Here is a 55193-nt window from a genome sequence, read left to right as displayed (position 1 = left end):
ATCAACAACCCCAGATCATCACTCGACCCACGAGACTTCGACGACAGAGTCGTCAGAACCTGCGCCCCCATGTCGAACTTCATTCGATCCCCCTGTCAACCGCATGAACACATGTTTCGTCATGCCTATCAATTCGGCAGGGGCGGAAGCAATCGAATCCCGGGGCTGTGGGCGGGCTGTGACAGAGCAGACAGCGGTCCGTTATGCGCAATCCGGGCCGGATGTGCGGTACTTGGCCGGGGGCCACCGGGGCTCTGCTTGCTCCCGATCTGCGACAGAATGCCGTTTGGCACAAGCCGTGTCGCCGCCGGCCAGTATTCACATCCGCGCCTGCTGCACAACCCTCTTCCGTCCGCACCGTGTGTGCGGATCGCGCGACGACTCATGGAGTGCAGATTGACCACGACATTCCGCTCCCGCATCACCGCCCGGATCGGGCGCACCTATCTGTCCAGGATCCAGAAGTACGGAATCGGTTCCTCCACGATCAGGCTGCTGCCCGACGATCTACTGATGATGCTGCGCAGGGACGGCCTGGATCCGGTGGACAAACTGGCCAGGACCCGGGCGAAGAGGCCGGTGTCCAAGGTGTCGTTGCCGTTCGGTATGGATGCCTGGGTGGTCAGCGGGTACGAGGAGTCGAAGGCCGTCCTCGGCTCGGCCGACGGGTTCAGCACGGACTTCGCCCACCTCGCGACGAACGCCGGAGTGGCGGCCGAGCAGAGCCCCGGCGGGCTCGGGTTCAACGACCCTCCCGTGCACACCCGCCTGCGCCGCATCCTCACCCCGGAGTTCACGATGCGGCGCCTGCGGCGCCTGACGCCCCGGATCGACGCCATCATCGAGGAGCGCCTGGACGCGATGGAGGCCGCGAGCGGCCCGGTCGACCTGGTGCAGGGGTTCGCGCTGCCGATCCCCTCCCTCACGATCTGCGAACTGCTCGGTGTGCCGTACGAGGACCGTCACGACTTCCAGAAACTGGCCATGGACCGGTTCGACCTCTTCGGCGGGACGACCGCTCCGTTCGGCGCGATGTCGGAGTCGCTGGAGTACTTCAGGGGCGTCGTCGAGGCGCAGCGGAAGAACCCGGGCGACGGCCTGCTCGGCATGATCGTGCGGGAGCACGGTGACAGCGTCGACGACGAGGAACTCGCGGGCCTCGCCGACGGGGTGCTCACCGGCGGGTTCGAGACGACCGCCAGCACGATCGCCCTCGGCTCCCTCGTACTGCTCCGGGACCGGGACGTCTTCGACCGAATACGGACGGACGACGCCGTGACCGCACCCTTCGTCGAGGAGGCGCTGCGCTACCTGTCCGCCGTGCAGATAGCCTTCCCCCGGTTCGCCCGCCGGGACATGGAGATAGGCGGCGTGACCATTCCCCGGGGGGACATGGTGCTCTGCTCGCTGAGCGGCGCCAACCGCGACGCGTCGTACGTCGAGGACGACGGGCGCTTCGACCTGGACCGGGTCCCCTCCGCGAGCCACCTCGCCTTCGGCCACGGCATCCACCGCTGTGTGGGCGCCGAACTGGCCCGCATGGAACTGCGCGCGGCCTATCCGGCCCTGGTGCGGCGGTTCCCCGAAATGAGGCTCGCCGTCCCGCCGCAGGACCTGTCCTTCCGCAAGCTGTCGATCGTCTACGGCATCGAATCGCTGCCGGTGCACCTGCGCTGAGGCGGCGGGGCCGGGGTGATGCGGGCGGAGGGGCGGCGCGGTCGGCCCCGCCCCCCGTGGCAGGCCCCCGGCCGGGAGCGGCCGTTCAGCACTCGATGATGTTCACCGCGAGCCCGCCCCGGGCGGTCTCCTTGTACTTCACGCTCATGTCCGCGCCCGTCTCCTTCATGGTCTTGATGACCTTGTCGAGGGAGACCTTGTGGCTGCCGTCGCCGCGCAGCGCCATCTTCGCCGCCGTGACGGCCTTGACCGCGGCCATGCCGTTGCGCTCGATGCAGGGGATCTGGACGAGACCGCCGACCGGGTCGCAGGTCAGGCCGAGGTTGTGCTCCATGCCGATCTCGGCGGCGTTCTCGACCTGCTCGGGGGTGCCGCCGAGGACCTCGGCGAGGGCGCCCGCGGCCATGGAGCAGGCGGAGCCGACCTCGCCCTGGCAGCCGACCTCGGCGCCGGAGATCGAGGCGTTCTCCTTGAAGAGCATGCCGATGGCTCCGGCGGCGAGGAGGAAGCGGACGACACCGTCCTCCTTCTCCGCCTCGGTGGCGCCGCCGGCCGCGAAGTTCATGTAGTAGTGCAGCACCGCCGGGATGATGCCCGCGGCGCCGTTGGTCGGCGCGGTGACGACCCGGCCGCCCGCCGCGTTCTCCTCGTTGACCGCCATCGCGTAGAGGGTGATCCACTCCATCGCGTGGGCCTGCGGGTCGCCCTCGGCGCGCAGCTGGCGGGCGGTGGTCGAGGCGCGGCGGCGGACCTTGAGGCCGCCGGGCAGGATGCCCTCGCGGGACATGCCGCGCGAGACGCAGGCCTGCATGACGCGCCAGATGTCCAGCAGACCCGCGCGGATCTCGTCCTCGGTGCGCCAGGCCTTCTCGTTCTCCAGCATCAGCGAGGAGATGGACAGGCCGGTGTCCCGGGAGAGCCGCAGCAGCTCGTCACCGGTGCGGAAGGGGTGCTTCAGGACGGTGTCGTCGAGCACGATCCGGTCCTCGCCCACCGCGTCCTCGTCGACGACGAAGCCGCCGCCGACCGAGTAGTACGTCTTGTGCAGCAGGGTCTCGCCGTCGTGGCCGAAGGCGGCGACCGTCATGCCGTTGGCGTGGTACGGCAGGGCCTTGCGGCGGTGCAGGACCAGCTGCTCGTCGGCGTCGAAGTCGATCTCGTGCATGCCGAGGAGGTTGATCCGGCCGGTGGCGCGGATGTGTTCCACCCGCTCGTCGGCACTCTCCACGTCCACGGTGCGGGGCGACTCGCCCTCCAGGCCGAGCAGGACGGCCTTGGGGGTGCCGTGGCCGTGCCCGGTCGCCCCGAGCGAACCGTAGAGCTCGGCCCGTATCGAGACGGTGTGGGCGATCAGGCCGTCGTTCTTCAGCCGGCGCGCGAACATGCGGGCGGCGCGCATCGGGCCGACCGTATGGGAGCTGGACGGGCCGATGCCGATCGAGAACAGGTCGAAGACCGAGATGGCCACGGGTGACTCCTCAGGGTTGGTAGACGTCGTTGTCTGCCGGGTGGTGCGGTTACGGGCCGGGCGGCCCGGAGGGCGGGGCATGGGGCGGGGCACCGCGCTCACAGTTCAGTGTGCGCGATGCCCCGTCCCGGTGTGTTACCAGAACCTGTCCGGACTACTTCAGGCCGGGGTACAGCGGGAACTTCTCGGCCAGCGCGACGACGCGGGCCTTCAGCGCGTCCGCGTCGTAGGACGGCTTGAGCGCGGCGGCGATGATCTCCGCGACCTCGGTGAAGTCCTCGGCCCCGAAACCGCGGGTGGCCAGGGCCGGCGTGCCGATCCGCAGACCCGAGGTGACCATCGGGGGCCGCGGGTCGTTCGGGATGGCGTTCCGGTTGACGGTGATGCCGAGCTCGTGCAGGCGGTCCTCGGCCTGCTGGCCGTCCAGCTCGGAGTCGCGCAGGTCGACGAGGACCAGGTGCACGTCCGTGCCGCCGGACAGCACGGAGACGCCCACCTCGGTGACGTCCGGCTGCACCAGACGCTCGGCGAGGATGCGGGCGCCCTCCAGGGTGCGCTGCTGGCGCTCCTTGAACTCCTCGGACGCCGCGACCTTGAAGGAGACCGCCTTGGCGGCGATCACGTGCTCCAGCGGGCCGCCCTGCTGGCCGGGGAAGACCGCGGAGTTGATCTTCTTGGCGAGCTCCTGCGTGGACAGGATGACGCCACCGCGCGGACCGCCGAGGGTCTTGTGCGTGGTGGTGGTGACGACGTGGGCGTGCGGCACCGGGTTGGGGTGCAGCCCCGCGGCCACCAGGCCGGCGAAGTGCGCCATGTCGACCATCAGGTACGCGCCGACCTCGTCCGCGATCCGGCGGAACGCGGCGAAGTCCAGCTGACGGGGGTACGCGGACCAGCCGGCGACGATCAGCTTCGGCTTGGACTCCTTGGCCAGCCGCTCGACCTCGGCCATGTCCACGACGCCGGTCTCGTCGACGTGGTACGGGACCACGTTGTAGAGCTTGCCGGAGAAGTTGATCTTCATGCCGTGGGTCAGGTGACCACCGTGGGCCAGGTTCAGGCCCATGATCGTGTCGCCCGGCTTCAGCAGCGCGAACATCGCGGCGGCGTTGGCCTGCGCACCGGAGTGCGGCTGGACGTTCGCCGCCTCCGCGCCGAACAGCGCCTTGATCCGGTCGATGGCGATCTGCTCGACGACGTCGACGTGCTCGCAGCCGCCGTAGTAGCGGCGGCCGGGGTAGCCCTCGGCGTACTTGTTGGTGAGGACGGAGCCCTGGGCCTCCATGACCGCGACCGGAGCGAAGTTCTCCGAGGCGATCATCTCGAGGGTGGACTGCTGTCGGTGGAGCTCGGCGTCGACGGCGGCGGCGACGTCCGGGTCCAGCTCGTGGAGGGAGGAGTTGAGAAGCGACATCAGATGGTCCCTTGGGGTCTCTTAGTTGCCGGAGAACTCGGTGTACTCGTCGGCGGAGAGCAGGTCCTCCGGCTCCGCCGCGACGCGCACCTTGAACAGCCAGCCGCCCTCGAAGGGGGCGGAGTTCACCAGCGACGGGTCGTCCACGACGTCCTGGTTCGCCTCGGTGACCTCACCGGTCACCGGCGAGTACAGGTCGCTGACCGACTTGGTCGACTCCAGCTCGCCGCAGGTCTCGCCCGCGGTCACCGTGTCACCGACCGCGGGGAGCTGGGCGTAGACGACGTCGCCGAGCGCGTTGGCGGCGAACTCGGTGATGCCGATCGTGGCCACACCGTCCTCGACGGCCGACAGCCACTCGTGCTCCTTGCTGTAACGCAGCTGCTGGGGGTTGCTCATGACCTGAATTCTCCTGTACGCGGGGGAGTGCTGATGAACGGTGGTCTTAAGGCGTGAGACGCGAATGCGTCACTTTTCGGGAGGTGCGGGCGTCACTTCTGGCGCTTGTAGAACGGCAGCGCCACGACCTCGTACGGCTCGTGGGCGCCCCGGATGTCCACTCCGACGCCAGTGGTGCCGGGAGTGGCGTGCGCGGCGTCCACGTACGCGATGGCGATCGGCTTGCCGAGGGTGGGCGACGGGGCGCCCGAGGTGACCTCGCCGACCACCTGGCCGTCGGCGACGACGGGATAGCCCGCGCGCGGCACCCGGCGGCCCTCGGCGATCAGCCCGACCAGCTTGCGCGGCGGGGCGGTCTCGGCGCGCTCGGCGGCGGCCTCGAGGGCCTTGCGGCCGACGAAGTCGCCCTCCTTCTCGAACTTCACGACCCGGCCGAGACCGGCGTCGAACGGGGTCAGCGCCGTGGTCAGCTCGTGCCCGTACAGCGGCATGCCGGCCTCCAGGCGCAGCGTGTCGCGGCAGGACAGCCCGCACGGGACCAGGCCGTGCGAGGCGCCGGCCTCGGTCAGCGCCCGCCACAGCTGCTCGGCGTGCTCGGGGGCGACGAACAGTTCGAAGCCGTCCTCGCCGGTGTAGCCGGTACGGGCGATCAGTGCGGGGACACCGGCGACGGTGCCGGGCAGACCGGCGTAGTACTTCAGGTTGTCCAGGTCGGCATCGGTGACGGAGGCCAGGATGGCGGGGGACTCCGGACCCTGGACGGCGAGCAGCGCGTACGCGTCGCGGTCGTCGCGCACCTGGGCGTCGAAGCCCTCGGCCCGCTCGGTCAGCGCGTCCAGCACGATCTGGGCGTTGCCGGCGTTGGCGACCACCAGGTACTCGGTCTCGCCGAGCCGGTAGACGATCAGGTCGTCCAGGATGCCGCCGTCCTCGGCGCAGATCATCGTGTAGCGGGCGCGGCCCGTGGCGACGGTGCCGATGTTGCCGACCAGCGCGAAGTTCAGGAAGGCCGCGGCCCCGGGGCCGGTGACGGTGATCTCGCCCATGTGCGACAGGTCGAAGAGACCGGCCCGGGTGCGGACCGCGTTGTGCTCGTCGCGTTCGCTGCCGTAGCGCAGGGGCATGTCCCAGCCCGCGAAATCGGTCATGGTCGCACCCAGCGAGCGGTGCAGGGCGTCGAGGGCGGTGAGACGGGGGGCGGTGCTCATGGATGTGACTCCCGGGGCATGACGACGAGGACGATCCCTCCCCATCTGTCATCGGAACCTGAGAGGTTCGCCGGGAGCCCCTGAAAGGGGTCGGCTTGCACCTTGGGTGGAGCCGCAGAACGGCCCGCTTTTCAGATCTGCCTCACCCGCGCGGTACGGGGCCTGAGAGATTCAAGGGAGGAACTTGCTCCTTCGGCGCCCGGCACACGCGGTGGCCGGAACTCTCCCGCGCGGATTCAAACGGCCTTTATGCAGTTGGCCGGGTCATCATCGCACGCATCGGGCCGGAGTGGGGCGTCGGTCCCCTCACAGGATTCGACGGCGGGGACAGTTGTGCCGCATTACCTTTTCTTTACACTTCAGGGGCATACGTGGGGTGACCCGTACAGGGGGAGGGTGATGACGTTGCGGCGATACGCGACGACCGCGGGCCTCGCGCACGGAGCGATGCCCGCACAGCCGGGGGCCCCGGCCAGGGAGGTGCTCGGCCCGTGCGCGCCCGTCGTGCGGGACCTGCGGGAGCGGGCGGGGCGCGGCCCGCGTGCCCTGGACTTCGCGCCGGGCGACGTGGTGGTGGTCTCCGGGCTGCCGGGCAGCGGCAAGTCGACGCTCATCCGGCGGGCGGTGACGGCGGCGCACACGATCGACTCGCAGGACACCCGCGACCGCTGGGCGCGGAGGGTGCCCCGCTTATTCCCGTACGCCCTCTACCGTCCGCTCGTCCGCGCCGCCCACTACTGGGGACTGCGACGGGTGCTGCGCTCGGGGGAGTCCGTCGTCGTCCACGACTGCGGGACCCAGTCGTGGGTGCGCGGCTGGCTGGCCCGGGACGCCCGGCGCCGGGGCCGCGGCCTGCACCTCGTGCTGCTCGACGTCACGCCGCAGACGGCGAAGGAGGGCCAGCGGGAGCGCGGACGCGGGGTGTCCGGCTACGCGTTCGCCCGGCACCGCAGAGCCGTGGGCCGGCTGCTGCGGGCCGCCGAGGCCGGCCTGCTGCCGCCCGGCTGCGCCTCGGCGGTGCTGCTGGACCGGGAGGCGGCGGGAAGGCTGGACCGGATCGGGTTCATGGAGCCCGGGAGCTGAGCGGGCGAGGGAGCCGGAGAGGCCGGGGGAGCCGAGAGGGCGGGGGCGGGGCGGCCGGGAGAGCCGAGGAGGCGGGGGCGGGCGCCGTCGGGCCGGACGGCCGGTCGGCCGGGCGTTCGAGAGGGCGGGGCGGTCGCGGCGGCGGGCGTTAACCTTCTGCCGGAAGGCTCGGGCAAGAAGGGGAAGCAGTGGACATTCCGGCGCAGGTCCAGTCCCATCCGCAGGGCGGATGGCCGGCCAACGAGCTCGAAGAGGTGCTGATGGCCTCGGTGGGCAGCCCGGAGGCGGGCGGACGGCTCGTCGAGGTGCTCGGTCGCAACCAGGTCTGGGTGCCCCTGCCCAACGGCGGCGGACCCGACTCCCCGGCCCTCGACCTGCCGACGGTGGAGATCGACGGCGCTCCGTACGTCCCCGTGTTCAGCTCCGAGCAGCAGTTCCTCGCCTGCGCCGGCGCCCACATGTCCTTCACCGTCGCGCCCGCCCGCGACTTCGCCCGCGGACTGCCCCCGCAGCTCGGCATCGCCGTGAACCCGGGCGGTGCGGTCGGGATGCCGCTGCCGCCGCCCGCCGTGGCAGAGCTCTGCCGGGCCGGACGCACCCCGCTGGACGGCCCGGCCAGCGGCGGCAGGGTCCGGCTGTACGAGCCGGACTGGCAGGAGGAGCCCGTCGACTTCCTCGCCGCGGCGGCCGGCGAGTTCGAGGAGAGCGGCGTCGTGCTCACCGCGCGCCGGGCCCTGGCCAGCATCGAGGGCGAGGACCCCGTCCTGTTCATCGGCGTCGAGTTCTCCACCTGGGACGGCGCGGGCCGCAACGCCCCGATGGACGCCCTCGGCCGTGCCCTCGGCCGGGTCGAGGTACCCTGGCCGGTCAATCTCGTCCTGCTCGACGTGGCACAGGATCCGGTGGGCGACTGGATGCGGGAGAAGATCCGGCCGTTCTACCAGCGGACGGACCGGTAGCGCCCGTCGCGGCACGGGCCGGCGGCCCCGGACCGGACCGTCCGGCTCCGGTCCGTGGTGTCAAGCCGGTGTCAGGACCGGCGCATAAGCTGGTTTCATGGCTGGTGCCCCGGCACCGTGCCATGCCCGTGTGCCCGGGGCTCGGTGGGCCGACACAGTGGAGTCGAAGAGGGGCGGGACCAGGTGAGTGCGTCAGGCACCGCGGCGGCTGGGCAGGTCGAGCACATGCTGCGCCAAGTGACGCCCGGTCGCTACGACGCGTACGAGGCGCTGCTGCAGGCCCTCGCGAACGACCGGGTCTGGATGCTCCTGTGGCACGGTGCACCGGGCTCGCCCGACGCGCAGTACGGGAACATGGAGGTCGACGGCCTCGGCTACGCCCCCTGTGTGACCTCCGCGCAGGAGCTCTCGGTCAGTGGCTGGAACCGCGCCCACGAGGTGGTCACCGGCCTCGACATCGCCCGCGCCCTCTTCCCGGACCGCTGGGGCATCTGGCTCAACCCGCACTCCCCGGGCGGCGGTGTCGGCATCCCCTGGCTGGACCTGCGCCGCATCGCCACCGGCCTCGACCGGATGCCCGCGGGCCCGCTCCGGCTCACCGAGCCGGCCATCGAGATCCCGCAGTTCTACGCCCAGCTCGCGCAGAACGCCCACCACACCTCCGCGATCCGCTCGCTGCGCCGCGCCTGGGTGCAGCCCGCGCTCGGCGTCCCGTACCTCGCCATCGGCCTCGACCTCTACGACACCAGCCGCCCCTCGGTCGACGCGGTGCGCGCGATGATGCAGCAGTCGATCGCCGCGGTCCCGGACGGCCTGCCCGTCTCCACCGTCGCGATGTCCGACGAGTACGACCCGGTCGCGATGTGGCTGCGCGCCAACGCCCGGCCGTTCTACGACCGCGAGGCCCACGCTCCGGCCGCCCCCGCCGCGGGCTACGGCTACCCGCCCCAGCGCGCCTACTGACCCCGCCCGCCGCGAGCCCGTGACCCCGCGCGCCCGCGGCCCTGGTCCCTGACCGCGGTCCTTGGCCCGGCCCCGGCCCTGGGTCCCTGACCCGGCCCTGGCTTCCACCCGTGGTTCCCGACCCGGCCCGCCCGTGGTCCTGCCCGGCCAGCTCGCCGCCCTGACCCGGTCCGTGTTTTCCGGTTCGACAGGCAGTCGCCGCACCCCTCCCCATGCGCCCGATATTCCCGTGATGTAACCATGTGTACTCAATCACCGGGATGTGCGGGCGAGTTCGTGACTTCCCGTGCCATATCGCCCTGCATGTCCGGTATTTGACCCGCTGGTCATGTCTGGACATGGCTGGTGACGATAGCTGCGCCAATTCGCCCGCATGCCCCGTTCTGGTTCAACTGGCCCGTGTTCGGCGGGCGTTCACATCCGTCCGGATAACGGAACACCCCAGACCGCATCACGGTTAGGCATCCATTCGCCTGTCGGTCTGGCTACCTGTAGTGACGGCAATGAAGACTCCCGCAGCAAGGGCGTCTTGCCGCCTCTGCGTACGACTGACTGATCGCGCCGCCACAGCGGCCAGGTTCGGCCCGGCCACCGCCGGTTGAGAGGGGTCCTTGCCACGATGACGGCACCACTGCACGAGCCGACCACGGAAGCGGATCCGATCGCGGCCGACGGTCCCGCAGTCGACTCCGGGGCGAAGAAGGTCGAGGGACGGTCCCTCAAGCAGATCGCCTGGAACCGCCTGAAGCAGGACAAGGTCGCGCTGGCGGGCGGAATCACCGTGCTCCTCCTGGTCGTGGTGGCGGTCTTCGCGCCGCTGATCGTGAGCCTGCTCGGACATCCGCCGAACGAGTTCCACCAGGAGAAGCTCGACCCGCTGACCAACCTCCCGATGGGCAGTCTCGGCGGGGTGAGCGGCGACTTCCTGTTCGGCGTCGAGCCCAACAAGGGGCGCGACGTCTTCAGCCGGATCGTCTACGGCGCCCGGATCTCGCTGCTCGTGGCGTTCCTGGCGGCCCTGGTCGCCGTCGCCCTCGGCACGCTCTTCGGGATCATCGCCGGTTACTTCGGCGGCTGGGTGGACGCGGCGATCAGCCGGGTCATGGACGTGCTGCTGTCCTTCCCGCAGCTCCTCTTCATCATCTCCCTGGTCTCGGTCCTCCCCGACGACCTGCTCGGGCTGACCGGCAGCGGCGTGCGCATCGCCGTCCTCGTCGCCGTCATCGGCTTCTTCGGCTGGCCGTACGTGGGACGCATCGTCCGGGGCCAGACGCTCTCGCTGCGCGAACGCGAGTACGTCGAAGCGGCGCGCAGCCTCGGCGGGGGGCGGGTGCACATCCTCTTCCGCGAACTGCTGCCCAACCTGGTGGCGCCGATCACCGTCTACGCGACGCTCATGATTCCCACCAACATCCTCACCGAAGCGGCGCTCAGCTTCCTCGGTGCCGGTGTCCGGCCGCCCACCGCCTCCTGGGGCGGAATGCTGCGGGATGCCCTGGAGACGTACGAGCACGACCCGATGTTCATGGTCTTCCCCGGTGTGACGATCTTCATCACCGTGCTGGCCTTCAACCTCTTCGGGGACGGGCTGCGCGACGCCCTGGACCCCAAGGGGACCCGATAACCCACGACTTGCCCCTGCCGCATCGTCAGGTGGCTTTTCCCATGGTTCTCCGGCAAGCAACGGCCTGGGACCGCGATCTCGGAGGTTGCGAGAAAATGTCCACAGTTACCTCGAAACGACGGCTCACCGCTGGTGCGGCCCTCGTGGTCGCGGCGCTGATGACCACCACGGCGTGCGGCGGCGGCGACGACGGCGAGAGCGGCGGCAAGTCGAAGGGCGCCGGCTTCAACGCGGCGTTCAACAAGGTCGCCAACCCGTCCACCAAGAAGGGCGGAACGCTCAAGTTCGTCGGCAAGCAGGACCTCGACTCCGCCGACCCCCAGCGTGCCTACTACGGCATGGCCTGGGACTTCATGCGCTTCTACACCCGCCAGCTGGTCACCTACGACGCCAAGCCGGGTCAGGCGTCCACCAAGCTGGTCGGCGACCTCGCCACCGGTCCCGGTGAGATCTCGGACGGCGGCAAGACCTACACGTACAAGCTGCGTGACGGTCTGACCTGGGAGGACGGCTCCAAGCTGACCTCCAAGGACGTCAAGTACGGCATCGAGCGCATCTGGGCGACGGACACCATCACCGGTGGCCCGCAGTACCTGATGCAGACGCTGGACCCCAAGGGCGAGTACAAGGGCCCCTACAAGGACAAGTCCCCGGACAAGCTCGGCCTCAAGGCGATCGAGACCCCGGACGACAACACCATCATCTTCAAGCTGCCCAAGCCCAACGGTGACTTCGAGCAGTTCCTCGCCATGCCGTCCGGCTCGCCCGTGAAGGCGGACAAGGACACCGGCGCGAAGTACACCCAGCGCCCGTTCTCCAACGGCCCGTACAAGTTCGAGACGTACAAGCCGGGCAAGAACATCGTGCTCGTCCGCAACGACAAGTGGCAGAAGTCCTCGGACCCGGTTCGTGCCGCGCTCCCGGACAAGATCACCGTCACGATCTCCGCCAACCTGGAGGAGAACGACAAGAAGCTGATGGAGGGCGACTACGACGTCGACCTCAACGGCACCGGCATGACCCAGTCCGGCCGCGTCACCGCCGTCCAGAAGCACCGGGACAGCGTCGACAACATGCAGACGTCCTTCGTCCGCTACGTGGCGCTCGTCCACACGGCCAAGCCGTTCGACGACGTCCACTGCCGCAAGGCCGTCTTCTACGCCACGGACTTCGCCGGTCTCCAGCAGACCCGCGGTGGCGAGATCGCCGGTGGCGCGATCGCCAACAGCACCCTGCCGGTCTCCATCAAGGGCCACAGCGACTACGACCCGTACGGCGTCCTCGCCCGCAAGGGCAAGCCGGACCTGGCCAAGGCCAAGGACGAGCTGAAGCAGTGCGGCCAGCCGAACGGCTTCACCACCAAGCTCACCGCCCGCAACAACAACCCGGGTGAGGTCGACACCGCCGAGGCGCTCCAGGAGCAGCTCGGCAAGGTCGGCATCAAGGTCGAGGTCGACCCGATCGACGGCGCCGAGGCGTCCAGCATCACCGGCTCGCCGTCCGTCGTGAAGAAGCGCGGCTACGGCATGACGATGAGCGGCTGGGGCCCGGACTTCCCGTCCGGCCAGGGCTTCGGCCAGCCGCTGTGGGACAGCCGCTTCCTCGCGGACACCGGCAACTACAACGAGTCGCAGCTGAACGACCCGAAGATCGACGGGCTGTTCGACAAGGCGATCGCGGAGACCGACCCGGTCAAGGCCGGTGAGATCTACAAGGAGCTCGACAAGCGGATCCTCGACCAGGCCGACTGGATGCCCTTCATCTACGAGAAGAACATCACCTGGCGCGGCAGCCGTCTGACGAACGCCTACATGTCCGACGCCTACAACGGCCGCTACGACTACGTCTCGCTCGGCGTCGTCAAGTAATCGCTGTAGCCAACAGCATTTGCAGTCAACCCGGTTGACTGTTCCACTGCCGCCGAAACCCGCCAGTCCGAAGGGCAGGTGATGGCCGGGGCGGTGGCCGGGAGCCCCCACAAGGGGTTCCCGGCCACCGTCGGGCCGCACACAGTGCTTGCTTATCTCATCCGGCGCCTGTTCGCCGTAGTCATCATGGTGCTCGTCGTACTGCTCGCGACCTTCACCATCTTCTTCATGCTGCCCAAGTGGGCGGGCCAGGACGTAGCAGTCCTCTTCGCCGGCAAGGCCACGGGTGTCGAGCAGCTCCAGGGCATCCGGGTCAAACTGGGTCTCGACGAGCCCCTTCTCGTCCAGTTCTGGGACTTCGTCAAGGGCATCCCGATGGGACGCGACTACGCGAACGGTGCCGACGTCACCCACTGCGCCGCGCCCTGCTTCGGGTACTCCTTCCGCACGGAGGTCCCGGTCTGGACCACCCTCAAGGACGCCCTGCCCGTCACCGGGGGCCTCGCCGCCGGTGCCTGTGTCCTGTGGCTCCTCGGTGGCGTCGCCACCGGTGTGGTGTCCGCGCTCCGCCGCGGCACCATCTGGGACCGCGCCGCGATGACCACGGCCCTGGCCGGCGTCTCGCTGCCGATCTTCTTCACCGGCATGGTCGCGATGGGCCTGTTCGTGCACAACTTCGGCTGGGTGAAGATCGCCGACAACCTCTCCACGGACGACAGCATCGGCACCTGGTTCCAGACCCTGATCCTGCCGTGGATCGTGCTCGCGTTCCTGAACGCCGCGATGTACGCCCGCCTCACCAGGGCCACCATGCTCGAAGTGCTCGGCGAGGACTACATCCGCACCGCCCGCGCCAAGGGCCTGGGCGAGGGCACCGTCATCACCCGGCACGCGCTGCGTTCCGCGATGACGCCGATCCTCACCGTCTTCGGCCTCGACATCGGCGTGCTCCTCGGTGGCGCCGTCCTCACCGAGTCCACGTTCAACCTGCCGGGGCTCGGGCTCGCGGCGGTCCAGGCCATCAGCAACAAGGACCTGCCGGTGATCCTCGGCGTCACCCTGTTCGCGGCTCTCGCGATCGCCGTCGCCAACCTCCTCGTCGACATTCTGTACGCCGTCATCGACCCGCGAGTGAGGCTGGGATGACCGAACTGCACAAGAGCGGTGCCGCGCTGGGCGAACCCACCCGGACCGGATCGCCCGCTCCCTCCGCCTTCCTCGAAGTGCGCGACCTCAAGGTGCACTTCCCGACCGACGACGGACTGGTCAAGTCCGTCGACGGGCTCAGCTTCCAGCTGGAGAAGGGCAAGACCCTCGGCATCGTCGGGGAGTCCGGCTCCGGGAAGTCCGTCACCTCGCTGGGCATCATGGGCCTGCACACCGCCGGCCAGTACGGCAAGCGCAAGGCGCAGGTCTCCGGCGAGATCTGGCTGGACGGCAGGGAACTGCTGACGGCCGACCCCGACGAGGTGCGCAAGCTGCGCGGCCGCGACATGGCCATGATCTTCCAGGACCCGCTGTCCGCGTTGCACCCGTACTACACGATCGGCAAGCAGATCGTGGAGGCGTACCGGGTCCATCACGACGTGGACAAGAAGACCGCCCGCAAGCGGGCGGTGGAGATGCTCGACCGGGTCGGCATCCCGCAGCCCGACAAGCGCGTCGACAGCTACCCGCACGAGTTCTCCGGCGGCATGCGCCAGCGCGCGATGATCGCCATGTCGCTGGTCAACAACCCCGAGCTGCTGATCGCCGACGAGCCGACGACCGCACTGGACGTGACCGTCCAGGCGCAGATCCTCGACCTGATCCGGGACCTGCAGAAGGAGTTCGGCTCCGCCGTCATCATCATCACCCACGACCTGGGCGTCGTGGCCGAGCTCGCCGACGACATCCTCGTGATGTACGGCGGGCGCTGCGTCGAGCGCGGACCGGCCGAGAAGGTGTTCTACGAGCCCCGGCACCCCTACACCTGGGGTCTGCTGGGCTCGATGCCGCGCCTCGACCGAGACCAGACCGACCGGCTCATCCCGGTCAAGGGTTCCCCGCCGTCGCTCATCAACATCCCGTCGGGCTGCGCCTTCAACCCGCGCTGCCCGTACGCGGACGTGCCCAAGGACGACGTCACCCGCACCGTACGGCCCGAGCTGCAGGAGGTCGGCAGCCGGCACTGGGCGGCCTGCCACATGTCGCAGGAGCAGCGGGAGCGTATCTGGACCGAAGAGATTGCGCCCAAGCTGTGAGCGAGGAAAAGGCCGTGACGAGCGAGGACAAGGGCGTGGACGTTCCGGCGCAGAGGTCTGCCGGGGAGGGGACGCCGGCCGGGGACGCCGCCTCCCGCGAGGTGCTGCTCAAGGTGACCGGCCTGCAGAAGCACTTCCCCCTCAAGAAGGGGATGCTGCAGCGCACCACCGGTGCCGTGAAGGCCGTCGACGGGATCGACTTCGAGGTGCACTCGGGCGAGACCCTGGGCGTCGTCGGTGAGTCCGGCTGCGGCAAGTCGACGATGGGGCGGCTGATCACCCGGCTGCTCGAACCCACCGCGGGGAAGATCGAGTTCGAGGGGAGGGACATCACGCACCTCGGTGTCAGCGGCATGCGCCCGATGCGCCGGGACATGCAGATGATCTTCCAGGACCCGTACTCCTCGCTGAACCCCCGGCACACGATCGGCACGATCGTGGGTGCCCCCTTCAAGCTCCAGGGCGTCACGCCCGAGGGCGGCGTCAAGAAGGAGGTGCAGCGGCTGCTGGAGGTGGTGGGCCTCAACCCCGAGCACTACAACCGCTACCCGCACGAGTTCTCCGGCGGCCAGCGCCAGCGCATCGGGATCGCCCGCGCGCTCGCGCTCAAGCCGAAGCTGGTCGTGGCGGACGAGCCGGTCTCGGCGCTGGACGTCTCGATCCAGGCCCAGGTGGTGAACCTGCTCGACGACCTCCAGCGCGAGCTGGGCCTCACGTACGTGATCATCGCCCACGACCTGTCGGTCGTCCGGCACGTCTCGGACCGGATCGCGGTGATGTACCTCGGCAAGGTCGTGGAGCTGGCCGACCGCGAGTCGCTCTACAAGGCGCCGATGCACCCGTACACCAAGGCGCTGCTCTCGGCGGTTCCGATCCCGGACCCCAAGCGGCGGTCGGCCAAGAGCGAGCGCATCCTGCTCAAGGGCGACGTGCCGTCGCCGATCTCACCGCCCAGCGGCTGCCGTTTCCACACCCGGTGCTGGAAGGCCACGGAGGTCTGCAAGACGCAGGAACCCCCGCTGGCCGCGCTGAAGACCGGACACCAGGTGGCCTGCCACCACCCGGAGAACGCGCCCGACCAGGTGCCCGGCGAGGCGGTGACGGCCCAGGCGCGCGAGGCGATCGAGATCGTCGACGTGCGCAAGCCGGAGGCCGTCGCGGCGGAGGAGGCCGAGGCGGCGGACGGGACCGCGGCGGCGGGCGAGGCCGGAGCGGAGGAGCCCGGGGCCGAGGTCGCAGGGGTCGTGGCGGAGAAGCCGGAGGCCGCGGCGGCGGAGGGAGCCGGGACCGGGGACACCGCGGCGGACGGCGGTACCGCGTCGTCCGATGTGCCGGAGGACAGCCCCAAGGAGTAGTACCGGCACAATTGGCCGGTGCTCAACGAACTGTTCACGCCCTCCGTCCAGCATGCGCTCGACATCGTCGGAATCTTCGTCTTCGCGATCTCGGGCGCTCTGCTCGCCGTGCGCAAGAACTTCGATGTCTTCGGCATCGTGGTGCTCGCCGAGGCGACCGCGCTGGGCGGAGGGCTGTTCCGTGACGTCGTCATCGGGGCGATCCCGCCCGCGGCGTTCACGGATCTCGGCTACTTCACCACCCCGCTCCTCGCCGCCGGCCTGGTGTTCTTCCTGCACCCGCAGGTCGAGCGGATCCAGGTGGGTGTCAACGTCTTCGACGCGGCGGGCCTCGGACTGTTCTGCGTCACGGGCACGGTCAAGGCGTACGACTACGGGCTCGGCCTCACCGCGTCGGCGACCCTCGGGCTGGCCACCGCGGTCGGTGGCGGTGTGCTGCGCGACGTACTGGCCAACGAGGTGCCCTCGCTGCTGCGCTGGGACCGCGACCTGTACGCGGTGCCCGCGATCGTCGGCGCCGCGACGACCGTCCTGTGCATCCGCTTCGGCGCACTCAACGCGTTCACCAGCGGTACCGCCGTGATCGTCGCCTTCATGCTGAGGCTACTGGCGATGCGCTACCACTGGCGGGCCCCGCGCGCCTACAACCGGAAGTCCGCGAGGGCCGAGGAGGGCTCCGCGACCACCTGAGGCGCCCCGGCCGCGCCCGCCGCCTTCCGGCCAAAAAAGCTACCGCTCAGTAACGCAATCGGTGTACGGTGCATCGCATGGCACAGGCAGCAGAGCAGACGGCGCGGACCGCGCAGGCAACCATCGGGGACAGCGAGTTCGACCGCGACACCGCCGTCACCCTCCGCGAAGAGGGCGTCTACGACGCGGAGCTCTCCGCGGGATGGACGATCATCCACGCGGTCAACGGCGGCTATCTGCTGGCCATGCTCGGCCGCGCCCTCGGCGAGGCCCTGTCGCACCCGGACCCCTTCTGCGTCTCCGCGCACTACCTCACCGCGTCCGTCCCCGGCCCCGCGGTGATCCGGACCCAGACCGTCCGCACCGGCCGCACCCTCTCCACCGGGCAGGCGTCCCTCTTCCAGTACGAGGAGGACGGCACCGAGGTCGAGCGCATCCGGGTCGTCGCCACCTACGGCGACCTGGACGCCCTGTCCGACGAGGTCCGTACGTCGGTGAAGCCGCCGGCCATCCCGCCGCTGGAGCACTGCCTCGGCGCGAGCGACGGTCCGACCCCGATCCCCGGCAGCTCCGCCATCACCGAGCGGCTCGACATCAAGCTCGACCCGGCGACGGTCGGCTGGGCCGTCGGCGCACCCTCGGGCAAGGGCGAGATGCGCGGCTGGTTCGGCCTCGCGGACGGCCGCGACGCCGACCCGCTCTCGCTGCTGCTCGCCGTCGACGCGCTGCCGCCCACCTCCTTCGAGCTGGGCCTCAAGGGCTGGACGCCGACCATCGAACTCACCACCCACATCCGCTGCCGCCCCGCGCCGGGCCCGCTGCGCGTCTCCATCACCACCCGCAACCTCGCGGGCGGCTTCCTGGAGGAGGACGCGGATGTCTGGGACAGTGCGGACCGGCTGGTGGCGCAGTCCCGCCAGCTGGCCAGGGCGCCGCGTTCCTGAAGCACCGATTCCCGTAGGGGCCCGCCATTCCGGCGGGCCCCTACACGTGCGGGGCGGGCGCGCTCAGGCGGTCGGGCCGGTCGTCCCGGTCGTTCCGACCGGGACGCTCGGGTCGTCCAGCCAGTGGAGCCGGCCGAGGTTGACCAGCCTGAGCCGCCGCCGGGCCGTCTCGGCCACCCGCCGCTCGCCCTCCGGCCCCGCGTCCAGCAGTGCCGACGTGGTGATCACCATGTGGTCGACGTAGAAGCCGCCCAGCATCAGCAGGTCCTCCTCGCTCCACCCCCGGGACTGCGGCTCCTCGGCGAGTGTCGCCGCCGTCTCCTCGGCGAACCGCCGCAGTTGGGCCGCTATGGCCTCGCGGACCGGGCCGACCCCGCCGTGCTGTTCGCGGGCGATGAAGCGGAAGTGGGCGGAGCGGAGCTCGTCGCCGAGGTGGCCGGGTCCCAGGACGCCATGCGCCCGCCGTGCGCCCCGCCTCGGGCTCGCGGAAACCGTGACGTCTCCTGACTATCCGTCAGGTCTGCCCGCATTCTGTTCGCTTTCGATCTTGGATGGCACAGTGGGCGTCCGTCCGGGGTGGGTTGCGGGGAGGGAGAAAGCGCTTGCTGGAGATAGCGGGGATCGAGGCGGCGGAGGAGCGGGTCTACCGCCACCTGGTGGAGGTACGGGGCGCGGGCGTGGACGAGATCGCCCAACGGCTCCACATCCGGGAACGCGAGGCGGCGTCGCTGCTGTCCTCCCTGCACGACAAGGGGCTGGTCGGGCGGCTGCCGGGCGACGGCGACATGCGGTACGTACCCGTCCCGCCGGACGTGGCGCTGCAACCCCTGCTGGCGCGCGGACAGGAAGCGCTGGAATGGGCGCGGCGCGCAGTGGAGCAGCTGGCCGAGGAGTACCGGGCGGGCGGCCGGCGCCATGACGCCGGGCAACTGGTCGAGGTGATCACCGGGGCCGGCGCCATCCGTCAGCAGCTGCGCCAACTCGCCTACGGGGCCCGCAGCGACCTGCGGTGGTTCTGCAAGGCCGATCCCGTGGCGCTGCGCGCCCAGGACAACGACGAGGAGTTCGAGCTGCTCGCCCAGGGCATCCGCTATGAGGCGATCTACGAACGGGCCTGCCTGGAGCAGCCCGGCATGGTCGACAACGTCGCCCAGGGCATCCGCGCCGGTGAAGTGGCCCGCGCCACCAGCACCCTCCCCGTGCGCATGGTCATCGTCGACAGCTCTGTCGCCGTCTGCCCCCTGATGCCGGGCAGCGCGACCGGCCTCCGCGGCGAGCCGACCGCCGCGATCATCCGCAGCAGCACCCTCCTGGACGCCCTCGTCGCCCTGTTCGACATCCAGTGGGCGGCGGGGACCCCGCTGCACGTCACGGAGGCGGGCGAACTGGCCGACTTCGCCGGCGGCATGGGACCGGGCGGCAGTCTCGCCGACGACGAGCGCTATCTGCTCTCCCTGGTCGTCGCGGGCGTGACGGACAAGGCGATCGCCACCCAGCTGCGGGTCAGCCACCGCACGGTGCAGCGCCGGATCACCGCGCTGATGCAGCGGGCGGGCGCGACGACGCGTACGCAGCTGGTGTGGCAGGCGTCGCGGCGCGACTGGCTGTCGTAGAACATGCGGAAGCCGCGACCGGGGCCGGTCGCGGCTTCCGGATCTCGCGTACTACCTCAGCGCGTACGCCCGCTCGATCTCCTGCGTCACCTCGTTGCCCGCGTCGTCCCAGGCGCGGACCCGCAGCGTGACGTACCCGCTGGTGCGGGCGGTCGAGGGGTGGGTGACCCGGACACGGTAGGCGCCGTCGCCCCGGACGGAAGTCCTCGCCGCCCGCCAGTGCTCGCCGTCGTCGTACGAGACGGACACCTCCATGCCCTTCACGGAACGGCCCGTCAGGCCGTCCTGGTGGCGGGCGCTCACTCCGAAGGCGAAGGGCCCGGAGTCGGGGGCGGAGCCCCGGAGGTCGGTGGCCACGTCGTAGTCGAGCTGGAGGAGGGGGAGCAGGGACTCCTTGTCCCCGGCCGGACGAGGAGCTGTGAACGACCAGCGGGTGCTGGTGGCCCGCGAGAGGGTGCCCTCGGGACCGGTGCGCTTCACGTCCAGGTCCAACTGGTAGCGGCCGTCGTCCCCGCCCGCGGGGAAGACGCCCCACGCCCGGGGGCCTTCGGCGAGGACCTCGCCGTCGCGACGCAGTACGGCGCGGGTCTCGTCGGGGTGGGGGGTGTCCGCGTCCCTGCGGGGCAGGGCGTGGCCGTAGTGGCCGGAGACGGTGTCGGCGAACTCGGGGATCCCCAAGGTCAGCTGGTCGCCCTTGCGGTACGCCAGCCCTTCGGCACCCCGGGGGATCGCCGGGCGCACCACGGGGGCGTACCAGCTCTCCGTGGCGTGCTCACCGGGCCGGTAGGTGCGCAGGGGACCGAACATGCCGGTCCCCCTCGTCTGGCCCGCCCAGGTGTTGCGGGGGTTGACCCAGTGCAGCCACCGGGCGTCGGCGGGACCGCTCAGGTACTCCGTCCGCACCTGGCCGGTGCGGACGTACCGGGCCCAGGGGGAGAGGTACACGTTCTCCCCCTCCCACGGACGCCAGGACTCCCGGTTCTCCGTGACGTACCGCGTCCCGCTCGTGTCCGGGTAGCGCGAGACCACGGTGGCCGTGTTCTTCGGCCCGACTGCGTGGACCACGCGCTCGGGGACGCGCTGCTGAGAGACCTGCACGACGTCGTAGAGGTAGGGGCTCTCCGGGGTCCCCCTCAACTCCAGCACGGTGCCCGGCGCGCGCAGCCGCTGCGCGGTGGTGGGGGAGGCGTACAGCCCGATCGCGGGCAGTCGCGGTCCCACCGGCTGCCAGGTCGCGGTCGCGGACCTGTTGCCGTCGGCGGTGGTGACGGCGGCTGCGGCTCCGGCCTTGGCGGCCGCGGCCACCGCCTCGTCGTACTCGATTCCCTCCAGTTCCACGAGCACCGCCGCTCCGCGGACGTCCGTGCCCCGTTCGCGCAGTGCCGCGTAGTCCTCGGGCCGTCCGTGACCGGCGTCCACCACCCGCAGGCGCCGCACGCCTTCCACGGCGGGGGAGTTGTGGAGCAGACGGACGGGGACACCGGCCGCGGCGCCGGCGGAGACCGCGCGTGCGCGGAGCATCGGTGCGGTCAGCTGCCAGCGGGAGGAGAACTCGAAGTCTCCCTCGGTGTACTTCTCGGTGGGCGTGACGTAGAGGCGCTGTCCGCCGCTGTGGGAGGTGGAGAAGAAGCTGGCGAACTCCCGGTCGCCGGTCTTCCAGTGGGTGGTGAAGACCATCGGGCCCCGCTGCTCGGCCCGCTCGGGGGTCCGGATCTCCACGGGGACCGCCTTGCGTGCGTCGAACACCAGGTCCGTGTCGCCGCTCACCCGCAGCTGGGGGTCGACCACCAGGCTGGTGGTGAGGTTGTCCTCGGTGTACTGCCGGATGACGCCGTGCAGGTAGTACGTGCCCGAGGGCACCTCCACCGTCGCGGTGTTCCCCGCCGGCAACTCCCCGAGGACGTCGAAGCGGCCTATGGGGCCCAGCAGGATCAGCGGGGAGACGGTCGCCGGCTGCCCGTCGCGGTCGACGCCGCGCACGGTGACCTTGTGCTTGGCCGGGTCCTTCGTCGCGGAGAGAACGGTGTGCGCGACGGTCTGCCCGTCGGCCGAGGTGGCGGTGAGGCGACCGCCGTAGATGCCCTCGGGCAGCGCGGGCACGTCGAGGGTCACGGTCACGTCGGCAGTGCCGTGGGCGGGCACGGTGACCTGCTCGGGGGCGCCGATGGCTCCTGCCGGGGGCGGGGAGCCGTAGAGCTTGTCGAAGGTGGTGGCCAGGGCGAGCGCGACGGGCGCGTCGCCGTCGTTGGTGTAGGTGACGTGCACCTGCTGCGGGCCCGAGTCCGGCTCCAGGGCGCCGAAGGTGGTGGTACCGGTGGCGCGCACCTGCTGGCGCACCGAGCGGGCCACGTCCACCCGGCCGGTGCCCTGCTCGTAGACCGTCTGGTCGGGGGCGGTACGCGTCGTGCTCATCAACGCGTCCTTGAGCTGACGGCCGCTCCAGTCGGGGTGACGCCCGGCCAGGATCGCTGCCGCGCCCGCCACGTGCGGGGTCGCCATCGACGTACCGGAAGCGGCGGTGTACGACGCGTCCACCGGGTTGCCCATGGACGTACCGGCCGCGCGGGCGGCGACGATGCCGACGCCGGGGGCGGTGAGGTCGGGCTTGGCGCCGTTGTCCCCGACGCGTGGGCCGCGGCTGGAGAAGCCGGCCAGCTTGTCGTCGCGGTCGACGGCTCCCACGGTCAGCGCGCTCGCCGCGGCGCCCGGGGAGCCCACTGTGTAGTCGGTGCCCGAGTTGCCCGCCGCTACGACGAAGAGGGTGCCGGTGTCCTCGCTGAGGTAGTCGAGGGCGATGCTGAGTATGTCGGTGCCGTCGGTGGGCTGGCCGCCCAGGCTCATGCTGACGATGTCGGCGCCCGAGCGGGCGGCCCATTCCATCCCGCCGAGGATGGCGGAGTACGGCCCGGAGCCGGTGTCGTCGAGCACCTTGCCGATCATCAGCCGTGCCCCCGGTGCCACGCCCTTGCGCGAGCCGTCCGAGGCGGCGCCGCTGCCGGCGATGGTGGAGGCGACGTGGGTGCCGTGGCCGTTGCCGTCGTTCGCGGTGGGGTCCTCGGTGAAGTTGCGTACCTCGCCGAGTTTCCCTGCCAGGTCGGGGTGGGTGGCGTCGACACCGGTGTCCAGGACGGCGACGGTCGCGCCCTTTCCGTCGTAGCCGGCCTTCCACGCCTCGGGCGCACCGATCTGCGCGGTGCTGCGGTCGAGGGAGGCGTGGGCCTTCGCGTCCAGCCACAGCTTCTCGACGCCGCCCTCGAAGGCCGCGTTCTTGAAAGCGGAGTTCTTGGAAGCGTTCTTCGCGCCGCCCTCGGCGACGCTCCTGGCGAGCGCGTCGTCGTCGATGGCCTTCCAGAAGCGCCCGGCCTGCTTCTTGTCCGCCTTCAGTGCCGAGCCGCGCAGGCTCTTGATGACCAGGCCCTTGCGCGAACCGGTGGGCGCCCCCTTGGACGTGGGGTTCGTGCCGCCGGTGTAACGGGCGATCAGAGGGATGGCGGAGGTGCGGGCGTCGTCGTACCCCTGCTTGATCAGGGAGGTGATGTTGAACAGCTGCCGGTCCAGTTTGCCGGAGGCGATGTACGGGAGTGCGGCGCGGGGCAGCACGTACAGCTGCTTGTCGATCTCCAGCTGGGTGAAGTCGGCCTGTGAAGCGCCCGGGGCCGGCTCGACGGAGACGGCCTTCCGGCCGCCGGGGAAGGTCTCCAGCCGCACCCGGTCACCGGTCACGAGCGTGACGGAGCTGACCTGGGGGCGGCCCGCGGAGTTCGCGCCGACGGAGGCGGGCGCCGGGGCGGCGCTCGCGCCGGAGGAAACGGGGGCCAAGGTGGCGATGAGGACTCCTGCCGCCAGTACGGCGGCAGAGCGATACCGTCTGTGCATCGGAACCTTTCCAAGAGGCAAGGAAATGGACACGCGGTGCGGCTCAAGACTGGGGCCCCACTGATCGGCCGCACCAGCCTTTTCCGTGCCGCGCTTGCGACATGTCGCCAAAACGACACGGCGCGCTCCACCGCGCGCACCGGCAAAGTCACCGGGGCCGAGCAGCCCCTCCTCGTCACCGGCAACGGCCTCGTCGCCCGGGACTTCGCCGGCTGAACCGGGCGCGGAGCCCGACGCCCTCCCCGCCCGGCCGGGCCCGGGAACGGGGCGAGGAGGACCGCACCCTGCCGTGCGCGGGTGCGCCCGCCGTACGCCCCGCCGCGGGCTCGTAGAATCGAGCCCACCATGGCTTACCTCGACCACGCCGCGACCACGCCGATGCTTCCGGAAGCGATCGAGGCGATGACCGCCCAGCTCGCCGTCACCGGTAACGCGTCCTCACTGCACGCTGCCGGGCGCCGGGCCCGCCGTACCGTCGAGGAGTCGAGAGAGACCCTCGCCGATGCCCTCGGCGCACGCCCCAGCGAGGTGGTCTTCACTTCCGGCGGGACCGAGGCGGACAACCTCGCGGTGAAGGGCCTGTACTGGGCCCGCCGCGATGCCGACCCCCGCCGTACCCGCGTTCTGGCCAGCCCGGTCGAGCACCACGCGGTGCTGGACGCCGTCGACTGGCTCGCCGAGCACGAGGGGGCGAGCGTCGAGTACCTCCCCGTCGACCCATACGGCCGCGTCCACCCCGACGCGCTGCGCGGGGCGATCCTCCGGAACCCCGACGACGTCGCGCTGATCACCGTGATGTGGGCCAACAACGAGATCGGCACCACCATGCCGGTACGCGAACTGGCCGACACGGCCCGCGAGTTCGAGGTACCGATGCACGCCGACGCGGTGCAGGCGTTCGGGCAGCTGGAAGTCGACTTCGCCCGCTCCGGACTGGCCGCGATGACGGTCAGCGGGCACAAGATCGGCGGCCCGTCCGGCATCGGCGCACTGCTGCTGGGCCGCGAGTACACCCCCGTACCCGTGCTCCACGGCGGCGGCCAGGAGCGGCACGTCCGCTCGGGCACCCTGGACGTGCCGGCCATCGCCTCCTTCGCCCTCGCGGGACGGCTCGCCGCCGACGGGCGCGAGGAGTTCGCCCGGGAGATCGGCGGGCTGCGCGACGACCTGGTCGCGGCGGTGCGGGCGGCCGTGCCCGACGCCGTCCTCGGCGGCGACCCGGCCCCCGGCGGCCGACTCCCCGCCAACGCGCACTTCAGCTTCCCCGGCTGCGAGGGCGACTCCCTGCTCCTGCTGCTGGACGCGCAGGGCATCGAGTGCTCCACCGGTTCGGCCTGCACGGCCGGGATCGCCCAGCCCAGCCACGTCCTGCTGGCCACCGGCACCGACCCGGACCTGGCCCGGGGCACCCTGCGCTTCTCGTTCGGCCACACATCGACCAAGCAGGACGTGGACGAGGTGGCCCGCGCGATCGGCCCGGCGGTGGAACGGGCCCGCACGGCCGGACTCAGCTGACCGGCGCGGACATCGGGTGACACGTGCACAGGTCGGCACGGGAGCCGGCCGGCGCGCGGGACGTGGGCGGGCCGGGCCGTCCGTACCTCCCGGATCGCCGGTCAGGCCGTCCGGCCCCTGGTCGGACTGCCGGTCAGGCGGTCCGGGCCGCCCGGACCAGCTTCAGGTAGCGGTTCCAGTCCCAGTGCTTCCCCGGGTCGGTGTGGTCCGTGCCCGGCACCTCCACGTGCCCGACGATGTGCTCCCGGTCCACCGGTATCCCGTACCGGTCGCAGATCGCGGCCGTCAGGCGCGCCGACGCCCCGTACATCGCCGCCGTGAAGTCCTGCGGGCGGTCCACGAAGCCCTCGTGCTCGATGCCGACGCTGCGTTCGTTGAACGATCTGTTCCCCGCGTGGAACGCCACGTCCAGCTCGCGGATCATCTGCGCCACATGGCCGTCCTTGCGGACCACGTAGTGCGCCGCGGCCCCGTGCCCCGGGTCCTGGAAGACCTTCACCGCGCTCCGGTAGCTGCCCTGGGTGACATGGATGACGACCCGGTCGATCGTGTAGTCGTCGGGACGGTCGGCCCGCCGCCAGTTCGACGGGGAGGCCGATATCCACTCGGCGCGGGCGTAGTCCACCTCGCCGGGCTTGCGGGGCTTCTCGATCCCGGGCAGCCGCCACCAGGCGCGCTTCAGCTCGTCCCGCGCCAGCACGGCCGTGCCCACGGCCGTGGCGGCGGCGCCGATCAGCAGCCCGCGCCGGCCGATGCCGTGCCCGGCCCCCGCCTTCGCGGACCCCTCGGCGCCCGACGTCCCCTTGCTTCCCATGTGATCCACAACGCTCATCCATGAGCGTCGAGTTCCCCGGGCCCCGTACCCTGGTGGAGCTATGACTCAGACTTCCCAGCGCCCCCTCCGCGTGCTCGCCGCCATGTCGGGCGGTGTCGACTCCGCCGTCGCCGCCGCCCGCGCCGCCGAGGCGGGCCACGACGTGACCGGGGTGCACCTCGCCCTCTCCGCGAATCCGCAGTCCTTCCGCACCGGCGCGCGCGGCTGCTGCACGATCGAGGACTCCCGCGACGCGCGCCGCGCGGCGGACGTCATCGGCATCCCGTTCTACGTCTGGGACCTGGCGGAACGGTTCCGCGAGGACGTCGTGGAGGACTTCGTCGCCGAGTACGAGGCGGGGCGCACCCCCAACCCGTGCCTGCGCTGCAACGAGAAGATCAAGTTCGCGGCGCTGCTCGACAAGGCCCTCGCGCTCGGCTTCGACGCCGTGTGCACCGGCCACTACGCCACCGTCGTGCTGAACGAGGACGGCAGCCGCGAGCTGCACCGTGCTTCCGACATGGCCAAGGACCAGTCGTACGTCCTCGGTGTCCTGGACGAGAAGCAGCTCGCCCACGCGATGTTCCCGCTCGGCGACACCCTCACCACCAAGGACGAGATCCGGGCCGAGGCCGAGCGCCGGGGCCTGGCCGTCGCCAAGAAGCCCGACAGCCACGACATCTGCTTCATTGCCGACGGCGACACCCAGGGCTTCCTCGCGAGCCGGCTCGGCACGGCCGAGGGCGACATCGTCGACGAGTCGGGCACGAAGGTCGGCACCCACGAGGGCGCCTTCGGCTTCACCATCGGCCAGCGCAAGGGCCTGCGCATCGGCCACCCCGCCCCCGACGGCAAGCCGCGCTACGTCCTGGACATCTCCCCGGTGAACAACACGGTGACGGTCGGCCCGGCCGAGGCCCTCGACGTCACCGCACTCACCGCGATCAGGCCCCGCTGGTGCGGCACCGCCCCGTCCGGCCCCGGCACCTACACCGCCCAGCTCCGCGCCCACGGCGGCGAGACCGAGGTGACGGCGGAACTGGTCGACGGCACCCTGCACGTCGCCTTCACCGAGCCGGTGCGCGGCGTGGCCCCCGGCCAGGCGGTCGTCCTGTACGACGGCACCCGCGTCGTCGGCTCGGCGACGATCGCGACCACGGCCCGGCGGCAGACCGCGGCGACGTCCGGCTGACCCCGCCGACTGCTCCCGCCGGAAAGACGGCCCGCGCCGGCCCGTACCGCCTGCCCCGCGCGCGGGCACGCCCCGTCCCGCGGGCCCCGCCCGTGGTCACGCCTGCCCCTCGTACGGGCGTGACCACGGGCGGGGCCGGGGCTCAGGACGCCTGGTGGGCGTACACGTCCCTGGCGAAGAACTCCGCCAGGACCGGGGCCACCGCCTGCGGTGCCAGCTCGCGCGTCTGGCCCGTCAGGGTGCGGTGGCGGGACCGGGGGAGCGCGTCCGCGAGGGCGCGGGTGGACAGCCGGGCCGAGGCGGTGCTGGCGCCGCCGCAGACGACCAGGGTGCGCGCCGTGACGGAGGCGAAGCGCTCGGCCGGGATCGAGCCGTCGCCGAGCAGCGCGTCGTCGTACGCCAGGGTGTGCGCCATCGACACCAGGCCGTTCCACAGCGGGGCGCGCCGCATCCGGGCGATCATGTCGGCCGGTACGCCGGTCACGGACAGGAACAGCTCCACGGCCCCGCCGCGGTCCCCGGAGGACAGCAGCCGGTGCAGCCGGGAGGTGCAGCACGCCTTGTACTGGAGGCCCGAGGCGCCCGGCGTGTACGGCGGCTCGTACACCGCCAGCAGATCGACGGGGAGCCCGGCCGCGTGCGCCTCCAGGGCCAGCGCCCCGCCCGCCCCCACGCCGAACAACGAGGCCCGGCCCCCCACCGCGGCGACGACGGCGGCCAGGTCGTCGATCTCGCGTTCCACCGCGTACGGCCCGCTGTCACCACTGGCGCCGCGCCCGCGCCTGTCGTAGGTCACGACGTGGAAGCGGGGCGCGAGGAGGCGTGCCAGCGGAGCCTCGGTCTCCGCCGTGCCCAGGGCCCCGCCCACCAGAACCACCGGCGGTCCTTCGCCCCGCCGCCGGTACGCGATCATGGTGCCGTCGCGGGAGAGAATCTTGTCCATGCGAGGGTGGACCGCCGGGCCCGGAAAAACTCATCGGTCCGGCCGAAGTTTTTTGAAATTCTTCGACTGCCCAGGTCGGGGCCCTGCTTGAGGGTCAGTCGGGGACGGTCTCGGTGTCGTAGAAGCAGAAGTGGTCCTTGATCGCGGCGACTTCTTCCTTCGGCTCCGGGTAGGCCCAGACGAGATCCGCCGCGCCCGGCAGCGACCAGTAGGAGGCATCTCCCTTGAACGGGCAGTGCGTACGGGTCTCCGAAGGAGACAGCAGATCCGTACGGACGTCCTCGGGCGGCAGGTAGTGGCGAACCGGACAGCCCGTCTCGCGCAGCACGAGCGGACGGTGGCTCTCGGCGAGTACGCGCCCGTCGCGGACCACACGTACGTGTGTGGTGCCGGGCTCGACCGTGATGCGGTGTCCTGATGCGGAAGTCATACGACGTTCAGCCACATCGCCGTCCGGTTTCTTCCCCCTGGTCGGAGATGTCGGCGGCGGCCCTTACGGTGGCTCCATGAAGATCTGTGTTTTCCTCTCCGCCGCCGACCTCGACGACCGCTACACCCAGCCCGCCCGCGAATTCGCCGAACTGCTCGGCAAGGGCGGGCACACCCTGGTCTGGGGAGGTTCGGAGAGCGGACTGATGAAGGTCGTCGCCGACGGCGTGCAGGAGTCGGGCGGACGGCTGGTGGGGGTGTCGGTCGAGTTCCTGGCCGCGAAGGCACGGACCAATGCGGACGAGATGGTGATCGCGCGCGACCTCGCCGAGCGCAAGGCGCTGCTCCTGGAGAAGGCCGACGCGGTCGTGATCATGGTGGGTGGCACCGGGACGCTCGACGAGGCGACCGAGATCCTGGAGCTGAAGAAGCACGGCAAGCACGACAAGCCGGTGGTCCTGCTCAACACGGCGGGCTTCTACGACGGGCTGCGCCAGCAGTTCCAGCGCATGGAGGACGAGGGCTTCCTGCCCGTTCCGCTCGCCGACCTGGTCTTCTTCGCGAAGGACGGCGTGGGCGCCCTGGCCTACCTGGAGGAGTGGTCCGGCCTGCAGTGACGCGGCGGCGGGTGAGATCATGACGGAATGCCCACTCATGTCATCACCGGCGCCGGTTCCGGTATCGGCGCAGCCGTCGCCCGTCGACTCCTGGAGCGCGGTGACGAAGCCGTGCTGCTGGCCCGTGACGCGGCCCGCGCCAGGGAACTGGCCGCGCTCCACCCCGGTGCCCGCACGCTCGTCGGCGACCTCTCCAACCCGGACCGCCTCTCCTGGGCCTTCGCCCAGCAGGCGATGCCGGAGCGGATCGACTCGCTGCTGCACGTCGCGGGAGTCGTGGAGCTCGGCCGGGTCGGTGACCTCACCCCCAAGGCGTGGCACTTCCAGCTCAACACCAACCTGGTCGCGCCCGCCGAGCTGACCCGTCTCTTCCTGCCCCAACTGCGCGTCTCCCAGGGGCATGTGCTCTTCGTGAACTCCGGCGCGGGCCTCGCGGCGCACGCCGAGTGGAGCGCGTACGCCGCGAGCAAGCACGGTCTGAAGGCGCTCGCCGACTCGCTGCGCCAGGAGGAGCACGCGAACGGTGTCCGGGTGACCTCCGTCTACCCCGGACGCACCGCCAGCCCCATGCAGGCCAAGGTCCACCAGCAGGAGGGCAAGGAGTACGACGCCTCCCGCTGGATCGACCCGGAGTCGGTGGCCACCACCGTCCTGATGGCCATCGACCTGCCGCGCGACGCCGAGGTCAACGACCTGACGGTCCGCCCCGGCCGCTGACCGCCCACGGGGCCGGCCTCCGGCCGCACGGGAGGCCCAGGCCTGCCCGAACACGACCTTCTGCAACACGCTTTAGGCTTCCCGTGTGAGCGAGAAGAACGAGTTCAGGGGTTGCCCGGCCACGGGGATCGGATCCATGCCCGGGGGAGACGCGCGGGAGGCGGCGAAGACCGTCACCGGTTCCTTCGCGGGCGGCGAGGGGCTGCCGTACCTGGCGGAACTGCCCGCCCGCGGGCCCGGCGCGGACATGATCGGGCGGACCGTCGGGCTGCTCGTCGAGCTGTACGGCCACGTCGAGCCCAGCGGCTGGCGGATCAGCGACCGGCCCGGCCGCGACACCCGCCGCGCCAGGTCCTGGCTCGGTGAGGACCTGGACGCCCTGGAGGAGTTCACCCAGGGGTACCAGGGCCCGCTCAAGGTCCAGGCCGTCGGCCCCTGGACGCTGGCCGCCGCACTGGAACGCCGGGGCGGCGAGGCCGTCCTCGGCGACCCCGGGGCCTGCCGCGACCTGGCGGCCTCCCTGGCGGAGGGGCTGCGCGCCCACCTCGCGGAGGTACGGCGCAGGGTGCCCGGCGCCGAGGTGATCCTCCAGCTCGACGAGCCGTCGCTGACCGCCGTGCTGCGCGGACGGATCAGGACGGCGAGCGGCTACCGCACCCACCGGGCCGTGGACCGCCAGGTCGTGGAGGGCACCCTGCGCGACGTCCTGGCGGCGGCCGGGGACGGGGCGACGCTCGTCCACACCTGCGCCCCCGGCGTACCGTTCGCGCTGCTGCGCCGGGCCGGGGCCGGCGGCATCTCGTTCGACCTCTCGCTGCTCACCGAGCGTGAGGAGGAGGCGATCGGCGAAGCGGTCGAGGGCGGCACCCAGCTCTTTCTCGGAGTGGTGCCGGGCACGGACCCGGCCTCGGGCGGATTGTCGGACCCGGGCGGTAGCGTCATGGGTGTCAGGACGCTGTGGCGCAGGCTGGGGCTGAATCCGGGGACTCTGTCGGAGTCCGTGGCCGTCACCCCGTCGTGCGGGCTCGCGGGTGCGTCGCCCGCGTACGCGCGCGCCGTGCTCGCCCACTGCGTCCGGGCCGCGAGATCGCTCGCGGACAACCCTGAGTAACGGGGCAACGGGCAACGGGAGGACGAGACGATGGCCGGCGAACAGCAGACGGCGGTGCCCGCACGGGCCCAGGAGCAGCACGGGCTCCTCGCCGAGCAGATCGAGGAGCACCGCTTCCGGTACTACGTGAAGGACCAGCCGGTCGTCAGCGACGCCGAGTTCGACCGGCTGATGCGCGAGCTGGAGGCCCTGGAGGACGCGTACCCGCAGCTGCGCACGCCGGATTCGCCGACCCAGAAGGTCGCCGGGCCGTACCGGACGGAATTCACCTCCGTCGAGCACCGAGAACAGATGCTCTCCCTGGACAACGCCTTCGACGACGCGAAACTGGCCGCCTGGGGCGAGCGGATCGCGAAGGAGGTCGGCACGGCCGACCACCACTTCCTGTGCGAGCTGAAGGTCGACGGCCTGGCGGTCAACCTCACCTACGAGCACGGCCGGCTGACCCGGGCCGCGACCCGGGGCGACGGCCGCATCGGCGAGGACATCACCCCCAACGTCCGTACGATCGCCGAGATCCCGCACCGGTTGAAGGGCGACCGGGTCCCGGCGCTGGTCGAGATCCGCGGAGAGGTCTTCTTCCCGATGGAGGCCTTCGCCGGGCTCAACGCCCGGCTCGTCGAGGCGGGTGACAAACCCTTCGCCAACCCGCGCAACGCGGCGGCCGGTTCACTGCGCCAGAAGGACCCGAAGGTCACCGCCACCCGACCGCTGCACATGGTGGTGCACGGCATCGGCGCCCGCGAGGGCTTCGACATCGACTGCCTCTCGCACGCCTACGAGCTGCTGCACGAATGGGGTCTGCCCACCGCCAGGCACAACAAGGTGGTGGACTCCCTCGACGGGGTACGGGAGTTCATCGCGCACTTCGGCGAGCACCGCCACTCCGTGGAGCACGAGATCGACGGCGTCGTCGTCAAGCTCGACGAGATCCCGCTCCAGGGCCGGCTCGGCTCCACCTCGCGCGCCCCGCGCTGGGCGATCGCCTGGAAGTACGCCCCCGAGGAGGTCAACACCAGGCTGGTCAACATCCGGGTGGGCGTCGGCCGGACCGGCCGGGTCACGCCCTACGCGCAGGTCGAACCGGTGGAAGTGGCGGGCTCCGAGGTCGAGTTCGCCACCCTGCACAACCAGAACGTGGTGAAGGAGAAGGGCGTCCTCATCGGGGACACGGTGGTGCTCCGCAAGGCGGGCGACGTGATCCCGGAGATCCTCGGCCCGGTCGTCGACCTGCGCGACGGCACCGAGCGGCCCTTCGTGATGCCGACGCACTGCCCCGAGTGCGGTACGGCGCTGAAGCCCATGAAGGAGGCCGACGTCGACCTCCGCTGCCCCAACGCCCGCTCCTGCCCCGCCCAGTTGCGCGAACGCGTCGCCTATCTCGCGGGCCGCAAGGCCCTCGACATCGACCACTTCGGCTATGTCGTGGCCGCCGCCCTGACCAAGCCGCTCGAACCCGACGAGCCGCCGCTGCGCGACGAGGGCGACCTGTTCGGGCTGACGGTCGAGGAACTGCTGCCGATCCGCGCCTACGTCCTGGACCAGGACAGCGGGCTGCCCAAGCGCGACCCGGAGACCGGCGAGGAGAAGACCGCCCGGGTCTTCGCCAATCAGCAGGGCGAGCCGAGGAAGAACGCCGTCGCCATGCTCGACGCCATCGCCGCGGCCAAGGACGCGCCGCTGGCCCGGGTCCTCACCGGGCTCTCCATCCGCCATGTGGGCCCGGTCGCCGCCGCGGAGCTGGCCCGTCAGTTCCGCTCCATCGACCGGATCGACGAGGCGACCGAGCAGGAGCTGGCCGACGCCGACGGGGTCGGGCCCGTCATCGCGGCCTCCGTGAAACAGTGGTTCGCCGAGGACTGGCACCGGGAGATCCTCCGCAAGTGGCGCGAGGCCGGAGTCCGGATGGCGGACGAGGCGGCGGGGGAGGACGAGGGACCGCGCCCGCTCGACGGGCTCACCGTCGTCGTCACCGGCACGCTGGGCGGGCACACCAGGGATGGCGCGAAAGAGGCGCTCCAGAACCTGGGTGCCAAGGTGACGGGGTCCGTGTCGAAGAAGACCTCCTTCGTGGTCGTCGGTGACAACCCCGGATCGAAGTACGACAAGGCGATGCAGCTGAAGGTGCCGGTGCTGGACGAGAGCGGTTTCGCAGTCCTCCTCGAACACGGGCCGGACGCGGCGCGCGAGGCGGCCGTACCGGCCGGGGAAGCGGCGGAGGCCGGATAGGCCCGGCGGGAGAGGACGCGGCCGAGGGGAGTGGAGCCGGTCCGCGGAGGCGGACCGGCCTTCGGAGCGCACGGGCCCCTGGGAACGGGTTGGTTGACGGACGGGCGCCGCAAACAGAAGGGGGCGTAAAGGGCGTCGGTCGGCGAAACGGGGCAAGTCGGTCGCGCTGGGGGCTGGTTCACCCGATCGGCGCATACCAGATGTTGACGGATGGTCGGTCCGCATTCGGGCAACAGCGTCCGAGCGCTGCCCGTAGTGGCCTTTCGCGGCCTACTGTTGAGACGTACACCTGCCGTGTCCGGCAGCGGGGTGGGAGACCGGGCAGTGCGGCATGGAGCGGAACCATCGGGTGACATCGGCACCGCCGGCTGTGAGAGGGACGGAATGAAACCGACCGAGAGCGCCGCACCGGTGTCGCGGCTGCAAGGTTTCGTCGGCCTCACGCCGAAAGTGGGTGCCGTCTTCGTGGTGATCGCCGTGGCTCAGCTCGCGACCGGTTTCTACCGGGCCGTGAGCGAGGGCCACGCGCTCTTCCCCGACGGTGGGCCCGGCTGGTCGCTCGCCGTCCTGACCGGAATCATCGTCGGCCATCTGGTCGCGCTCGGACGCGACCGCTGGTGGGGAGGGACCGGTTCCGGCGCCTCGCTCACCCTGGCCGTGCTGCTGCTCTACGGCTGGGTGCCCGCCGGACTGGTCAGTCTGGTCGTCGTCGTCCTCGTCGGCATCGCCCGCAGACACCGCTGGTGGCAGGGGCTGCTGCACGGAGCCGTCGACATCATCGGCATCGGCGCGGCGGCCCTGGTGCTCGCCGCGTTCGGCGAGGTGCAGACCGTCGAATCGCCCTGGCAGCCACTCGACTGGGGCATCGCCGCGGTCCCGGAAGTCCTCCTGGCCGCCTCCACCTACCTCCTGGTGACCCGGGTGCTGCTGTGGTACGCGAGGACCCCCCAGGGCGGCGGGCTGCCGACCATCGCCCGCACCACCCTGCTGCGCCAGGGGCTCGTCGCCGTCGCCCTGCTCGGCATCGCGCCGCTGATCTGCGTCGTCGCCATGGCCACGCCACTGCTCCTGCCGCTCTTCGCGGTCCCGCTGATCGCCCTGGACTCCGCGCTCTGGATCGCTCGGGCACGGGCCGAGGAGCAACTGCGCGACCCGCTGACCGGACTGCCCAACCGGCAGTGGCTGCTGGAACGCACCTGGACGGCGCTGGAGGACGCCGAGTCCACCGGCACCAGGTCCGCCCTCGTCCTGATCGACCTCGACCGGTTCCGCGCGGTCAACGACACTCTCGGCCATCTGGCGGGGGACCGGCTGCTGCTGCAGATAGCCGAACGGCTGAGACTCGCGCTGCCCCGGGGAGCGGAGGCCGCGCGGCTGGGCGGCGACGAGTTCGCCGTGCTCCTGCCTGCGGCGGGCTCCACCACCAGCGCCCAGCGGGTCGCCCGCCACCTGGTCGCCGAGCTGTCCTCCCCGCTGGACCTCGACGGCCTGACCCTGGTGCTGGAGGCCAGCGCCGGGGTGGCCGTCTACCCGGACCACGCCCTGGACGCCGAGGGACTGCTCAGGCGGGCGGACGTGGCGATGTACCAGGCCAAGCGCGACCGCACGGGCGTCGAGGTGTACGAGTCCAAACGGGACAGCAACACCCCGGACCGGCTCGGTCTCCTGGGTGACCTGCGCCGGGCGCTGGACGCGGGCGAGGTCGAGCTGCACTACCAGCCGAAGGTCCGCTTCGACGGCCAGGTGGCCGGCCTGGAGGCGCTGGTGCGCTGGGTGCACCCGGAGCGCGGGCGGGTCCCTCCGGACGAGTTCATCGCCATCGCCGAGTCGTCCGGGCTGATGCCGCACCTCACGGAGTACGTCCTGGAGACGGCGCTGGCCCAGGTCGCCCGGTGGCGGGCACAGGGCCTGTTCGTCCCGGTCGCGGTCAACGTCTCCCCGCGCGACGTCCACACCCCCGGTTTCGCGGGCGGTGTCGCGGCCCGGCTCGCCCGGCACGGCGTCCCGGCCGGTGCGCTGCAGCTGGAGATAACGGAGCACGTGCTGCTGGAGGACCCGCAGCGCGCCGCCGACACGCTCGCCGGACTGACCGGGCACGGCGTGAAGATGTCCCTGGACGACTTCGGCACCGGGTACTCCTCGCTGGTCCACCTGCGGCGGCTGCCGGTCAGCGAGCTGAAGATCGACCGGTCGTTCGTGGCCCGGCTGGCCGTCGACAACGAGGACGCGGAGATCGTCCGCTGCACCATCGACCTGGCCCATTCGCTGGGCCTGCTGGTCGTCGCGGAAGGCGTCGAGGACGACGAGACCTGGGAGCGGCTGCGGGATCTGCGCTGCGACGCGGTGCAGGGGTGGCTGGTCGCCGCGGCGATGCCGCCCCAGGAGACGACGGCCTGGCTCCGGGCGCGGGGCCGGCACGGCTGGCGCCGCCCCGCCGAGCTGGCGGCGGCAGCCGCCGCCGGTACGCCCCAGGAGCTGGAACAGCGGACCTCCGGCCGGGCGATCGACTCCCGCCCCGCCACGACCTGAGCCCGCCGCCCGGCACGGACCGCCGGGACGCGGGAGACCGGGGCGCGGAAGGAGGGGCCCGACGCCGCGTACGCCCGGTTGCCCGACACCGCACACGACTGGCGCCACGTACGCCCGGCCGTCCGGTGCCGTACACGCCCGGCGCCGCGCCCGAGCGACCGCCCGGTGCCGTGCACGCCCGACCGTCCGGCGGCGGGTCGGGCAGCCGCTGCCCCCGACCGGGGCCGCGGAGTGGAAATCCTCGTCCGACCAGGGTGTTCGCCCGGGTGGCGGGAGCGGTGGCGGGCTACCCCATAGGATTGGGCCAAAACCGCACACCAACCCCTGAGGATCGCTGCATGCCTGGCATCACGCGCGAGGAGGTCGCCCACCTCGCCCGGCTGGCGCGTCTGGAGCTGAAGGGCGAAGAGCTCGATCACTTCGCCGGTCAGCTCGACGACATCATCGGCGCGGTCGCCCGCGTCTCCGAGGTCGCCGACCAAGACGTACCGCCGACCTCCCACCCGCTGCCGCTGACCAACGTCATGCGCGCGGACGAGGTCCGTCCGTCGCTCACCCCCGAGCAGGCGCTCTCCGGCGCCCCGGCCCAGGAGCAGCAGCGTTTCAAGGTGCCGCAGATCCTGGGGGAGGACTAACAGCCATGACGGACCACAGCACCATCATCAAGCTCACCGCCGCCGAGATCGCCGCGAAGATCGCCTCCGGCGAGCTGACGGCCGTTCAGGTCACCGAGGCCCACCTCGCCCGGATCGACGCGGTCGACGAGAAGGTCCACGCCTTCCTGCACGTCGACCGCGAGGGCGCCCTCGCGCAGGCCCGCGCCGTCGACGCGAAGAAGGCGGCCGGCGAGAAGCTCGGCCCGCTGGCCGGTGTCCCGCTCGCGCTGAAGGACATCTTCACCACGAAGGACATGCCGACCACCGTCGGTTCCAAGATCCTCGAGGGCTGGATCCCGCCGTACGACGCGACCCTCACCCAGCGGCTGAAGGCCGCCGACGTCGTCATCCTCGGCAAGACCAACATGGACGAGTTCGCCATGGGGTCCTCCACCGAGAACAGCGCCTACGGCCCGACCGGCAACCCGTGGGACCTCACCCGCATCCCCGGCGGTTCCGGCGGTGGCTCCTCGGCCGCCCTCGCCTCGTACGAGGCCCCGCTCGCCATCGGCACGGACACCGGCGGCTCCATCCGCCAGCCCGCCGCAGTCACCGGCACCGTCGGCGTCAAGCCCACCTACGGCGGTGTCTCCCGCTACGGCATGGTGGCGTTCTCCAGCTCCCTGGACCAGGGCGGGCCCTGCGCCCGCACCGTCCTGGACGCCGCCCTGCTGCACGAGGCGATCGCCGGGCACGACCCGATGGACTCCACGTCCATCGACGCGCCGGTCCCGCCGGTCGTCGAGGCCGCCCGCAACGGCAGCGTCGAGGGCATGCGCGTCGGCGTCGTCAAGCAGTTCGCCGGAGAGGGCTACCAGGCCGGCGTCGTCCAGCGGTTCAACGAGTCGGTCGAGCTGCTGAAGTCGCTCGGCGCCACGGTCGTCGAGCTGGACTGCCCGACCTTCGACCTGGCCCTGTCGGCGTACTACCTGATCGCGCCGTCCGAGTGCTCCTCCAACCTGGCCCGCTTCGACGCCATGCGCTACGGCCTGCGGGTCGGCGACGACGGCACGAAGTCCGCCGAGGAGGTCACCGCGCTCACCCGCGAGGCCGGCTTCGGCGACGAGGTCAAGCGCCGCGTCATCCTCGGCACGTACGCCCTCAGCTCCGGCTACTACGACGCGTACTACGGCTCGGCGCAGAAGGTCCGCACCCTCATCACCCGGGAATTCGAGAAGGCCTTCGAGCAGGTCGACGTCATCGTCTCCCCGACGACGCCCACCACCGCCTTCCCGATCGGCGAGCGCGCCGACGACCCGATGGCGATGTACCTCGCGGACCTGTGCACCATTCCGACCAACCTCGCGGGCAACGCGGCCATGTCGCTGCCCTGCGGCCTGGCCTCCGAGGACGGACTGCCGGTCGGACTGCAGATCATCGCCCCCGCCATGAAGGACGACCGGCTGTACAAGGTCGGAGCCGCCGTCGAGGCCGCCTTCGTGGAAAAGTGGGGACACCCACTGCTGGAGGAGGCTCCGTCACTGTGAGTGCACTGACCAAGGCCAAGGGCTTCAAGAAGTCCAAGACCGGTACGTACCTGTCCATCGGCACCACCGCCTTCGGGGCGGTCGGCGTGCTCAAGCAGGCCAAGAAGGCGCGTTCCGAACACGACACGCTCCGACTGATCGACGCCGTTGTCTCCGCCGCCGCCATCGCCACGGGCATCGCCCTGCTGCTGCGCGAGCTCAAGCGCATCGGCGATGACGACGTACTGCTGGGCTGAGAGGGAAGTTTCACCGTGACTGTCACCGACCTGGTGTCGTACGAGGACGCGCTCGCGTCCTACGACCCCGTCATGGGCCTGGAGGTCCATGTCGAGCTCGGCACCAAGACCAAGATGTTCTGCGGCTGCTCCACCGAGCTCAAGCAGGACGCCAACTCCCAGACCTGCCCGGTCTGCCTCGGCCTGCCCGGCGCCCTGCCGGTCGTCAACGAGATCGGCGTGGAGTCCGCCATCAAGATCGGCCTCGCGCTGAACTGCGAGATCGCCGAGTGGTGCCGCTTCGCCCGGAAGAACTACTTCTATCCGGACATGCCGAAGAACTTCCAGACCTCCCAGTACGACGAGCCGATCGCCCACGACGGCTATCTGGACGTCCAGCTGGAGGACGGGGAGGTCTTCCGGGTCCACATCGAGCGCGCCCACATGGAGGAGGACACCGGCAAGTCGACCCACGTCGGCGGTGCCACCGGCCGTATCCACGGCGCGTCCCACTCCCTGCTCGACTACAACCGCGCGGGCATCCCGCTCATCGAGATCGTCACCAAGCCGATCGAGGGCGCGGGCGCCCGCGCCCCCGAGGTCGCCAAGGCGTACGTCGCCGAGCTCCGTGAGCTCATCAGGGCGCTCGGCGTCTCCGAGGCCCGGATGGAGATGGGCCAGATGCGCTGCGACGTCAACCTGTCGCTGCGCCCCAACGGGACCGAGACCTTCGGCACCCGCTCCGAGACGAAGAACGTGAACTCGCTGCGTTCCGTCGAGCGCGCCGCCCGCTTCGAGATCCAGCGCCACGCCGCGGTGCTGTCCTCCGGCGGCACGATCGTGCAGGAGACCCGGCACTTCCACGAGGAGGACGGCTCCACCACGGCCGGCCGCATCAAGGACAACGCCGAGGACTACCGCTACTTCCCCGAGCCCGACCTCGTGCCGGTCGCCCCGGCCCGGGAATGGGTCGAGGAGCTCCGCAAGGGGCTGCCCGAGCTGCCCCGGCTGCGCCGCAAGCGGCTCAAGGAGGAGTGGGGCGTCTCCGAGCACGACATGCAGTCCATCCTCAACGCCGGCGCGGTCGACCTGATCGTTGCCACGACCGAGGCGGGCGCCCCCTCGGACCAGGCCCGCAAGTGGTGGATGGGCGAGCTGGCCCGCAACGCCAACGAGACCGGCCGCGGCCTCGACGAGCTGCCCATCACCCCGGCGCAGGTCGCCAGGGTGGCCGAGCTCGTCGCCTCGGGCGACCTCAACGACAAGCTGGCCCGTCAGGTCATCGAGGGCGTCCTCGCGGGCGAGGGCGACCCGGACACCGTCGTCGAGAAGCGCGGCCTGAAGGTCGTCTCCGACGAGGGCGCGCTGTCCACGGCCGTGGACGAGGCCATCGCGGCCAACGCGGCCATCGCGGACAAGATCCGCGGCGGCAAGGTCGCGGCGGCGGGCGCGCTCGTCGGCGCGGTCATGAAGGCCACCCGCGGCCAGGCGGACGCGGCCCGCGTGCGCGAGCTGATCCTGGAGAAGCTCGGCGTCGAGGGCTGAGCCGCCCGGGTCCCGGCCGTTCCGTACGGCCGGGACGGTTGTTCCGCAGTACGTCCCGAAGGGGCGGTGCACACCGATCGCGGGTGCGCCGCCCCTTTCTGCGGGCCTGCCTCCTGGGGCTGCCTCCCGGGCGTGCCGAGAGGGCTGCCGAGGGGCGGTCGCGGTTGGACTTCCCTGCCGACCTGTTGGACGTTCACCACGGAGCCGTACGGAATCCTTCCCCGCGCCACCCGGCTTGACTAGCTTCCCGGCTGAAACGACAGGACTCGGGAGGCCCATCTTGACCACGGACATTTCACGGCGACGGCTCTTCGCGCTCGGCGGCGGCGCACTCGGTGCCGCGGCGGCGGGGTCGTTGCTTCCGCCGTCGCTGCAGGCCGCGATCGCCGCGCAGCCGGCACCCACGGCGGGGTCCGGCGGCCGGGACGGGCTCGGAGCGATCAAGCACGTGGTGATCCTGATGCAGGAGAACCGTTCCTTCGACCATTACTTCGGAACGCTCCGGGGCGTACGCGGCTTCGGCGACCGCAACGCCGTCGAGCTGCCGTCCGGCAGGCCGGTCTTCGAGCAGCCCGCCCCGCTGGGCGGCTCCGTGCTGCCGTTCCCGGTGCGGGACGCCGCAAAGGCGCAGCAGAAGGACCTCCAGTACATCGGGGCCCTCGACCACTCCTGGAGCGGCGGCGGCAAGGCGTGGGCCGGGGGGTGGATGAACGGCTGGGTGAGCGCGAAGACGGCCGCCACCATGGCGTACTACGACCGCCGGGACATCCCGCTGCACTACGAACTCGCCGACACCTTCACGGTCTGCGACGCCTACCACTCCTCCATCCACACCTCCACCAGCCCCAACCGCAACCACCTGTGGAGCGGGAAGACGGGCAACGAGCCGAGCGGCAAGCGGGCCGTCGGCAACGACGCGTACGACGAGGGCACGCACCCCGGGTACGACTGGGGCACGTACGCGGAGCGGCTGGAGAAGGCCGGGCGCAGCTGGCGCACGTACACCGAGTGGGAGAACTTCACCGACAACCAGATCGAGTTCTTCGCCACCTTCAAGGCGGTCGCCCGCAAGGCGCTGTCGAGGACCGGCGGCCACACGTACATGGAGTCGTTCTACTCCGCGATACGCGACGCCGACGACGCGGAGCGGCAGCGGCTGTTCGGGCTGCTGGAGGAGGGCGTCGCCACCCTCGACAAGACCGAGCGCAGCCTCTTCGAGCGGGCGCTGCGCCGGGTGGAGACCGGGAAGCTGGCCGAGGAGTTCGCCAAGGACGTGGCGGCGGGCACCCTGCCCGAGGTCTCGTACCTGGTGCCGTCGGCCGTCGACTCCGAGCACCCGAGCGTGTCCTCGCCGATCCACAGCGCGACGATCGTCTACAAGGTCCTGGACGCGCTGGGCAGGCACCCCGAGGTGTGGCGGCACACCGCCGTCCTCATCAACTACGACGAGAACGACGGCTTCTTCGACCACGTGCCGCCGCCGGTCGCGCCGCCCGAGGTGGCCGAGGAGCGGTGGGAGGGCAAGCCCACCGGGCTCGGGATCCGGGTGCCGCTGCTGGTCGTGTCGCCGTGGACGGTGGGCGGCTACGTCTGCTCCGAGGTCTTCGACCACACCTCCGTGATCCGGTTCCTGGAGCGCTGGACCGGGGTGGCGGAGCCCAACATCAGCCAGTGGCGGCGCACCGTCACCGGCGACCTGACCTCCGCCTTCGACTTCCGGCGCGGGCGGCGCAGGCCCGACGTGGAGCAGCCGGCCGCCATCCCGCCGTTCAGCGGGCGCTGGTCGCCGAAGCCGCCGGCCGTGCAGCAGATGCCCGCGCAGGAGCCCGGCACCCGCCCGGCCCGCCCGCTGCCGTACCAGCCGGACGCGCAGGCGAGGCTGGTGGACGGTGCGATACGGGTGGACCTCAGCAACACGGGCCGCTCGTCCGCCCACTTCGCGCTGTACCCGTACGCGGGCGAGTTCCCCGTACCGCAGCACCGGGACGTACGGGGCACGGACCGGTGGACGGTGCCGCTCGCCGGTGACGCGTACCGCTTCACGGTGACGGGGCCGAACGGCTTCCGGCGCGAGTTCGCCGGGCCCGCCAAGGACGGTGCGTCGGCCGGGGCCGAGGTCGCCTCGCGGATCGACGCCCACGAACGGGACCTGCACCTCACCCTGCGCAACACGGGCAGCACGGTGCTCACCTTCGTCGTACGGCCGCTGGGCTACGTCGACGAGGCGGACCTGCGGGGCTGGACCAGGACCGTCGAGGTCAAGCCGGGGCGCAGCCGCACCGTGGTGCACTCGGCGGCCGACGCGCACGGCTGGTACGACCTGGCCGTCACCGTCGAGGGGGACGACGCCTTCCGGCGCCGCCTGATGGGGCACATCGAGAACGGCCGGGCGAGCGTCTCGGGCTGATCCGGACGACGGGGCGCCGGTCCGGACCACGGACGACGGGCTCCGGGCTCCGGGCCCCGGCCCCCGACGGCGGGGCGCCGACGCCGACGACCGGCGCGACGCCCCGCCGGAGGCCCGTGCGACCTCGGAAGCCCGTGGTGAGTCCCGTGTCCCGTGAGGCCCGTGTGAGTCTCAGTGAGCCCCGTGTGAGTAAGGACACGAAAGAGGCAAAGGATCACGTTTGGCTGCCAGAGTGACAGTTCTAAGGTCATGCGCTCTTTGCGGATAAATCATGCTTCGTCTCCTGTCGAAGAGCCACGAACCGGCAGGGAGCACGTCCGTTGGCCGCCATCGCCCGCTGGTGCATCAGGCACCGTCTCATCGCCGTTCTCATCTGGCTCCTCGCCCTCGGCGGAGCAGCCACCGCGGCGGGATTCGCGGGTTCCGCGTATTCCAACAACTACGAGGTGCCCGGCACCGAGTCCGGCCGGGCCACCGAACTCCTCAAGAGCGGCTTCACCGATCTCGGCGGGGACACGGACACCATCGTCTGGCACACCACCGACTCCACCGTGCGGGCCGACGACGTCCGCCAGACGATGACCCGGACCCTGCACGCCGTCGAGGGACTGCCCGGTGTCGGCACGGTCACCGGACCCTACGGGGCCTCCGGCGGCGCGCAGATCAGCGCGGACGGGCACACCGCCTACGCCACGGTCACCTTCGACCGGCAGGTCGACGACATCCCGGTGCACCAGGCGAAGGCCCTCGTCGACACCGCGAAGGCGGCGGCCGGCGAGCACCTCCAAGTGGAGGTGGGCGGCTCGGTGGCCGCCCTCACCGAAGCGCCGTCCGCCCACCTCAGCGAGGCCGTCGGCGTCGTCGTCGCGGCGGTCGTCCTGTTCCTCGCCTTCGGTTCGCTCGCCGCCAGCCTGCTGCCCATCGCCACCGCCCTCGTCTCCGTCGGCACGGCCTACGCGGGCATCGTGCTGCTCGGCCACCTGATGACCGTCGCCGACTTCGCCCCCATGCTGGGCATGCTGATCGGGCTCGGCGTCGGCATCGACTACGCCCTGTTCATCGTCACCCGGCACCGCAGAGGACTGCGCCGGGGACTGACGGTCACCGAGGCGGCGCAGGACGCCGTCGCGACGACCGGCCGGGCCGTGGTCTTCGCCGGGGCCACCGTCTGCATCGCCCTGCTCGGCATGTTGATCCTGCGCCTCGGCTTCCTCAACGGCGTGGCGATCGCCGCCTCGCTCACCGTCGTCCTGACCGTGGCCGCGTCCGTGACCCTGCTCCCCGCCCTGCTGTCCTTCATCGGGACGCGGGCCCTGAGCCGGCGCGAGCGGCGCAGACTCGCCGAGCACGGGCCGCAGCCCGAGCTGCCCACCGGTTTCGCCGCCCGCTGGTCCGCCTTCGTCGAACGCCACCCCAAGCTGCTCGGCGGGGTCGCCGCCGTGGTGATGCTGGTCCTGGCCCTGCCCACCTTCTCGCTCCACCTGGGCAGCGCCGACCAGGGCAACAACCCCGCCTCCTCCACCACCCGGCAGGCGTACGACCTGCTGGCCGACGGCTTCGGGCCGGGGGTCAACGGGCCGCTGACGATCGTCGCCCGGCTGGACGGCGCGGACGACCGGCTGGCGATGGACGGCCTGCCCGCCACGCTGCGGGGCACCGAGGACGTGGCCTCGGTCGGCCCGGTCACGTACAGCGCCGACGGCGACACGGCCTTCGTCACCGTCGTACCGAAGACGTCACCGCAGTCGGAGCGGACCAGTGAGCTCGTGGACCGGCTGCGCACGGAGGTGCTGCCACAGACGGCGCAGAACACTTCGCTCCGGGCCCACGTCGGGGGCGTGACCGCCGGGTACGACGACTTCGCCCGGATCATCGTCGGCAAGCTCCCGCTCTTCGTCGGCGCCGTCACGGGGCTCGGCTGCCTGCTCCTGCTGCTGGCCTTCCGGTCGATCGGCATTCCGCTGAAGGCCGCGGCGATGAACGTGGCCGCCGTGGCCTCCTCGTTCGGGGTCGTCGTCGCGGTCTTCCAGTGGGGGTGGGGGAGCGAACTGCTGGGCCTGGGCAGCGCGGGACCCATCGAACCGTTCCTGCCGGTGATCATGGTGTCCGTGCTCTTCGGACTGTCCATGGACTACCAGGTGTTCCTGGTGGGGCGGATGTACGAGGAGTGGCTGGAGACCGGCGACAACCGGCGGGCCGTCCGGGTCGGCCTCGCCGAGACCGGCCGGGTGATCAACTCCGCGGCCGTGATCATGATTTCGGTCTTCCTCGCGTTCGTCCTCAGCGGGGACCGGGTCATCGCGATGTTCGGCATCGCGCTCGCCGTCGCCGTCGCCCTGGACGCCTTCGTCCTGCGCACCCTGCTGGTCCCGGCCCTGATGCACCTGCTGGGCGGGGCGAACTGGTGGCTGCCGCGCCGACTGGACCGGCTGCTGCCGCGGATCAGCATCGAGCCGCCCGGGAAACCGGCGCCGCATGCGAAGATCCCGCAGGCGGCACGACCGGCCGAGGACGGGGCGGTGGGGGCCGCGAAGACGATGTGAGCGGTACGAGAAGGAGCATGATGTTCGCGGTATACCTGGGCGACGACGGAGCGGAGCTGCGTCCGCTGGAGATCTGGCAGGCGCAGGAGTTCCTGACCCACATGGACCGGGCCCGGGAACTCGTCGATCCCTGGATTCCCTTCGCCTCCTTCGCCACCGACCTGGAGTCGGCGCGCGCCCTGCTCCGGCGGTACGCGGAGAAGCAGGCGGCCGACACGGGCCGGCTCTACGGCATCTGGCTGGACGGCACGCTCGTCGGCGGTGTCCTGTTCCGGATCTTCGACGCGGAGTCGGGGAACTGCGAGATCGGCTGCTGGCTCGAACCGGCGGCGCAGGGGCGCGGCCTGATCACCCGGGCGTCGCGGAAGCTGATCGACTGGGCGGTGCACGAGCGCGGCATGCACCGCGTGGAGTGGATCGCCTCCGCCGCGAACCGGCGCAGCGTCGCCGTGGCCGAGCGGCTCGGCATGAAGCGGGACGGGGTCCTGCGCGAGAGCTACCTGTACCGGGGCGAGCGGCACGACTCGGAGATCTGGTCCGTGCTGGCCCACGAGTGGCGGGCGCGGAAGGACTGAGAGCGGAGGCGCGGCGTACCGTCGAACGGGCGCCGCGCCCCTGCGCACCACTTCCGCCGGGCTTCCCGCGCCCTCCCTGCCCTCCGCGCCCTCTACGCCCCGGGGCCGAAGCTGGCCGGTGTGTACTTGCTCTGGTGTTCGCGGTACGAACGGGCGAGGTGGTGCTGGAGCCGGACGTGGCGGAACTGGTACACCGCGCCGGTCTGGCGCAGCACGCCCCGGCGGTAGGCGTCGTCCAGGAAGGCCACCGTGTCCCAGGGCAGCTTGCCGGTCAGAGGCAGCCACACCCGCGACAGGACCAGCCACCGCCCCCAGGCGGTGAACGAGAGCGCGTACGAGCACGTGCCGCCGAGCCCGCCGATGGCGCCGATGGTGAGCCCGTCCTCCGCCTTCCAGGACAGTGGGCCGAGGATTCCGTCGAGCAGACCGGTGAACAGGTACCCGCCGACCGCGATCGTCGTGGTGAGCATCGGCACCAGTACGAGAACCTGCCGGACCACCGTCGCGCGGTTCGAGGCCAGCAGACCGGCCGGGGTGGCCGCGGAGGTGACGTCCAGCGGTGCTTCGAGCGCGGCCATGATCCCGAAGACGAGTCCGGCGCCCGCCCCGAAGATCAGTCCGAGAACCAGCATGTTGATGAGCGTGCCCTTGATCACCATCTCGTTCGTGATCGGGATTCCGTAGAACAGCCAGCGCTGGAGGGCGAGGGCGGACGCGCATCCGACGCCCATCACGGATCCGCCCAGCAGAACGGCGCCGAACCGGGCGGTGAACGTACGGACCGGTCTGCGGCCGACGCCGGTGCCCGCACCGGGCAGCCGCAGCCGCACATGGGCCGGTTCGAAGACCGTGGTGCCGAACCGGGCCAGGATCGCGTGGACGCACCCGAAGGCGAGACCGGCGGCCACCCCCAGCAGACCGCCCAGGAGGAGGCCCTGGCCGATCGGGAACGGCAGGTTGATCAGGTTGATGAGCCACTCGGAGAGGGCGACGCAGAGCGCCGACGACACCACCACCGACAACAGGCGCGTGGACATCCGCAGTGAATCGCCGATCCGCCACCACGCGAGGTCCTGCTGGTCGCGGTCGAGCCGGGCCAGATGGTGGGCGAGATGGCCGAGCCAGTGCTCGGCGCGCTCCGGATCGCGGTGCCGCTCCCGGTGGCCGGTGGCGCTCCGCTCGGTGACGCGGCGCCGGTAGACCGTCGGTACGAAGCCCGCCAGCAGATGCTCTTCGAGGGAGTTCTCGTCGGGGAAGAGCTCGGTGTCCAGCAGTTCGGCCGGATCCCTGTCGGGTGCCTCGCTGTACATCGTCCGCGCCAGGATGATCATGAGCGGGGTGCTCAGGACCCTGGCCAGAGGGGCGGCCTCCCCGCCCTCCTGGGCGCGCAGCCGGGCCAGTACGGCGGTCCAGACCGCTGTGCTCTCGCCGTCGCCGCGGGGGACCGGCCGGGCCGTCCGGGGCAGGTAGGCGACGAGGTCGTCGAGGGTGAGATCGGTCAGTTCGAGACCGGCGGCCCAGACCAGTGGGGCCCCGGCCTCCTGGACGGCCTCGGCGAACTCGTCGCGCCGACTGGTCAGGACGAGCGGGAGCGAGGTGGAGTTGAGAACTTCGAGGGCCGTACTCCGCAGACCTTCCGCGATCTCGTCGAAGCCGTCCAGGACCGGCAGCACGAGATCCGCGTCGACCAGCGCGGTGGCCAGCGTCGACCCGTCGGGGGCCCGGCGGGTGAGATGCGGGTGGTCACGCACCAGCCGGTCGATCAGCCAGTCCCGCAGCGCGACGGCCGTGGGATCCCAGGAGCCGATGCTGAAGACCACCGGCACCCGCTCGTGCGGCTCCCGGGCCTCCAGCTGGTCCAGGACGAACCTGATCGTCAGGATCGACTTGCCGGACCCCGCCCGGCCGAGAACCACCAGCCGCCCGGACAGGACGCGCCGGTAGACCTCGGCCACACTGCCCAGATCGCCGCTCAGATCCATGTGGTCCGGCGTCGCGCCCGGCGGCAGACGCTGAATGTTCTCCGAATGGTCGGTCAGGGACTCGGGCGCGTCCTGCCAGCGCACCGGAAGCGGAAAGGGATCGTGGACCCGGCGGTGCTCCTCCTCGCGCTGCCAACGACGCCTGATCTCCTGCGCCAATTCATCGGCGGCGGCGACGAGAGTGCTGCGGAAAGGCGAGACGAAGCGCTCGGGGCCGGATTTCCGGCCGGGCGCCGGACCGGGCTCCGGACCGGGTTCTTGGCTGGAATCCGGTCCGGAACTCTGCGCGGGGACGGAAATGGGGGCGGTTGCGGGAACGGTCGCGGGTACGGGCATGGGTGTGGCCGCGGAACCCGACGTAGAACTCGACGCGGAATTCGGTACGGAATCCGATGCGGGATTCGTGCCGGAACGACTGCCGGCCGCTCCGGGGGCGTTCCCGGCCGTTCCGGGCGCCCCGGAATCCTCCGCGTTCTGCGTTCCCGTGAGCATGGCCACAAGTCTCTGGCGGTCCTCGGGCCCCGCCCCCAGGGCGTCCGCCAGCAGGTTCACCGTGCCCAGCCGGTGATCGCTGGATCTGCCGGTCTCCAGTCTGCGGATGGTGCGCACGCTCACTCCGGACCGTTCCGCCGTCTGTTCCTGCGTCAGCCCCGACCGGGTGCGCAGCCGACGCAACAACGTGCCCAGCTGATCCGCCACTTCGACATCCCCTCCAGCACCGAGCGCGGTCGGCCATGAGCCTACCGTGACGACCGGTCATATATGGCCGGTCGCATGGCCTGTCCCCTGAGCAGCGCGAACGCCACGATCAGTGGTGCCCGGTCGGTGCGCCGACGCGGGGCGGCGCACTTCGCAGGACCTCCGAGAAGCAGATGGCGCACGTGGCCGGCCGACGACGGAACGTCGGTGGACCGTGGCGGACCGCAGGGCCGAACCGGCCCCGGCACCGGACCTGATCGCCTCTCATGAATTCCTCCTGCCACGACATATGAGGAGTTGACATGTCATATCGGTTCTGGTGTGGCGAATGCGGTTTCAAGACGCCATGGCTCAGCGAGTCCCAGGGCGAGAAGCGTCAGCTGGAGCACTACGAGAAGCAGCACCCCGGAATTCTCCCTGGCGGCCACGTGGAGGCCAACCGGAAGGACCCGGAAGGCGGTGGATGTCTTTCGGTGCTGGGAATCATCGTCCTTTTGCTGATCATCGCCGCCGCGTGCCAGCGCTGAGCCGGGTCCGGGGCCCTGGCCCCGCCCGTGCCCGCGCGGCGACGAACCCGTGGAACCCGCCGCCCCGGACGGCAAAGGAACGTAATCCGGACGACAACGGAACGTCGTCCGGGCGGCATTCGGAACGAACTCGACCGAACAGCTGGAATGACCGGCCAACTGAGAGGGACAGAAAAGAAAATGAGCATGCGTGATGTTTCCGCGGCCCGTATCCCGACGGGCACGGAGAACGCGGGCGCCGACGGCGCGGCCCGGTGCCCCTCGCCGACGCGCAGGCCCCGGCGCTGGCTGCTGCCGGTGGCCACCGCGGCCTGCCTGCTGATGACCGGTGTCGGCACGGCGACCGCCGCCGCCCCGGCCGCCGGCTCCACCACCACCGGCTCCTCGACCACTGCCCAGACCCCGGCCGACATCCTGCAGGCCGGGGCCCAGCAGGGGATCGCCGACGGATACCCGGGCGTGATCGGCATGGTCCGGCAGGGCGACACCACCCAGTACGTGCACGCGGGGGTCGGCAACCGCGCGACCAAGGTGCCCGCGGACCCGAAGGCCAAGTTCCGGATCGGTAGCAACACCAAGGCGTTCATCTCCACCGTGCTGCTCCAGCTGGAGGGCGAGAAGCGGCTCTCGCTGGACGACACCGTCGCCCGATGGCTGCCGGGGGCGGTCGCCGCCAACGGCTACGACGGCTCGAAGATCACGATCCGCCAGCTGCTCAACCACACCTCGGGCCTGCCCGACTACCTCGGCTCCCTGCAGATCAACGGGCCGTACTTCCTCAACACCAATCCGAGGCAGGTTTTCCCGCCGCAGTCCCTGGTCGACGTCGCCCTCGGCATGCGCGCGCCGACAAGCGCGCCGGGCGAGAAGTTCGGCTACTCCAACACCAACTACGTGCTCGCCGGCATGGTGATCAAGGCCGTCACCGGCTCGGAACCGGCCGTGGAGGTCCAGCGGCGCATCATCGAGCCCCTCGGCCTGCGCGACACCGACTTCCCCACCGCCGACCCCGCCCTCTACGGCAACCACCTCAACGGCTACGTGATCCGGGCGATCCTGATCGACGACGCCACGGTCTCCAACGTGCAGGTCACCGGGAGCGCCGGTGCCATGGTGTCGACCATGGACGACCTCGCCACGTTCTCCAGGGCGCTGCTGACCGGAAAGCTCCTGGAACCCGCGCAGATGGCCGAGCTCAAGACCACCGTCCCCGTGACCGCCGACGTCGGCTACGGGTTGGGCATCGAGCACATGAAGCTGTCCTGCGGGAAGTGGGCCTGGGGGCACAACGGCGCGGTGCTCGGCTACTTCAGCGAGTGGCTGAGCAGCGAGGACGGCACCGAGCAGGTGGTGCACGCGAACAACGAGTTCCATCTGCTCGGCGGTACGCCGGGGCAGACCCACACGTTCAAGGCCATGACGGACGCGTTCTGCGCGCTCTGAACACCGGGGCCGGAAGGGAGCTTCCCGCGCGGCCGGATCGATGAGACGACACGACCCGGCCGCGCGGGCCGGCCCCGACCCGGCCGCCCCCACCCACCCGCGAGAGCCACCCGCTCTCGGAGAGGACATCAGATGAGAACGCAGCCGACCACCTGGCGAGCCCGGACGCGAACGGCCGTCGCCGCCGCCGCGCTGACCATGACCGCGGCCCTCGCGGCCCCGCTCGCGCACGCCGAGGGCGCCGCCCCGCCGGTGCTGTCCGACGGATTCGGCCTGACCCAGGTCGCCGGGGGAACCGAGGTGCACTCGGACACCGACTTCACCATCACCGTGACCACTTCGCAGGTGGCCGGGCCGCACAGGATCCGCATCTTCCTGCCCAGCGGCTACCGCTCCGAGCCCGGCAAGCGCTGGCCGGTGGCGTACTTCCTGCACGGCGGGCCCGGAAATCCGGACGACGCCGCGGCCGTCCCGGCGCTGCGCTCGGACTCGATGATCACCGTGGTGCCGGACGGCGGCCGCAAGGGCTGGTACGCCGACTGGCTCATGCAGAACACCGCCGAGGGCGCGGCGAACTGGGAGACCTTCCACCTGAAGCAGGTCGTTCCCTTCATCGACGCGAACCTGCGCACCATCGCCGACCGGGACCACCGGGCCGTCGTCGGCCTGTCGATGGGCGGCTTCGGCGCCCTGCACTACGGCGAGGCCCGCCCCGACCTCTTCGGCCATGTCGCCTCGCTGTCCGGCGGCATCGACTTCGGTATGGCGGAGGTCCGCGCGGCGGTTCTGGCCACGGAACTCAACATCACGGGCGCCTGGTGCGCCGTGAGTTCCTCCACCCCGCCCGGCACCGGCAAGTGCACCGGTTACGGGCCCATCGTCGACAGCGACGCGATCTTCGGCTCCCCCTACCCGGTGTTCGACGCGGACCGGGTCTGGAAGGCGGTCGACCCGGCCGCCCCGGTCAACCTGGCCAAGCTCGCCGGAACCGACGTCACGCTCTACACCGGCGACAACGACCCGATCGACCACTTCACCGCGATCGCCGCCAGGAACGTCAAGGCCCGCATGGACAAGCTCGGCCTGAACAGCCGGTTCGTCGACTACGGCAACGGCTCGTCGCTGTCTCCCACATGCAACGGCGGCCACAACTACGGCTGCTGGGCACCCGCCGTCGCCGACTACGTCCCCCCGCTCCAGGACGCCTTCGACCGGGCCGGCTGAACGGCCCGGAGGAGGTGACGGGCACGCGTCACGTGCGCGGGCCCGTCGCCCCCGGCCCGAAACCGGAACCCGGGCCGGAACCGGAACCCGGGCCGGAACCGGGGCCCGGAGCGACGCCGGGGCCGGCAGCAGGGTCCGATCCGGGATCGGGGGAGGGATCGGGCCCCGGGCCGGGGGCGGGACCGGGGTCTTCCGGGGCGGCTTCCGCCCCGGAAGACCCCTTTTCCCGCGCGCCGGGGGTGCCGGACGGCCGGACGGTGACCTTGCCCGAGGCCAGGTCTATCGGCCCGCGCCCCGGATCGCCGATGCCGAGGTCCACCCGGGACAGCTCCAGCCGCTTCTGCTCCTCGGCGGTGTGCTTGCGGCCCGGCGAGAAGAGTTCCTCGAAGAAGTTGAACACTGGTCGCACGCCCCTTCCCTGCCGCAGCCGCTATCGCACCTCCAGCACCAGGATCCTGTCGTCTCCCGGCTTGGGGGTGCCACGGCTGTCCGTATTGCTCGTGACGAGCCAGAGCTTGTCGCCGCCCGCGGCGAGCACGGTGCGCAGACGGCCGTACTTCTTCTCCAGGAACGCCTGCGGGGCCGCCAGGGGTTCCCTGCTCTCCGTACCGGACAGCGGAATCCGCCACAGCCGCTCACCACGCAGGCTTGCCATCCAGATCGAACCCTCGACGAAGGCGATCCCGCTCGGGGACGCCTCGGACGGCTTCCACTGCGCCACGGGATCGACGAACCCCTTCCTGCCCGCCCTGCCCTCGACCTCAGGCCAGCCGTAGTTCCCGCCCGGCACGATCCGGTTCAGCTCGTCCCAGGTGTCCTGCCCGAACTCCGACGCCCACAACTGCTTGTGCCCGTCCCAGGCCAGCCCCTCCACATTGCGGTGCCCGTACGAATACACCACGGAGTCGGCCTCGGGATTGCCGTGCAGCGGCTGCCCGTCCGGGGTCATCCGCAGGATCTTGCCGGCCAGCGACTTCCGGTCCTGCGCGAGACCGCCGTCCCCCGTCTCGCCGGTCCCCGCGTACAGCATGTGGTCCGGGCCGAAGGCGATCCGGCCGCCGTTGTGGATCGAGCCCTTGGGGATGCCGCGCAGGATCGTGTCCGGCGCGCCCAGCAGCCGGCCCGGTGTCGTGCCGTCCTCGTCGTACTGCATCCGGGCGATGCGGTTGTCGGACTCGGTCGTGAAGTACGCGTACACCAGATGGTCCGAGTCGTACGTGGGGGAGACCGCGATCCCCAGCAGCCCGCCCTCACCGGCGGGCGCCACCCCGGGCACGGAGCCCAGCAGGGTCTTCTTCCCGCTCTTCGCGTCGACGCGGGTGATCGTGCCCTTGTCGCGCGAGGAGACCAGCAGATCGCCGTCGGGCAGCTCCGCCAGGCCCCAGGGCGAATCCAGGCCCTCGGTGAGCGTGGAGACCACCTTCACCGAACCCTTCGCGGGCGGCAGGGAGGCCGTGGCGGACGGGGAGGAGGGGGCGGACGGGGCGGACGGGGCGGCCGACGGCGTCCGGCCGACGCCCGCCGTGCCGCCGGAACCGTCACCGGAGCACCCCGCGGTCAGCACCAGCGAACCGGCGGCCAGCGCGGCCAGCGCCCCCCGCCGCACCGCCCCGCGGCACGGGCCCCGACGCCGCCCACGGGGCCCCGTCGCGCCCCGTACAGATCCCAACAGAACACCGCGCACAGAACCGATCCCTTCGACGGACACCTGACCACTCCTCAAACACCGTCGCCCCGTTATCGGTTCCGGTGCCCGTCGATTCTGCCCGGACCTTTCGTCCGGGGCATGCCGGACTCAGTCCCACGACCCCTGGGCTTCAGGCAGCCGGGCGATCTCCGCCAGGTCCCGCGCGGTCAGCTCCAGCCCGGCCGCCCCCGCGTTCTCCACCGCCCAGCGTTCCTGCTTCGTCCCCGGCACCGGCACCACGTGCGGGCCCTGCCGCAGCACCCAGGCCAGCGCCACCTGCGCGGCGGTCGCCCCGTGCCGTTCGGCGACCCGCCGCAGCCCGACCACCACCGGCTGGTTCGCCGCCATCATCTCCGCGGTGAACCGGGGATGCCGGGCCCGCAGGTCGTCCGGCTCGAAGCCCTGCCCCGGCGTGAGCGTGCCCGTCAGATAACCGTTCCCAAGCGGCATGGCCGCCAGCAGCCCCACGCCCCGCGCCGAGCACCACGGAAGCAGGGCGTCCAGCGGCTCCGGGGACCAGACCGAGAACTCCGCCTGCACCGCGCTCACCGGGAAGACCTGCTGCACCCGCTCCAGCTGACGGATCGTTTCGTCGTACATCCGCGCGCCCGGCCGCCGCGAAGCCCGCGCCCCGACGGCGCAGAGCCCGAGCGCCCGCACCTTGCCGGCGGTCACCAGCTCCGCCATCGCGCCCCAGGTCTCCTCGACCGGCACCTCGGGATCGGCCCGGTGCAGCTGGTACAGATCGATCACATCGGTCTGCAACCGGCGCAGCGAGGCGTCGCAGGCCCGCCGCACATAGCCGGGACGGCCGTTGGCCACGATGTGCTGGTCACCCACCAGCAGCCCGCACTTGGTGGAGACGAACGCGTCGGACCGACGGCCCTTCAACGCCCGCCCCACCAGCAGCTCATTGGTGAAGGGGCCGTACATGTCGGCGGTGTCGAGCAGTTGCACCCCCGCGTCCAGCGCCGCGTGCACCGCCCGCAACGCACGGTCACCACGTCGTTGTGACGCGCTGTACGCCCAGCTCATCGGCATGCAGCCGAGACCGATCGCCCCCACGGCGAGCGCCGCCGCACCGAGACTCCTGCGCTCCAACTCCCCGTACCCTCCCTGGGCCCCGCCACCGGACCGCCGTCCGTCACGGACGCCCGGCGCTTCCCCGAGCTCCCGGCTCCGTCAGGGCAGGGGAGACCCCTGTCCCGGCCCCGGAACTCCCCGGCGCCCCGCGACCGCGCGCCGGACGCCGCGCGGCGTCCCTGCGGGCGACGACGGCAGTTCGACGACCGGGTTCGTGTCCCGCGATCACGGGACCACACCGCACCCAAAGTAACCTCTGCCGCCCACCGCTCCTCGCGCAGCCTCCACCGACCGGCTCCCCGGGAGGGGCACTAGCCTCCTGACCATGACTCCGACGAAGACTTCCGACGTGACGAGAACCCCCGACGTGTGGCTGCCGTTCCCCGCCGACGAGATCGACGGACTTCCCGAGGGGTTCAACTACCGGTTCTGGGACGGGAGCCCGGAGTACCCCGCCGACCCGGCCGACTGCGTCTTCTACGTGGTGCCGTACATGAAGGGTTCGGAAGTCTCGGTCCGTCCGCTCGGCGGCATGGCGTCGGTCCGGGTCGTGCAGACACTCACCGCCGGCATCGACCACGTCGAACCCGGCCTCGGCCTGCTCCCCGCCGGGGTGCGGCTGTGCAACGCCAAGGGGGTCCACGAGGCGTCGACCGCCGAGCTCGCCCTCACCCTGATCCTGGCCTCCCTGCGCGGCATCCCCCGCTTCGTGCACGGTCAGGACGAGGAGGAGTGGCGGTCGGGCTTCTACCCCGCGCTCGCCGACAAGTCCGTGCTGATCGTGGGGTACGGATCGATCGGCTCCGCCATCGAGGACCGGCTCGCGCCCTTCGAGTGCGCGCGGGTGGCGCGCGTCGCGCGCTCCGCGCGGACGACCGCACGCGGCCCCGTGCACTCGCTCGACGATCTGCCCGAACTCCTGCCCGAGGCCGATGTCGTCGTGCTGTCCACCCCGCTGAACCCGTCCACGCAGGGACTGGCGGGAGCCGGCTTCCTCGCCGCGATGCGGGACGGGGCGCTGCTCGTGAACGTCGCACGCGGTGGCGTCGTGGACACCGCGGCCCTGCTGGCCGAACTGGAGTCCGGTCGGCTGCGGGCAGCCCTCGACGTCACCGATCCGGAACCGCTGCCCGCCGGCCATCCCCTCTGGCATGCTCCCCATGTCCTGATCACGCCCCACGTCGGCGGCAGCACATCGGCGTTCCTGCCGCGCGCCAGGCGCCTGATGGCCGGGCAGCTGAACCGGTTCGCCACGGGCGAGCCGCTGCGGAACGTCGTACGCACCACCGGCTGACCACGTTGCGGATCCCAGTCACTGCGCAGCGTGCCGACAACACCCTGGTTCGTCACGGAGAGTAGAGGAGCTATGTCCCTGAGTGACGACTCTGGTGTATCGTCCCGAAAGGGGCGCCACGTCGTGGAAGGGACGGCGCCGGGGAGGACGCGACACACGAGGGGGGCGACGGGCGATGCACGGCCGATGGGCGGACGATCCGACACCACGGAGCAGTCGACGAGGACCGGCGGGGTGCCGGGTGCGGGCGCACCCGACGGCATCGGGGTCGCCCCGGTGAGCGCGCCGGCAGGCGCCCTCGGCGCGCTCCTCTCCCGCCGGTCGGCCGCGTACGGCCCCTCCGCCC

General features: G+C 71.3%; 44 protein-coding genes, 1 pseudogene and 1 riboswitch (1 of these 46 only partly in view). Of the genes and pseudogenes, 32 read left to right on the top strand and 13 right to left on the bottom strand.

Annotated elements, in window-relative coordinates; translation table 11 throughout:
• The first annotated feature begins 384 nt into the window (after positions 1-384).
• Positions 385-1677 carry a cytochrome P450 gene (locus ACWCXX_RS23025; protein WP_451130052.1) on the top strand — a complete coding sequence of 431 codons (1293 nt, stop codon included), beginning with the start codon at positions 385-387 and terminating at the stop codon, positions 1675-1677.
• An 85-nt stretch (positions 1678-1762) separates the two neighbouring features.
• Here the strand turns inward: ACWCXX_RS23025 and ACWCXX_RS23020 are convergent, their stop codons facing one another.
• From ACWCXX_RS23020 to gcvT, 4 genes are all read right to left on the bottom strand, one after another.
• Entirely contained in the window at positions 1763-3145 is a 1383-nt protein-coding gene (locus tag ACWCXX_RS23020) for an L-serine ammonia-lyase (protein WP_451130050.1), read from the bottom strand.
• A gap of 154 nt (positions 3146-3299) precedes the next feature.
• Positions 3300-4559 carry a serine hydroxymethyltransferase gene (glyA, locus tag ACWCXX_RS23015; protein ID WP_451130048.1) on the bottom strand — a complete coding sequence of 420 codons (1260 nt, stop codon included), beginning with the start codon at positions 4557-4559 and terminating at the stop codon, positions 3300-3302.
• A gap of 21 nt (positions 4560-4580) precedes the next feature.
• Positions 4581-4958 (bottom strand): glycine cleavage system protein GcvH, encoded by a 378-nt coding sequence (gene gcvH, locus ACWCXX_RS23010; RefSeq protein WP_451130046.1) that lies wholly within the window; start codon positions 4956-4958, stop codon positions 4581-4583.
• A 92-nt stretch (positions 4959-5050) separates the two neighbouring features.
• A complete protein-coding gene (gene gcvT / locus ACWCXX_RS23005) occupies positions 5051-6166 on the bottom strand; it encodes a glycine cleavage system aminomethyltransferase GcvT (RefSeq protein WP_451130044.1) in 1116 nt (371 codons plus the stop codon).
• Between the two features lie 141 nt (positions 6167-6307).
• A riboswitch (glycine riboswitch) is annotated at positions 6308-6405 on the bottom strand.
• A gap of 160 nt (positions 6406-6565) precedes the next feature.
• On the opposite strand from gcvT, the gene ACWCXX_RS23000 reads away from it, so the two are divergent.
• The 10 genes from ACWCXX_RS23000 to ACWCXX_RS22955 all read left to right on the top strand — a co-directional run bounded on the left by ACWCXX_RS23000 (position 6566) and on the right by ACWCXX_RS22955 (position 17895).
• Entirely contained in the window at positions 6566-7249 is a 684-nt protein-coding gene (locus ACWCXX_RS23000; RefSeq protein WP_451130042.1) for an AAA family ATPase, read from the top strand.
• A gap of 188 nt (positions 7250-7437) precedes the next feature.
• A complete protein-coding gene (locus tag ACWCXX_RS22995) occupies positions 7438-8208 on the top strand; it encodes an enhanced serine sensitivity protein SseB (RefSeq protein ID WP_451130040.1) in 771 nt (256 codons plus the stop codon).
• Between the two features lie 183 nt (positions 8209-8391).
• A complete protein-coding gene (locus ACWCXX_RS22990; RefSeq protein WP_451130038.1) occupies positions 8392-9171 on the top strand; it encodes an enhanced serine sensitivity protein SseB C-terminal domain-containing protein in 780 nt (259 codons plus the stop codon).
• 619 nt (positions 9172-9790) lie between these two features.
• Positions 9791-10795: an ABC transporter permease gene (locus ACWCXX_RS22985; RefSeq protein ID WP_451130035.1), complete on the top strand. Its 1005-nt coding sequence runs from the start codon at positions 9791-9793 to the stop codon at positions 10793-10795.
• Positions 10796-10890: 95 nt separating this feature from the next.
• Complete coding sequence (locus tag ACWCXX_RS22980; protein WP_451130033.1) at positions 10891-12663, top strand: ABC transporter substrate-binding protein; 1773 nt, start codon at positions 10891-10893, stop codon at positions 12661-12663.
• Between the two features lie 144 nt (positions 12664-12807).
• Positions 12808-13809 carry an ABC transporter permease gene (locus ACWCXX_RS22975; protein WP_389000152.1) on the top strand — a complete coding sequence of 334 codons (1002 nt, stop codon included), beginning with the start codon at positions 12808-12810 and terminating at the stop codon, positions 13807-13809.
• Positions 13806-14906 (top strand): ABC transporter ATP-binding protein, encoded by a 1101-nt coding sequence (locus tag ACWCXX_RS22970; protein ID WP_451130031.1) that lies wholly within the window; start codon positions 13806-13808, stop codon positions 14904-14906. Before ACWCXX_RS22975 ends, ACWCXX_RS22970 begins: the two co-directional genes overlap by 4 nt.
• 35 nt (positions 14907-14941) lie before the next feature.
• Positions 14942-16261 carry an ABC transporter ATP-binding protein gene (locus ACWCXX_RS22965; protein WP_451130064.1) on the top strand — a complete coding sequence of 440 codons (1320 nt, stop codon included), beginning with the start codon at positions 14942-14944 and terminating at the stop codon, positions 16259-16261.
• An 18-nt stretch (positions 16262-16279) separates the two neighbouring features.
• Positions 16280-16951 carry a trimeric intracellular cation channel family protein gene (locus ACWCXX_RS22960; protein WP_451130029.1) on the top strand — a complete coding sequence of 224 codons (672 nt, stop codon included), beginning with the start codon at positions 16280-16282 and terminating at the stop codon, positions 16949-16951.
• Between the two features lie 77 nt (positions 16952-17028).
• A complete protein-coding gene (locus ACWCXX_RS22955; RefSeq protein WP_451130027.1) occupies positions 17029-17895 on the top strand; it encodes a thioesterase family protein in 867 nt (288 codons plus the stop codon).
• Between the two features lie 63 nt (positions 17896-17958).
• On the opposite strand, the pseudogene ACWCXX_RS22950 reads toward ACWCXX_RS22955, so the two are convergent.
• A pseudogene (locus ACWCXX_RS22950) lies at positions 17959-18306 on the bottom strand (TetR family transcriptional regulator); the annotation flags it as partial.
• 191 nt (positions 18307-18497) lie between these two features.
• On the opposite strand from ACWCXX_RS22950, the gene ACWCXX_RS22945 reads away from it, so the two are divergent.
• Positions 18498-19508: a helix-turn-helix domain-containing protein gene (locus ACWCXX_RS22945; protein ID WP_451130025.1), complete on the top strand. Its 1011-nt coding sequence runs from the start codon at positions 18498-18500 to the stop codon at positions 19506-19508.
• Positions 19509-19559: 51 nt separating this feature from the next.
• Here ACWCXX_RS22945 and ACWCXX_RS22940 read toward each other — a convergent pair whose 3' ends face one another.
• Positions 19560-23384: a S8 family serine peptidase gene (locus ACWCXX_RS22940; protein WP_451130023.1), complete on the bottom strand. Its 3825-nt coding sequence runs from the start codon at positions 23382-23384 to the stop codon at positions 19560-19562.
• A gap of 36 nt (positions 23385-23420) precedes the next feature.
• Between ACWCXX_RS22940 and ACWCXX_RS22935 the strand changes: the two genes are divergently transcribed.
• Positions 23421-23600, top strand: a complete 180-nt coding sequence (locus ACWCXX_RS22935; protein WP_451130021.1) for a hypothetical protein — start codon at positions 23421-23423, stop codon at positions 23598-23600.
• Between the two features lie 129 nt (positions 23601-23729).
• The gene (locus ACWCXX_RS22930) at positions 23730-24899 is read left to right on the top strand and encodes a cysteine desulfurase family protein (protein WP_451130020.1); all 1170 of its coding nucleotides are present in this window, start codon (positions 23730-23732) and stop codon (positions 24897-24899) included.
• Between the two features lie 133 nt (positions 24900-25032).
• Here the strand turns inward: ACWCXX_RS22930 and ACWCXX_RS22925 are convergent, their stop codons facing one another.
• A complete protein-coding gene (locus tag ACWCXX_RS22925; RefSeq protein WP_451130018.1) occupies positions 25033-25713 on the bottom strand; it encodes an N-acetylmuramoyl-L-alanine amidase in 681 nt (226 codons plus the stop codon).
• A gap of 61 nt (positions 25714-25774) precedes the next feature.
• On the opposite strand from ACWCXX_RS22925, the gene mnmA reads away from it, so the two are divergent.
• Entirely contained in the window at positions 25775-26905 is a 1131-nt protein-coding gene (gene mnmA / locus ACWCXX_RS22920) for a tRNA 2-thiouridine(34) synthase MnmA (protein ID WP_451130016.1), read from the top strand.
• Between the two features lie 142 nt (positions 26906-27047).
• Here the strand turns inward: mnmA and ACWCXX_RS22915 are convergent, their stop codons facing one another.
• Together ACWCXX_RS22915 and ACWCXX_RS22910 are read right to left on the bottom strand one after the other, a co-directional pair.
• Entirely contained in the window at positions 27048-27848 is an 801-nt protein-coding gene (locus tag ACWCXX_RS22915) for an alpha/beta fold hydrolase (protein WP_451130014.1), read from the bottom strand.
• Between the two features lie 94 nt (positions 27849-27942).
• Positions 27943-28278, bottom strand: a complete 336-nt coding sequence (locus tag ACWCXX_RS22910) for a DUF427 domain-containing protein (protein WP_451130012.1) — start codon at positions 28276-28278, stop codon at positions 27943-27945.
• 76 nt (positions 28279-28354) lie between these two features.
• On the opposite strand from ACWCXX_RS22910, the gene ACWCXX_RS22905 reads away from it, so the two are divergent.
• The 12 genes from ACWCXX_RS22905 (at position 28355) to ACWCXX_RS22850 (ending at position 44908) form a co-directional block, all read left to right on the top strand.
• The gene (locus ACWCXX_RS22905; RefSeq protein ID WP_451130010.1) at positions 28355-28894 is read left to right on the top strand and encodes an LOG family protein; all 540 of its coding nucleotides are present in this window, start codon (positions 28355-28357) and stop codon (positions 28892-28894) included.
• A gap of 27 nt (positions 28895-28921) precedes the next feature.
• Positions 28922-29611 (top strand): SDR family oxidoreductase, encoded by a 690-nt coding sequence (locus ACWCXX_RS22900; RefSeq protein WP_451130008.1) that lies wholly within the window; start codon positions 28922-28924, stop codon positions 29609-29611.
• Positions 29612-29696: 85 nt separating this feature from the next.
• Positions 29697-30722, top strand: a complete 1026-nt coding sequence (locus ACWCXX_RS22895; protein WP_451130006.1) for a methionine synthase — start codon at positions 29697-29699, stop codon at positions 30720-30722.
• 30 nt (positions 30723-30752) lie between these two features.
• A complete protein-coding gene (ligA, locus tag ACWCXX_RS22890; RefSeq protein WP_451130004.1) occupies positions 30753-32951 on the top strand; it encodes an NAD-dependent DNA ligase LigA in 2199 nt (732 codons plus the stop codon).
• Between the two features lie 384 nt (positions 32952-33335).
• Positions 33336-35480, top strand: a complete 2145-nt coding sequence (locus tag ACWCXX_RS22885) for a putative bifunctional diguanylate cyclase/phosphodiesterase (RefSeq protein WP_451130002.1) — start codon at positions 33336-33338, stop codon at positions 35478-35480.
• Between the two features lie 338 nt (positions 35481-35818).
• Positions 35819-36115 carry an Asp-tRNA(Asn)/Glu-tRNA(Gln) amidotransferase subunit GatC gene (gene gatC / locus ACWCXX_RS22880; RefSeq protein ID WP_015036350.1) on the top strand — a complete coding sequence of 99 codons (297 nt, stop codon included), beginning with the start codon at positions 35819-35821 and terminating at the stop codon, positions 36113-36115.
• Between the two features lie 5 nt (positions 36116-36120).
• Positions 36121-37623: an Asp-tRNA(Asn)/Glu-tRNA(Gln) amidotransferase subunit GatA gene (gene gatA / locus ACWCXX_RS22875; RefSeq protein ID WP_451130000.1), complete on the top strand. Its 1503-nt coding sequence runs from the start codon at positions 36121-36123 to the stop codon at positions 37621-37623.
• Positions 37620-37859 carry a hypothetical protein gene (locus ACWCXX_RS22870; protein WP_451129998.1) on the top strand — a complete coding sequence of 80 codons (240 nt, stop codon included), beginning with the start codon at positions 37620-37622 and terminating at the stop codon, positions 37857-37859. The genes gatA and ACWCXX_RS22870 overlap by 4 nt, the downstream gene beginning before the upstream one ends.
• A gap of 15 nt (positions 37860-37874) precedes the next feature.
• Positions 37875-39383, top strand: coding sequence for an Asp-tRNA(Asn)/Glu-tRNA(Gln) amidotransferase subunit GatB (gatB, locus tag ACWCXX_RS22865; RefSeq protein WP_451129996.1), 1509 nt, complete (start codon positions 37875-37877; stop codon positions 39381-39383).
• A 280-nt stretch (positions 39384-39663) separates the two neighbouring features.
• Positions 39664-41790: a phosphocholine-specific phospholipase C gene (locus ACWCXX_RS22860; protein ID WP_451129994.1), complete on the top strand. Its 2127-nt coding sequence runs from the start codon at positions 39664-39666 to the stop codon at positions 41788-41790.
• Between the two features lie 320 nt (positions 41791-42110).
• On the top strand, positions 42111-44333 hold the full coding sequence (locus ACWCXX_RS22855; RefSeq protein WP_451129992.1) for an MMPL family transporter: 2223 nt from the start codon (positions 42111-42113) through the stop codon (positions 44331-44333).
• Positions 44334-44353: 20 nt separating this feature from the next.
• Positions 44354-44908, top strand: a complete 555-nt coding sequence (locus ACWCXX_RS22850; protein WP_451130062.1) for a GNAT family N-acetyltransferase — start codon at positions 44354-44356, stop codon at positions 44906-44908.
• A 92-nt stretch (positions 44909-45000) separates the two neighbouring features.
• Here ACWCXX_RS22850 and ACWCXX_RS22845 read toward each other — a convergent pair whose 3' ends face one another.
• A complete protein-coding gene (locus ACWCXX_RS22845; RefSeq protein ID WP_451129990.1) occupies positions 45001-47589 on the bottom strand; it encodes a helix-turn-helix domain-containing protein in 2589 nt (862 codons plus the stop codon).
• A gap of 302 nt (positions 47590-47891) precedes the next feature.
• Here ACWCXX_RS22845 and ACWCXX_RS22840 point away from each other — a divergent pair, with 302 nt between their 5' ends.
• From ACWCXX_RS22840 to ACWCXX_RS22830, 3 genes are all read left to right on the top strand, one after another.
• Entirely contained in the window at positions 47892-48116 is a 225-nt protein-coding gene (locus ACWCXX_RS22840; RefSeq protein WP_451129988.1) for a hypothetical protein, read from the top strand.
• 186 nt (positions 48117-48302) lie between these two features.
• Positions 48303-49559, top strand: coding sequence for a serine hydrolase domain-containing protein (locus tag ACWCXX_RS22835; protein WP_451129986.1), 1257 nt, complete (start codon positions 48303-48305; stop codon positions 49557-49559).
• A gap of 132 nt (positions 49560-49691) precedes the next feature.
• A complete protein-coding gene (locus ACWCXX_RS22830; RefSeq protein ID WP_451129984.1) occupies positions 49692-50783 on the top strand; it encodes an alpha/beta hydrolase in 1092 nt (363 codons plus the stop codon).
• A 28-nt stretch (positions 50784-50811) separates the two neighbouring features.
• Here the strand turns inward: ACWCXX_RS22830 and ACWCXX_RS22825 are convergent, their stop codons facing one another.
• The 3 genes from ACWCXX_RS22825 to ACWCXX_RS22815 form a co-directional block, all read right to left on the bottom strand.
• Positions 50812-51192, bottom strand: coding sequence for a DUF6191 domain-containing protein (locus ACWCXX_RS22825; protein ID WP_451129982.1), 381 nt, complete (start codon positions 51190-51192; stop codon positions 50812-50814).
• Positions 51193-51213: 21 nt separating this feature from the next.
• Entirely contained in the window at positions 51214-52374 is a 1161-nt protein-coding gene (locus tag ACWCXX_RS22820) for a PQQ-dependent sugar dehydrogenase (protein WP_451130060.1), read from the bottom strand.
• A 204-nt stretch (positions 52375-52578) separates the two neighbouring features.
• Positions 52579-53535, bottom strand: coding sequence for an aldo/keto reductase (locus ACWCXX_RS22815; protein ID WP_451130058.1), 957 nt, complete (start codon positions 53533-53535; stop codon positions 52579-52581).
• Between the two features lie 343 nt (positions 53536-53878).
• Between ACWCXX_RS22815 and ACWCXX_RS22810 the strand changes: the two genes are divergently transcribed.
• Positions 53879-54847: a 2-hydroxyacid dehydrogenase gene (locus tag ACWCXX_RS22810; protein WP_451129980.1), complete on the top strand. Its 969-nt coding sequence runs from the start codon at positions 53879-53881 to the stop codon at positions 54845-54847.
• A 276-nt stretch (positions 54848-55123) separates the two neighbouring features.
• Positions 55124-55193, top strand: partial view of a putative bifunctional diguanylate cyclase/phosphodiesterase gene (locus ACWCXX_RS22805; protein WP_451130056.1) — the start only. The gene runs 2771 nt beyond the window's last position; the window shows 70 of its 2841 coding nt (coding positions 1-70); the start codon lies at positions 55124-55126; the stop codon falls past the right edge of the window.

The organism is Streptomyces sp. NPDC001732 (assembly GCF_053596315.1).
This window is presented reverse-complemented; position numbering and strand designations above follow the sequence as displayed.

Coding starts and splice junctions, on each gene's coding strand:
- ACWCXX_RS23025 (WP_451130052.1), top strand. CDS start 385: ATGGAGTGCAGATTGACCACGACATTCCGCTCCCGCATCACCGCCCGG.
- gcvH (WP_451130046.1), bottom strand. CDS start 4,958: ATGAGCAACCCCCAGCAGCTGCGTTACAGCAAGGAGCACGAGTGGCTG.
- gatC (WP_015036350.1), top strand. CDS start 35,819: ATGCCTGGCATCACGCGCGAGGAGGTCGCCCACCTCGCCCGGCTGGCG.
- ACWCXX_RS22925 (WP_451130018.1), bottom strand. CDS start 25,713: ATGGGAAGCAAGGGGACGTCGGGCGCCGAGGGGTCCGCGAAGGCGGGG.
- ACWCXX_RS22955 (WP_451130027.1), top strand. CDS start 17,029: ATGGCACAGGCAGCAGAGCAGACGGCGCGGACCGCGCAGGCAACCATC.
- ligA (WP_451130004.1), top strand. CDS start 30,753: ATGGCCGGCGAACAGCAGACGGCGGTGCCCGCACGGGCCCAGGAGCAG.
- mnmA (WP_451130016.1), top strand. CDS start 25,775: ATGACTCAGACTTCCCAGCGCCCCCTCCGCGTGCTCGCCGCCATGTCG.
- ACWCXX_RS22900 (WP_451130008.1), top strand. CDS start 28,922: ATGCCCACTCATGTCATCACCGGCGCCGGTTCCGGTATCGGCGCAGCC.
- glyA (WP_451130048.1), bottom strand. CDS start 4,559: ATGTCGCTTCTCAACTCCTCCCTCCACGAGCTGGACCCGGACGTCGCC.
- gcvT (WP_451130044.1), bottom strand. CDS start 6,166: ATGAGCACCGCCCCCCGTCTCACCGCCCTCGACGCCCTGCACCGCTCG.
- ACWCXX_RS22830 (WP_451129984.1), top strand. CDS start 49,692: ATGAGAACGCAGCCGACCACCTGGCGAGCCCGGACGCGAACGGCCGTC.
- ACWCXX_RS22930 (WP_451130020.1), top strand. CDS start 23,730: ATGGCTTACCTCGACCACGCCGCGACCACGCCGATGCTTCCGGAAGCG.
- ACWCXX_RS22980 (WP_451130033.1), top strand. CDS start 10,891: ATGTCCACAGTTACCTCGAAACGACGGCTCACCGCTGGTGCGGCCCTC.
- ACWCXX_RS22850 (WP_451130062.1), top strand. CDS start 44,354: ATGTTCGCGGTATACCTGGGCGACGACGGAGCGGAGCTGCGTCCGCTG.
- ACWCXX_RS22915 (WP_451130014.1), bottom strand. CDS start 27,848: ATGGACAAGATTCTCTCCCGCGACGGCACCATGATCGCGTACCGGCGG.
- ACWCXX_RS22810 (WP_451129980.1), top strand. CDS start 53,879: ATGACTCCGACGAAGACTTCCGACGTGACGAGAACCCCCGACGTGTGG.
- ACWCXX_RS22840 (WP_451129988.1), top strand. CDS start 47,892: ATGTCATATCGGTTCTGGTGTGGCGAATGCGGTTTCAAGACGCCATGG.
- ACWCXX_RS22910 (WP_451130012.1), bottom strand. CDS start 28,278: ATGACTTCCGCATCAGGACACCGCATCACGGTCGAGCCCGGCACCACA.
- ACWCXX_RS22940 (WP_451130023.1), bottom strand. CDS start 23,384: ATGCACAGACGGTATCGCTCTGCCGCCGTACTGGCGGCAGGAGTCCTC.
- ACWCXX_RS22885 (WP_451130002.1), top strand. CDS start 33,336: ATGAAACCGACCGAGAGCGCCGCACCGGTGTCGCGGCTGCAAGGTTTC.
- ACWCXX_RS22970 (WP_451130031.1), top strand. CDS start 13,806: ATGACCGAACTGCACAAGAGCGGTGCCGCGCTGGGCGAACCCACCCGG.
- ACWCXX_RS22905 (WP_451130010.1), top strand. CDS start 28,355: ATGAAGATCTGTGTTTTCCTCTCCGCCGCCGACCTCGACGACCGCTAC.
- ACWCXX_RS23000 (WP_451130042.1), top strand. CDS start 6,566: ATGACGTTGCGGCGATACGCGACGACCGCGGGCCTCGCGCACGGAGCG.
- ACWCXX_RS22985 (WP_451130035.1), top strand. CDS start 9,791: ATGACGGCACCACTGCACGAGCCGACCACGGAAGCGGATCCGATCGCG.
- ACWCXX_RS22835 (WP_451129986.1), top strand. CDS start 48,303: ATGCGTGATGTTTCCGCGGCCCGTATCCCGACGGGCACGGAGAACGCG.
- gatA (WP_451130000.1), top strand. CDS start 36,121: ATGACGGACCACAGCACCATCATCAAGCTCACCGCCGCCGAGATCGCC.